The 57,671-nt window shown below is 36.0% G+C and carries 56 protein-coding genes (2 of these 56 cut by a window edge); 28 read left to right on the plus strand and 28 right to left on the minus strand.

What is annotated here, in order from left to right; genetic code table 11:
• Positions 1-368: the start of a gliding motility lipoprotein GldB gene (gene gldB / locus ACFSRZ_RS04175; RefSeq protein ID WP_449301476.1), read on the minus strand. 592 nt of this gene lie to the left of the window's left edge; 368 of the gene's 960 nt are visible here — the first part of the coding sequence; the start codon lies at positions 366-368; the stop codon falls past the left edge of the window.
• Positions 369-424: 56 nt separating this feature from the next.
• On the opposite strand from gldB, the gene nadE reads away from it, so the two are divergent.
• Complete coding sequence (gene nadE, locus ACFSRZ_RS04180; protein WP_379665261.1) at positions 425-1,213, plus strand: NAD(+) synthase; 789 nt, start codon at positions 425-427, stop codon at positions 1,211-1,213.
• Between the two features lie 3 nt (positions 1,214-1,216).
• Here the strand turns inward: nadE and dnaG are convergent, their stop codons facing one another.
• From dnaG to ACFSRZ_RS04220, 8 genes are all read right to left on the minus strand, one after another.
• The gene (gene dnaG, locus ACFSRZ_RS04185) at positions 1,217-3,190 is read right to left on the minus strand and encodes a DNA primase (protein WP_379665262.1); all 1,974 of its coding nucleotides are present in this window, start codon (positions 3,188-3,190) and stop codon (positions 1,217-1,219) included.
• A 3-nt stretch (positions 3,191-3,193) separates the two neighbouring features.
• Positions 3,194-4,432 (minus strand): ATP-dependent Clp protease ATP-binding subunit ClpX, encoded by a 1,239-nt coding sequence (clpX, locus tag ACFSRZ_RS04190; RefSeq protein ID WP_379665263.1) that lies wholly within the window; start codon positions 4,430-4,432, stop codon positions 3,194-3,196.
• Between the two features lie 19 nt (positions 4,433-4,451).
• Positions 4,452-5,111, minus strand: a complete 660-nt coding sequence (locus tag ACFSRZ_RS04195) for a ClpP family protease (RefSeq protein ID WP_379665264.1) — start codon at positions 5,109-5,111, stop codon at positions 4,452-4,454.
• A 124-nt stretch (positions 5,112-5,235) separates the two neighbouring features.
• On the minus strand, positions 5,236-6,558 hold the full coding sequence (tig, locus tag ACFSRZ_RS04200) for a trigger factor (protein WP_379665265.1): 1,323 nt from the start codon (positions 6,556-6,558) through the stop codon (positions 5,236-5,238).
• 79 nt (positions 6,559-6,637) lie between these two features.
• Entirely contained in the window at positions 6,638-6,994 is a 357-nt protein-coding gene (locus ACFSRZ_RS04205) for a phage holin family protein (RefSeq protein WP_379665266.1), read from the minus strand.
• Between the two features lie 40 nt (positions 6,995-7,034).
• Positions 7,035-8,843, minus strand: coding sequence for a GNAT family N-acyltransferase (locus ACFSRZ_RS04210; RefSeq protein ID WP_379665267.1), 1,809 nt, complete (start codon positions 8,841-8,843; stop codon positions 7,035-7,037).
• 56 nt (positions 8,844-8,899) lie between these two features.
• The gene (locus ACFSRZ_RS04215) at positions 8,900-10,150 is read right to left on the minus strand and encodes an aspartate kinase (RefSeq protein WP_379665268.1); all 1,251 of its coding nucleotides are present in this window, start codon (positions 10,148-10,150) and stop codon (positions 8,900-8,902) included.
• Positions 10,147-10,641 (minus strand): GNAT family N-acetyltransferase, encoded by a 495-nt coding sequence (locus ACFSRZ_RS04220; protein ID WP_379665269.1) that lies wholly within the window; start codon positions 10,639-10,641, stop codon positions 10,147-10,149. Before ACFSRZ_RS04220 ends, ACFSRZ_RS04215 begins: the two co-directional genes overlap by 4 nt.
• A 119-nt stretch (positions 10,642-10,760) precedes the next feature.
• Here ACFSRZ_RS04220 and fbp point away from each other — a divergent pair, with 119 nt between their 5' ends.
• Positions 10,761-11,765, plus strand: a complete 1,005-nt coding sequence (gene fbp, locus ACFSRZ_RS04225; protein WP_379665270.1) for a class 1 fructose-bisphosphatase — start codon at positions 10,761-10,763, stop codon at positions 11,763-11,765.
• A 426-nt stretch (positions 11,766-12,191) separates the two neighbouring features.
• Entirely contained in the window at positions 12,192-12,800 is a 609-nt protein-coding gene (locus tag ACFSRZ_RS04230) for a superoxide dismutase (RefSeq protein WP_379665271.1), read from the plus strand.
• 66 nt (positions 12,801-12,866) lie between these two features.
• Here the strand turns inward: ACFSRZ_RS04230 and ACFSRZ_RS04235 are convergent, their stop codons facing one another.
• Both ACFSRZ_RS04235 and ACFSRZ_RS04240 read right to left on the minus strand, forming a co-directional pair.
• On the minus strand, positions 12,867-14,765 hold the full coding sequence (locus tag ACFSRZ_RS04235; protein ID WP_379665272.1) for an amidophosphoribosyltransferase: 1,899 nt from the start codon (positions 14,763-14,765) through the stop codon (positions 12,867-12,869).
• A 61-nt stretch (positions 14,766-14,826) separates the two neighbouring features.
• On the minus strand, positions 14,827-15,753 hold the full coding sequence (locus ACFSRZ_RS04240; protein WP_379665273.1) for a PfkB family carbohydrate kinase: 927 nt from the start codon (positions 15,751-15,753) through the stop codon (positions 14,827-14,829).
• Between the two features lie 75 nt (positions 15,754-15,828).
• Between ACFSRZ_RS04240 and ACFSRZ_RS04245 the strand changes: the two genes are divergently transcribed.
• The 6 genes from ACFSRZ_RS04245 to ACFSRZ_RS04270 all read left to right on the plus strand — a co-directional run bounded on the left by ACFSRZ_RS04245 (position 15,829) and on the right by ACFSRZ_RS04270 (position 20,284).
• On the plus strand, positions 15,829-16,248 hold the full coding sequence (locus ACFSRZ_RS04245; protein ID WP_379665274.1) for a SufE family protein: 420 nt from the start codon (positions 15,829-15,831) through the stop codon (positions 16,246-16,248).
• Positions 16,249-16,286: 38 nt separating this feature from the next.
• On the plus strand, positions 16,287-16,607 hold the full coding sequence (locus ACFSRZ_RS04250; RefSeq protein WP_379665275.1) for an iron-sulfur cluster assembly protein: 321 nt from the start codon (positions 16,287-16,289) through the stop codon (positions 16,605-16,607).
• An 11-nt stretch (positions 16,608-16,618) separates the two neighbouring features.
• Entirely contained in the window at positions 16,619-17,128 is a 510-nt protein-coding gene (locus tag ACFSRZ_RS04255; RefSeq protein ID WP_379665276.1) for a DUF2480 family protein, read from the plus strand.
• 71 nt (positions 17,129-17,199) lie between these two features.
• On the plus strand, positions 17,200-18,171 hold the full coding sequence (locus tag ACFSRZ_RS04260) for a DUF3078 domain-containing protein (protein WP_379665277.1): 972 nt from the start codon (positions 17,200-17,202) through the stop codon (positions 18,169-18,171).
• 35 nt (positions 18,172-18,206) lie between these two features.
• Complete coding sequence (locus ACFSRZ_RS04265; protein WP_379665278.1) at positions 18,207-19,046, plus strand: DUF3078 domain-containing protein; 840 nt, start codon at positions 18,207-18,209, stop codon at positions 19,044-19,046.
• A gap of 143 nt (positions 19,047-19,189) precedes the next feature.
• Entirely contained in the window at positions 19,190-20,284 is a 1,095-nt protein-coding gene (locus ACFSRZ_RS04270) for a CNNM domain-containing protein (protein WP_379665279.1), read from the plus strand.
• Here ACFSRZ_RS04270 and hflX read toward each other — a convergent pair.
• The 4 genes from hflX to ACFSRZ_RS04290 all read right to left on the minus strand — a co-directional run bounded on the left by hflX (position 20,281) and on the right by ACFSRZ_RS04290 (position 22,963).
• Positions 20,281-21,486, minus strand: a complete 1,206-nt coding sequence (gene hflX / locus ACFSRZ_RS04275; RefSeq protein ID WP_379665280.1) for a GTPase HflX — start codon at positions 21,484-21,486, stop codon at positions 20,281-20,283. The two genes, ACFSRZ_RS04270 and hflX, sit on opposite strands and share 4 nt — an antisense overlap.
• A 98-nt stretch (positions 21,487-21,584) precedes the next feature.
• Positions 21,585-21,914, minus strand: a complete 330-nt coding sequence (locus tag ACFSRZ_RS04280; RefSeq protein ID WP_379665281.1) for a hypothetical protein — start codon at positions 21,912-21,914, stop codon at positions 21,585-21,587.
• A gap of 321 nt (positions 21,915-22,235) precedes the next feature.
• Positions 22,236-22,595, minus strand: a complete 360-nt coding sequence (locus ACFSRZ_RS04285; protein WP_379665282.1) for a hypothetical protein — start codon at positions 22,593-22,595, stop codon at positions 22,236-22,238.
• Between the two features lie 134 nt (positions 22,596-22,729).
• Positions 22,730-22,963 (minus strand): hypothetical protein, encoded by a 234-nt coding sequence (locus ACFSRZ_RS04290; RefSeq protein WP_379665283.1) that lies wholly within the window; start codon positions 22,961-22,963, stop codon positions 22,730-22,732.
• Positions 22,964-23,195: 232 nt separating this feature from the next.
• Here ACFSRZ_RS04290 and ACFSRZ_RS04295 point away from each other — a divergent pair, with 232 nt between their 5' ends.
• From ACFSRZ_RS04295 to ACFSRZ_RS04305, 3 genes are all read left to right on the plus strand, one after another.
• Positions 23,196-23,870 carry an NAD-dependent epimerase/dehydratase family protein gene (locus ACFSRZ_RS04295; RefSeq protein WP_379665284.1) on the plus strand — a complete coding sequence of 225 codons (675 nt, stop codon included), beginning with the start codon at positions 23,196-23,198 and terminating at the stop codon, positions 23,868-23,870.
• A gap of 87 nt (positions 23,871-23,957) precedes the next feature.
• On the plus strand, positions 23,958-24,740 hold the full coding sequence (locus ACFSRZ_RS04300) for an SDR family NAD(P)-dependent oxidoreductase (protein ID WP_379665285.1): 783 nt from the start codon (positions 23,958-23,960) through the stop codon (positions 24,738-24,740).
• 39 nt (positions 24,741-24,779) lie between these two features.
• Positions 24,780-25,685, plus strand: coding sequence for a helix-turn-helix domain-containing protein (locus ACFSRZ_RS04305; protein ID WP_379665286.1), 906 nt, complete (start codon positions 24,780-24,782; stop codon positions 25,683-25,685).
• On the opposite strand, the gene ACFSRZ_RS04310 is transcribed toward ACFSRZ_RS04305, so the two are convergent.
• From ACFSRZ_RS04310 to aspS, 5 genes are all read right to left on the minus strand, one after another.
• Positions 25,686-27,467: a chloride channel protein gene (locus ACFSRZ_RS04310; protein ID WP_379665287.1), complete on the minus strand. Its 1,782-nt coding sequence runs from the start codon at positions 27,465-27,467 to the stop codon at positions 25,686-25,688.
• Positions 27,468-27,616: 149 nt separating this feature from the next.
• Complete coding sequence (locus ACFSRZ_RS04315) at positions 27,617-28,327, minus strand: DUF6503 family protein (protein WP_379665288.1); 711 nt, start codon at positions 28,325-28,327, stop codon at positions 27,617-27,619.
• A 112-nt stretch (positions 28,328-28,439) separates the two neighbouring features.
• The gene (locus tag ACFSRZ_RS04320; RefSeq protein ID WP_379665289.1) at positions 28,440-29,066 is read right to left on the minus strand and encodes a hypothetical protein; all 627 of its coding nucleotides are present in this window, start codon (positions 29,064-29,066) and stop codon (positions 28,440-28,442) included.
• A gap of 21 nt (positions 29,067-29,087) precedes the next feature.
• Positions 29,088-29,600 carry a GTP cyclohydrolase gene (locus tag ACFSRZ_RS04325; RefSeq protein ID WP_379665290.1) on the minus strand — a complete coding sequence of 171 codons (513 nt, stop codon included), beginning with the start codon at positions 29,598-29,600 and terminating at the stop codon, positions 29,088-29,090.
• A gap of 156 nt (positions 29,601-29,756) precedes the next feature.
• Complete coding sequence (gene aspS, locus ACFSRZ_RS04330) at positions 29,757-31,511, minus strand: aspartate--tRNA ligase (RefSeq protein ID WP_379665291.1); 1,755 nt, start codon at positions 31,509-31,511, stop codon at positions 29,757-29,759.
• A 331-nt stretch (positions 31,512-31,842) separates the two neighbouring features.
• Between aspS and ACFSRZ_RS04335 the strand changes: the two genes are divergently transcribed.
• From ACFSRZ_RS04335 to ACFSRZ_RS04390, 12 genes are all read left to right on the plus strand, one after another.
• Entirely contained in the window at positions 31,843-32,076 is a 234-nt protein-coding gene (locus ACFSRZ_RS04335; RefSeq protein WP_379665292.1) for a thioredoxin family protein, read from the plus strand.
• A 43-nt stretch (positions 32,077-32,119) separates the two neighbouring features.
• Positions 32,120-32,836, plus strand: coding sequence for a hypothetical protein (locus ACFSRZ_RS04340; protein ID WP_379665293.1), 717 nt, complete (start codon positions 32,120-32,122; stop codon positions 32,834-32,836).
• Positions 32,833-33,096 carry a DUF2024 family protein gene (locus ACFSRZ_RS04345; protein WP_379665294.1) on the plus strand — a complete coding sequence of 88 codons (264 nt, stop codon included), beginning with the start codon at positions 32,833-32,835 and terminating at the stop codon, positions 33,094-33,096. Before ACFSRZ_RS04340 ends, ACFSRZ_RS04345 begins: the two co-directional genes overlap by 4 nt.
• 56 nt (positions 33,097-33,152) lie before the next feature.
• Positions 33,153-33,758, plus strand: a complete 606-nt coding sequence (locus ACFSRZ_RS04350) for a MarR family winged helix-turn-helix transcriptional regulator (protein ID WP_379665295.1) — start codon at positions 33,153-33,155, stop codon at positions 33,756-33,758.
• Between the two features lie 95 nt (positions 33,759-33,853).
• On the plus strand, positions 33,854-34,216 hold the full coding sequence (locus tag ACFSRZ_RS04355) for a cupin domain-containing protein (RefSeq protein ID WP_379665296.1): 363 nt from the start codon (positions 33,854-33,856) through the stop codon (positions 34,214-34,216).
• A gap of 119 nt (positions 34,217-34,335) precedes the next feature.
• A complete protein-coding gene (locus ACFSRZ_RS04360) occupies positions 34,336-34,704 on the plus strand; it encodes a four helix bundle protein (RefSeq protein ID WP_379665297.1) in 369 nt (122 codons plus the stop codon).
• Between the two features lie 121 nt (positions 34,705-34,825).
• On the plus strand, positions 34,826-35,497 hold the full coding sequence (gene rsmI, locus ACFSRZ_RS04365; protein ID WP_379665298.1) for a 16S rRNA (cytidine(1402)-2'-O)-methyltransferase: 672 nt from the start codon (positions 34,826-34,828) through the stop codon (positions 35,495-35,497).
• A 46-nt stretch (positions 35,498-35,543) separates the two neighbouring features.
• A complete protein-coding gene (locus ACFSRZ_RS04370; RefSeq protein ID WP_379665299.1) occupies positions 35,544-35,990 on the plus strand; it encodes a YybH family protein in 447 nt (148 codons plus the stop codon).
• Positions 35,991-36,053: 63 nt separating this feature from the next.
• Positions 36,054-36,920: a YihY/virulence factor BrkB family protein gene (locus ACFSRZ_RS04375; RefSeq protein WP_379665300.1), complete on the plus strand. Its 867-nt coding sequence runs from the start codon at positions 36,054-36,056 to the stop codon at positions 36,918-36,920.
• A gap of 57 nt (positions 36,921-36,977) precedes the next feature.
• Positions 36,978-37,880, plus strand: coding sequence for a hypothetical protein (locus ACFSRZ_RS04380; RefSeq protein ID WP_379665301.1), 903 nt, complete (start codon positions 36,978-36,980; stop codon positions 37,878-37,880).
• A 120-nt stretch (positions 37,881-38,000) separates the two neighbouring features.
• Positions 38,001-38,570: a uracil-DNA glycosylase family protein gene (locus ACFSRZ_RS04385; protein WP_379665302.1), complete on the plus strand. Its 570-nt coding sequence runs from the start codon at positions 38,001-38,003 to the stop codon at positions 38,568-38,570.
• A gap of 82 nt (positions 38,571-38,652) precedes the next feature.
• The gene (locus ACFSRZ_RS04390; RefSeq protein ID WP_379665303.1) at positions 38,653-40,374 is read left to right on the plus strand and encodes a M28 family peptidase; all 1,722 of its coding nucleotides are present in this window, start codon (positions 38,653-38,655) and stop codon (positions 40,372-40,374) included.
• A gap of 93 nt (positions 40,375-40,467) precedes the next feature.
• Here ACFSRZ_RS04390 and ACFSRZ_RS04395 read toward each other — a convergent pair whose 3' ends face one another.
• Positions 40,468-42,015 carry a M20/M25/M40 family metallo-hydrolase gene (locus tag ACFSRZ_RS04395; RefSeq protein ID WP_379665304.1) on the minus strand — a complete coding sequence of 516 codons (1,548 nt, stop codon included), beginning with the start codon at positions 42,013-42,015 and terminating at the stop codon, positions 40,468-40,470.
• Positions 42,016-42,040: 25 nt separating this feature from the next.
• The gene (locus ACFSRZ_RS04400; RefSeq protein ID WP_379665305.1) at positions 42,041-42,631 is read right to left on the minus strand and encodes a carboxymuconolactone decarboxylase family protein; all 591 of its coding nucleotides are present in this window, start codon (positions 42,629-42,631) and stop codon (positions 42,041-42,043) included.
• An 84-nt stretch (positions 42,632-42,715) separates the two neighbouring features.
• Here ACFSRZ_RS04400 and ACFSRZ_RS04405 point away from each other — a divergent pair, with 84 nt between their 5' ends.
• On the plus strand, positions 42,716-43,138 hold the full coding sequence (locus tag ACFSRZ_RS04405; RefSeq protein WP_379665306.1) for an OsmC family protein: 423 nt from the start codon (positions 42,716-42,718) through the stop codon (positions 43,136-43,138).
• An 8-nt stretch (positions 43,139-43,146) separates the two neighbouring features.
• Positions 43,147-44,841: a single-stranded-DNA-specific exonuclease RecJ gene (recJ, locus tag ACFSRZ_RS04410; RefSeq protein WP_379665307.1), complete on the plus strand. Its 1,695-nt coding sequence runs from the start codon at positions 43,147-43,149 to the stop codon at positions 44,839-44,841.
• Positions 44,842-44,870: 29 nt separating this feature from the next.
• Here recJ and ACFSRZ_RS04415 read toward each other — a convergent pair whose 3' ends face one another.
• Positions 44,871-45,923: an endonuclease/exonuclease/phosphatase family protein gene (locus ACFSRZ_RS04415; RefSeq protein ID WP_449301477.1), complete on the minus strand. Its 1,053-nt coding sequence runs from the start codon at positions 45,921-45,923 to the stop codon at positions 44,871-44,873.
• Positions 45,924-46,070: 147 nt separating this feature from the next.
• On the opposite strand from ACFSRZ_RS04415, the gene ACFSRZ_RS04420 reads away from it, so the two are divergent.
• On the plus strand, positions 46,071-48,956 hold the full coding sequence (locus ACFSRZ_RS04420) for a carboxypeptidase-like regulatory domain-containing protein (protein WP_379665309.1): 2,886 nt from the start codon (positions 46,071-46,073) through the stop codon (positions 48,954-48,956).
• Positions 48,957-48,977: 21 nt separating this feature from the next.
• Positions 48,978-50,411, plus strand: coding sequence for a DUF5689 domain-containing protein (locus ACFSRZ_RS04425; protein ID WP_379665310.1), 1,434 nt, complete (start codon positions 48,978-48,980; stop codon positions 50,409-50,411).
• Between the two features lie 245 nt (positions 50,412-50,656).
• Here the strand turns inward: ACFSRZ_RS04425 and ACFSRZ_RS04430 are convergent, their stop codons facing one another.
• The 5 genes from ACFSRZ_RS04430 to ACFSRZ_RS04450 form a co-directional block, all read right to left on the minus strand.
• A complete protein-coding gene (locus ACFSRZ_RS04430) occupies positions 50,657-50,950 on the minus strand; it encodes a F0F1 ATP synthase subunit epsilon (RefSeq protein ID WP_379665311.1) in 294 nt (97 codons plus the stop codon).
• Between the two features lie 18 nt (positions 50,951-50,968).
• Entirely contained in the window at positions 50,969-52,480 is a 1,512-nt protein-coding gene (atpD, locus tag ACFSRZ_RS04435; RefSeq protein WP_379665312.1) for a F0F1 ATP synthase subunit beta, read from the minus strand.
• 178 nt (positions 52,481-52,658) lie between these two features.
• The gene (locus ACFSRZ_RS04440) at positions 52,659-54,032 is read right to left on the minus strand and encodes an OmpA family protein (RefSeq protein WP_379665313.1); all 1,374 of its coding nucleotides are present in this window, start codon (positions 54,030-54,032) and stop codon (positions 52,659-52,661) included.
• A 113-nt stretch (positions 54,033-54,145) separates the two neighbouring features.
• Positions 54,146-55,339 carry a glycine C-acetyltransferase gene (gene kbl, locus ACFSRZ_RS04445; protein ID WP_379665314.1) on the minus strand — a complete coding sequence of 398 codons (1,194 nt, stop codon included), beginning with the start codon at positions 55,337-55,339 and terminating at the stop codon, positions 54,146-54,148.
• 47 nt (positions 55,340-55,386) lie between these two features.
• Positions 55,387-57,671, minus strand: the 3' portion of a protein-coding gene (locus ACFSRZ_RS04450) for a UvrD-helicase domain-containing protein (protein ID WP_379665315.1). Its footprint extends 841 nt past the window's final position; 2,285 of the gene's 3,126 nt are visible here — the last part of the coding sequence; the start codon falls outside the window, past its right edge; it ends in the stop codon at positions 55,387-55,389.

Genomic DNA, 57,671 nt, shown 5'->3' on the forward strand with positions numbered 1-57,671 from the left:
ACAGTAATTACATCGGGTGCCTCAAATTTTGGGTGGTAATATTTAATATGTTTAAACAAGTTTGTTAGGTCATTTTCTACCTGAGAAAAATCCTTATATCGTTTTTCAGTTTCTCCAAAAAGTTCTTTTTCGTCTTTATCGTTCACTTTTGCCAACCAAATACTATCAGGTGTGTTTGCAGGGAACATCAATGAGTATTTTTCCTTTAAACCCTGTAAGTTTGTTCCTTTGTAACCATAAAAAAGTTGTTCAAATCGATCGATGGAATACTGAACTTGAATCCCAGAGGTATCGATATCTTTTTTGGTTTCTTTTTGACAAGAAATCAAAAAAATGAGCATTAAAAAAAATCGAGAAAAATGTCGCATACGCTTCGTATCTTAGCTTGAAATTCAAAACGTCAAAAATACTAAAATAGTTTCCTATGCAGGTAGAAAAGGTAACAGATCATATTGTTAATTGGTTAAAAGAGTATGCTCAAAAAGCCGGAGTGAAAGGTTTTGTTATTGGAGTTTCCGGCGGAATTGATTCTGCTGTTACTTCTACTTTATGTGCTAAAACAGGGCTTCCAACTCTTTGTCTTGAAATGCCTATACATCAGGCTGAAAGTCAAGTTAGCAGAGCTTTGAATCATATCCAATGGCTTCAGGATAATTTTGAGAATACGAGTATGAACCGAGTAGATCTTACACCTGTTTTTGACAGTTTTGTAGCTTCTCTTCCGTCTGTAGACAATGAAGAAGACCGTTTTTTAACACTTGCCAATGCTAGAGCGCGTTTGCGTATGACTACACTTTATTACTTTGCCGGATTGGATGGTTTATTGGTTGCCGGAACCGGAAATAAAGTAGAAGATTTTGGAGTTGGTTTCTATACAAAATACGGTGATGGTGGTGTAGACCTTAGCCCTATTGCCGATTTGATGAAGTCTGAAGTTTATGAGATCGCTCGTTATTTAGGAGTCAATCAAGATATTCAAAAAGCAGCTCCAACAGATGGTTTGTGGGGCGATGATAGAACTGATGAAGATCAATTAGGTGCTAGTTATGATGAATTAGAATGGGCAATGAATATGCAAGAACAAGGCAAAGTAAGTAGTGATTTTTCGGGAAGAGAAAAGGTTGTCTTCGATAAGTATATCCAACTAAACAGAGCCAATCAACATAAAATGGTTCCTATACCTGTTTGTGAAATTCCTGTAGGTTTAAAGTAAGGTTTAAACAACCCTATTTAGTTTATCGTAAAGTCTTCTCTTTAACCCTGTATAGTTCTTTACCATTTCAAGGTCGTTAGAAGTGATCTGTAAGGGATTATCTTGGCTCATAAGGTCGTTGATCTTCTTACCAATTAAAACACGTCTGAGGTTTAAAATAGCGTCTGTAACTAACTTGGAAAGCACCTCTTCAGATTCGGTAACAAAAATGTTCTTTCGCTCCCAATCACTCAAGGCATAACGTTCGTCATCCATTAAAATAGAGGTAACCATTGAAGCAATTTCACTGTCTTGATGATTGATAAACGCATCCATATCTATCTTATCTATTTGATTCAATTGATGGATCATTTCATAGTAGATCTTTTGAAAGATTGTATTACTGAATTCGATCTCATCATCCTGTAGATTCAAATACAACTCTTTGGATACCTGATTGGAATAATTTTCTGTTTCCAGATGTATATTTCCTTCTTCGTCTTCAACTTCTATATAATCAACAAAATCTGCCTCTTTATTTCCAAACAACAGAAGAATACGGATGATCTCTCTTTCTAAAATATACAATGAGTCTATCTCTTCAACTTGCGCTTCTCTAGCTTTTACAACTTCAAAAGATTGTTGTTCTTTCTTCTGTGCTTTGGCAAATTCTTTTGTGTTCTTAGAGATTAGTTGTGCCAGTTCACTAAACAAAACCCTTTCAGAAATGTCCATAATTCTAGAACATTCCTGCACATATACTTCTCGTTGGATACTGTCCGGTATTTTGGAAATACTGGTTACAATATCACGGATCAACCCAGCTTTTTTTACAGGATCGTTTTTAGCATCCTGCATTAACAAGGATACTTTAAAGTTGATGAAATCTTGTGCTGAGTTTTCTAAGTAGTCTCTGAGTTCTGCATCAGAATGCTTTTTTGCAAAGCTATCAGGATCTTCGCCTTCTGGAAACGCTACAACTTTCACATTCATTCCTTGCTCAAGGATCAGATCTATTCCTCTAATAGAGGCTCTTACTCCTGCTGCATCTCCATCAAATAAAACCGTAATGTTCTTTGTCAAACGATTTACCAATCTGATCTGATCAGGTGTTAATGCAGTTCCTGAGGAAGCTACTACGTTTTCTATCCCGGATTGATGGAATGAGATTACATCTGTATATCCTTCTACCAAAAAGCAATTGTCTTGTTTTGCAATTTCCTTTTTAGCATGGTAGATTCCATATAAGATCTTACTCTTATGGTAGATATCACTCTCTGGAGAGTTCACATATTTTGCTGTCTTTTTATCACTGGACAGAGTTCGTCCTCCAAAACCAAGAATACGCCCGGACATACTGTGTATTGGGAACATGACACGTCCTTTAAAACGATCGAATTGCTTTCCTCCTCTACCGTCCTGTCCTTCTCTTACAATGGTAAGACCTGTCTTATCCAGATATTTTAGATCATATCCTTTTGCCAGTGCTTCTTTGGTAAATGCATCCCATTCGTCTAAGCAGTACCCTAAATCAAATTTCTTTATGGTATCTTCTCTAAAACCACGCTCTTTAAAATAGCTAAGTCCTATGGCTTTTCCTTGTTCATTTTCCAGTAAGATCTCGTGAAAATAGTCTTTGGCAAATTTGGAAACTAAGAACATACTTTCACGTTCGTTCATTTGTTCTTTTTGTTCATCGGTCTGAACAGTTTCCTCAATTTCAATATTGTACTTTTTAGCCAAATATCGAATGGCTTCCGGATAGGAATAATGCTCGTGTTCCATTAAAAATGAAACAGCATTTCCTCCTTTTCCGGTACTAAAGTCTTTCCAAATTTGTTTTACGGGAGATACCATAAAAGAAGGTGTTTTCTCGTCTGTGAATGGGCTTAGGCCTTTGAAGTTACTTCCAGCTTTTTTTAGCTGTACAAACTCTCCGATCACCTCTTCTACCCGAGCAATCTCAAAAACACGATCTATGGTACTTCTGCTAATCATAAATTATGATGCAGCACGTAGTTTTTTAAGGGTTGTTTTGGTTAATTTTCCTTCTGCGTATTCTTTGGTTACCACAAATTCTTTTTCATCAGAACTTGGTAGCTCAAACATCGCATCTGTAAGAATTGCCTCACATAATGAGCGTAATCCTCTTGCTCCTAACTTATACTCTACTGCTTTGTCTACAATATACTGTAATGCTCCATCATTAATAACAAATTCTACATCGTCCATAGAGAACAGTTTTGCATATTGTTTAATGATCGAGTTTTTAGGTTCTGTTAAGATAGCTCTTAACGTTTCAGCATCTAAAGGATTCATATAACTCAATACCGGCAGACGTCCAATAATCTCCGGGATCAAACCAAAAGATTTAAGATCTGATGGGATGATATATTGAAGTAGATTGTCTTCGTCTATTTTATCTTCCGACAGGGAGGCTCCATAACCCACCGCCTGCATATTCAATCTCTTACTGATAATTCTATCGATTCCAGAGAAAGCTCCTCCGGCAACAAATAAAATATCTTTGGTGTTTACTTCAATAAACTTTTGTTCTGGGTGCTTTCTTCCCCCTTTTGGTGCCACATTTACTATGGCTCCTTCCAACAACTTTAACAAAGCTTGTTGAACTCCTTCTCCGGAAACATCTCTTGTAATAGACGGGTTGTCTCCTTTACGTGCAATCTTATCGATCTCATCAATAAAAACAATCCCTCTTTCTGCTTTGGCTACATCATAATCTGCAGCTTGGAGCAATCTACTTAAGATACTTTCTACATCTTCTCCAACATAACCTGCCTGTGTAAGTACAGTTGCATCAACAATAGAAAAAGGAACATTCAACATTTTTGCAATGGATCTGGCAATTAATGTTTTTCCTGTTCCGGTTTCTCCTACCAAAACAATGTTACTCTTCTCGATCTCTACTTCATTTTCATCGTTCATTGGCTGCAACAATCTTTTGTAATGATTGTATACTGCAACAGACATCGCTTTTTTGGTTTCTTCTTGTCCGATCACATATTGATCTAAAAAGGTCTTTATTTCTAAAGGCTTTTTTAAGATCAGTTCCTTGGAAAGATTTCCGGATTTGGCTTCGGCAATCTCTTCTTCAACAATTCCGTGAGCTTGTTCTATACATTTATCACAGATATGGGCATCCATCCCTGCAATTAATAAATCTGTTTCAGATTTTTTTCGCCCACAAAAGGAACATTCTAAATTTTCTTCTTTTGCCATATTGGTTTATTGAAAGCTTTTATTTTCTCTCTAGTACTTCATCGATCATTCCGTATGCTTTTGCTTCTTCGGCACGCATCCAGTAATCTCTATCAGAATCTTTTAATACTTGTTCGAAAGTTTGCCCTGAATGTTTTGCGATGATCTCATATAATTCATCTCTTACTTTCAAGGTTTCTTTTACTGCAATTTCCATATCAGCCACCTGACCTTGAGTTCCACTCATCGGTTGGTGAATCATAATTCTTGAGTGTGGTAATGCAGATCTTTTTCCTTTTTCTCCTGCACACATCAATACTGCAGCCATAGAAGCTCCAATTCCTGTACAGATAGTAGCAACATCCGGTTTGATAAACTGCATTGTATCGTAAATTCCTAATCCTGCATATACACTTCCTCCTGGCGAGTTGATGTAGATAGAAATGTCTTTATTAGAATCTACACTTTCTAAAAATAACAATTGTGCTTGTATGATGTTAGCAACCTGATCATTTACACCCGTTCCTAAAAAGATAATACGATCCATCATTAATCTTGAGAAAACATCCATCGCTACTGCGTTTAGCTGTCTTTCTTCAATAATGTTTGGAGTCATGTTTGTAATTAACTGGTGGTAGTATGTACTGCTGATCCCACGATCTTTGATTGCAAATTTTTCGAATTCTTTTCCGTAATCCATTTGGGTTTTTCTTTTTAAAGATTATCTGTAAAGATACTAACTATTGATGAATAATTTCGTTACAAAAAAGTGCTAAAAAAACTCCTCTGGGTTGAGAGGAGTTTTTTTGAAAGCTATTTATTGCTTATTTGTAAACTTCTTTGATGAAATTCTCGTAAGTAACATCTTTTGCTTTAAAGCTCATGTTTTCTTTATAGAATTCCAATAGTTTTTGACTGATCAATTGATCTTGTAGTCTTTTCGCTTCTTCTTGGTTTGACAAGATTCTTCCAGCGATATCTTCTAACTCAGCATCTTCTGGGTTCATGTTTCCAAACTGCGCCATTTGAGCTCTGATGAATCCTTTAGCGTAGTCTTTTAACTCTTGATAGTCTAATTTGATATCGTTATCCTTCATGATCTTCTCTTGGATCAATTGGTAACGCAATCCTTTTTCTGACTTGTTGTATTCTTCTACAGCTTCTTCTTCAGTTAATTGCTTTTCTCCTGCAGTAGCTAACCATTTTTGTAAGAATTCTGCCGGTAAATCAAACTCAGTGTTCTCTATTAAGTGCTCAGTTACGGCATTCAATAATTGTTGATCTGCTTGTTGTTGGAATTGCTTCTCTGCATCAGCTTTGATCTTATCTCTTAATTCTGTTACAGTTTTTACGCTTCCGTCTGCAAACAACTTGTCAAATAATTCTTGATCTAGATCAGCCAATTCGATCTCTGTAGTTTCCTCGATCGTAAATGTTACTTTTACATCTAATCCGTGAACATCATCATGAGATACTCCTAATGCTCCCATTAATTTATGATCGTCTGAGAATAATCCTTTGGTTTTTAACTCAAGAACATCTCCGATTTTTTTCCCTACGAATTTTTTAAGATTTACTTTTCCTTTGATATCAGCAACATTGATCGTAGATTTCTTTTCGATCTCCTTCTCTTCATTTACAAAAGTTCCAGTAACGTTAGTTTTCTCTCCGATTACTTCTACAGCAGACATTTTTCCGTATCGAGATTGAATATTCTCAACTTCTTTATCGATAAGGTCTTCATCTACGGTAATATTGTATTGAGTAACTTTCTTCTTAGATTTTAAGTTTACATCAAATTCAGGAGCTAATCCTAATTCGAACTCAAAAGATAAAGTTTCTGCATCCCAAGAAAAATCATCGCTTACTTTAGGTAATGGATTTCCTAAAATGTCTAATTTTTCTTCTACTAAAAACTTATTTAAAGATTCTTGTAAAAGCTTGTTTACCTCGTCAATCATTACAGATTTCCCATATTGCTTTTTTACCATCCCCATAGGTACGTGACCTTTTCTAAAACCAGGAATGTTTGCTTTTCTACGGTAATCGTTTAAGATTTCTTCTACTTTTGATTGATAATCTTCTGCTACGATATCAACTTTTACAACTGCATTTAATGCATCAACACTTTCTTTAGTAATATTCATCTGACTCTAAAATTCTTAAAAAATTGGCTGCAAAATTACAGCTTTTTCTGAATTCATACAAAGTTTAAACACTTCTATTTCAGTCATTTTCTTTTTCGTCTTCAAAGAAAGAGAAGAGATAGGATCGGAATAAGGAAAGTAGAATACTAAATATCAATGCAGATAAGAACCCGGAAACGTGAAATCCATCTACTAATTTCCCTGCCATAAGAATGATTATTGCATTGATTACAAACAGAAACAAACCCAGTGTTACTAAGGTAGCAGGCAGGGTGAAAAAGATGAGTAAAGGTCTGACAAACATATTGAGTAAAGAGATTACTACTGCCACAACAACTGCGGTTAGATAGTTGTTCTCTATATCTATTCCAGGCACAAAGCTAGCCAGCACAATGACAGCTAGTGCAGTCAGTAATATTTTGAAAAAATTCTTCATAGCCCCAAGATTTAAGAATTATCAATTGTTGCTTTTCTTCTTATTTCTGGCTCAATTCACTAGCATTCTTTTCTAGTTCGGCCTGAAATTCTTCCATTACAGGTTTTACTGTACTCTCTGGTAAATCTACGATTTTAATGTACATCAAACCATCTACAGCGTTGTTAAACTTCGGATCTACATTAAATGCTACCAAGCGGGCGTTCTGTTTTACATATTTTTTGATGAGAACAGGAATTCTTAGTGCTCCTGGTTCTATCTCATCTATTACCTTATCAAATTTTTGCATATCTGCTTTGGCTGCATCAAATACAAAATCTTTGTCGGCGTCTTTTAGTTTGACTTTAAATTCTTTTTTAGGCTGAATGTATTGAGCTACATAAGGATCGTAATAGTGCGATTTCATGAACTCGATCATCAATGATTTCGAAAATTCTGAAAATTGATTACTAATACTCACACCTCCCATTAAGTATTTGTGTTCTGGATAACGTAAGGTAACATGTACAATTCCTTTCCACAACAAAAATAATGGCATTGGTTTTTGCTGGTATTCCTTGATAATGAAAGCACGTCCCATTTCTATGGTTTGCTCCATCATTCCGTAGAGTTCCGGCTCAAATTTAAATAGCGATTGTATATAAAAACCTTCTATTCCATATCGCTTGTAGATATCTTTTCCAAGCCCCATTCTGTATGCTCCAGCCAAGCAATTTGCAGAGTCATCCCACAAGAACATATGGTAATAATACTTATCAAATTTATCTAGATCGATCGATTTATTAGTTCCTTCTCCTACATCTCTGAAAGTAATCTCTCTTAACCTTCCAATTTCATGCAAAAGATTAGGGATTTCTTTTGCCGAAGCAAAGAAAACCTCATAATTCTTACTCTGCAATAATCTTTTATTATTCTCTCTCAAATACTGCACCTCTTTGATGAACGAGTTCACATTTTTCTGAGAGCTGATCTTTTTGGGAGGTGAACTGATTTTTAAGTTTTGAGTAGAAAGTATTTTTGATGGTGTTTTCTCATAAGGATTCGCCAACATATACGTTTTCTTTCTGATGTACTCATAAAAAGCGTTGATGTCTTGGTATTCTTGTTGGTCTTTAACTGAAATAGGTTTTCCTATCCTTACTTTGATCACCCTGTCTTTTTGTGATAAGAGCTCTGAAGGTAATTTTGCGGTTCTCAACGTATCACTAATCTTAGACAACATGTAAAAGAACCTGCTGTTCTTCGCGTGGAAATAGATAGGGATAACAGGTACTTCTGCTTTCTTAATGAGCTTCACTGCTCCTTCTTCCCACGGCCTGTCTACCATTAATTTTCCATCTCTATAGGTAGAAACTTCTCCTGCGGGGAAAATACCTAAAGGGTTTCCTTCTCTCAAATGCATTAATGCACTCTTGATTCCGGCCACACTTGATTTTGCGTCTTTGTGGTTTTCAAATGGATTAACCGGCATCACATAGGGTTTCATTGGCTCTATACGATGCAATAAGAAGTTTGCAATGATCTTAAAATCCGGTCTTTTTTCTATCAATAATTTTAACAGAAGAATTCCATCGATCCCTCCTAGTGGGTGATTTGAAATTGTAATGAACGGACCTTCCTTAGGAATTCTTTTTAAATCTTCTTCTGGAATTTCAAATTCTATCTGAAATTCTTCCATCAAAGAGTTTAAAAATTCAAGGTCTTTCTTGTTCTTATTTCGATTGTAGATCTTGTTAATTGCAGAAATCCTAAGCAGTTGCATGAGCACCCAGCCAATAAAAGTCCCTAAAAAACCAAATTTATCGGCTCCAATGACCTTAGCAATTTCCTTAGATGTGACTAGCCCCATACGTTATACCTTCGCGTAATTACAAACATAGTTAAAAAAACAACATTGTTAGCCTACTATTTGTTAACAACAACCTGAGCGGTTTCTTTATTGATCTGGGTCAATAATGGCTGCCCTGTTTTGTTAATTCTTTCTAAAGCTTCTTCAGTAAAATGTCGTACAGTATACAAGTCTACACCTTTCACAACATCTACCTTATAAGAAGACTTCAATTCCTCATAAAATGTTTCAAATTGATTGAATTTATTATCAACACACACAGAAAAACTAATCGCAGAGTTTTGTATGAGGTTTACTTTCAGCAAGTACTGATGTAATAATTTAAAGATATGGCTGATGTTATCTTCTACCATAAAAGAAAAATCCAGTGCAGAGATGGAAACTAAAATTTGATCTTTTTTTACAATAAAGCATGGTAACAGAGGTTGAATAGCTACTCCTCTCGTTACTTTGGTTCCTGAAAGTTTCAGGTCTTTAAATGATCTTACATATAAAGGAATGTCTTTGCTTTGTAGAGGCTGAATGGTTTTTGGATGAATTACGGAGGCTCCGTAAAAAGCCATTTCTATTGTTTCTTCATAAGAGATCTGTTCTAACAATTGGGTATCTTTAAAAACTCTGGGATCTGCATTCAATACTCCTTGTACATCTTTCCAAATGGTTACTGCATTTGCATCCAAGCAATAGGCAAAAATCCCTGCGGTATAATCTGACCCTTCTCTTCCTAATGTTGTTGTATTTCCTTTTGTGTCTCCTCCTAAAAATCCTTGAACAATATTTAGCTTTTGCTGATCTATATTTTGCAGGATGGTCTCTTGTGTTTTTTGCCAATCAACTTTTGCATCTCGATAACTACTATCTGTAATGATCAATTGTCGAACATCATTCCAAACATTCTCAACACCTTCTTTTGCAAAATAATTGCTTACGATGGTTGTAGAAGCAAGCTCTCCAAAACATACGATTTGATCGTATAAATAATCATAGTCTTTAGAAGTATTCTGAGCTAAAAAACCGCTTAATTTTCCAAACAGAATATCTATTTTTTCTTGAACCTCACTTGCTTCTCCAAAAAGATCTTTTATAATCTCTGTATGAAAATTGGCAACGAAGTCCTGTGCTGCTTTCAACCCTTCTCTTTCATAACAGTAAGCATGTACAATTTTTTCAAAGGCATTGGTCATTTTTCCCATGGCCGATATGACCAGCAAACAATTTTCTGTGCCCTCTTGTTGCAGGATGCTTGTTACATTCTTAACACTTTCTGCATCTTTTATAGATGCTCCTCCAAATTTATAGATCCTCACGTTCTCTTTCTTTTTAATTTATTGGTAAACTCCTTCAAGTTTTCTTCCGTCATGTGTACCACTTGCCAACCTTCTAAAATATGAGCTCCTGTGCTTTCGTAAAAATCGATGGCATTCTGATTCCAATCCAACACTTCCCATGCCACTCTCTTGTAATCATTTTCATCTGCATACTTCATTAGTGCTGTATAGAGAGCTTTTCCAACTCCGTATTTTCGTTTAGATTCGGTAACGATTAAATCTTCTAAGTGAATGGCTCTTCCTTTCCAAGTAGAGAAGCGTTCATAAAATAACGCCATTCCGATAATAGAATTGTTTTCTTCGGCAACAAAAATTTTGAACATTGGATGCTCGGAAAATCCATTTTTTTCAAGATCTTTGACAGAGATTTTTACAGCATCAGGTTCTTTTTCAAAAACAGCCAATTCTGTAATTAATTCATGGACAGCTTTCATGTCTTCTCTAGTGGCAAAACGAATGGTAAAACTCATGGTATTGAAATAAAAACCAAATATAATTCAACCAATCGAAACGCAGAGAAATAAGTTTACGAAAACGTTGTAGTTGTCAAAAAAAATAGCATATTTGTACTCCAAAATTGTATTCTTGTATGGCGAGTAAAAACCAAACTCTAGGTGAATTTATAATCGAAAATCAATCTTCGTTTAAGTACACATCTGGAGAATTATCAAGGTTAATCAACTCTATCCGTTTAGCAGCCAAAGTAGTAAACCACGAAGTAAACAAAGCCGGACTGGTTGATATTATTGGTGCTGCGGGAGACACAAACATACAGGGAGAAGATCAGCAAAAGTTGGACGTTTATGCCAACGATAAATTTATACAAACCTTAATCAACCGTAATATAGTTTGCGGAATTGCTAGTGAAGAAGAAGACGATTTCATTGCCATCAATAGTCAAGATGAAAATAACCAAAATAAATACGTTGTTTTAATTGATCCGTTAGACGGTTCGTCTAATATTGATGTTAATGTTTCTGTGGGGACTATTTTTTCAATATACAGGCGTGTTACTCCGGTAGGTACGCCTGTTCAATTGGAAGATTTTCTACAAAAAGGAAGTCAACAAGTTGCCGCAGGTTATGTGATTTATGGGACATCTACCATGTTGGTATATACAACCGGACATGGTGTAAATGGGTTTACCTTAAATCCGGCTATTGGAAGTTACTATCTATCTCATCCCAACATGCAATTTCCTGAAGACGGAAAGATCTATTCCGTAAACGAAGGGAATTACATTCATTTTCCACAAGGAGTAAAAGATTATATCAAATACTGTCAGGAAGAAGAAGGTGATAGACCTTATACTAGTAGATATATTGGTTCTTTGGTTTCTGATTTCCATAGAAACATGATCAAAGGAGGTATTTATATGTACCCAAAAAGCTCTAAAAACTCCAACGGAAAACTTCGTTTGCTATACGAATGTAATCCTATGGCTTTCTTAGCAGAGCAGGCTAACGGAAAAGCCAGCGACGGTTTTCAGAGAATCTTAGATATTGAGCCAACCGAACTTCATCAGCGAGTGCCTTTCTTCTGTGGCAGTAAGAATATGGTAGAAAAGGCTGAAGAATTTATGCGTAAAGCTTAATCCCCTTTCTTTATTCTATTGCCTATATTTGATCAAAAAAATGGGTGATCTAATCGAATTTTTTGCCGATTTATTTATTGCTTTGAATGACAATCCAAATAAAAAAAGTAGAATTGGATGTCTGTTTATTCTATTAATAATTATTCTTGTTTGTATTGTAACCTATTTCATCATTCAAATTTTCGAAGGCTAGCTTTCTGCTAAAATCGAAGATTTGAAATCCAGCAATTTCATTGTAACTTGGGTTTAACAAACTCTAAAAAAGAGAACCGCCTTTCGACGGTTTTTTTATTTGATTGTATTATTCAATAATTTACATCTATAGTGAAATAAATTATCAAAAAGTTAAGCACTTGTACGCCCTGCTTTTTATAGCTAAATTTGTGTGATTTAAAAAAAGAAAAATTAACTACTAAATAGAATATTATGGCTTTTGAATTACCAGAATTAGGCTATGCGTATGATGCGTTAGAGCCGCATATAGATGCAAGAACTATGGAGATCCACCATAGCAAACATCACAATGGATATACAACAAAATTAAACGCTGCTATCGAAGGAACTGAACTTGAAGGAAAATATATCGATGAGATCATCACAGGTATGGATATGAGCAATGCGGCTGTTCGTAACAATGGTGGAGGTTTTTACAACCACTCATTATTTTGGGAAGTAATGAACCCTAATGACAGAGGTGAATTATCTGGAGAATTAAAAGATGCTATTGATGCTGCTTTTGGTTCTTTTGACGGATTCAAAGACGCTTTCTCTAAAGCTGCTGCTACTCAATTTGGTTCAGGATGGGCTTGGTTATGTGTTAACCAAGGAGGATCTGTAGAAGTATGTGCTACTCCAAATCAAGACAATCCATTAATGCCTGGTGTTGGATGTGGAGGAACTCCTATTTTAGGAATTGATGTTTGGGAACATGCATACTACTTAAACTATCAAAACAGACGTCCTGATTATATTGAAGCTTTCTTTAACGTAATCAACTGGAACGAAGTTACAAGACGTTACAACGTAGGGAAGTAATTTCTCATACTTTATAAAACAAAAAAGCACCCAAATGGGTGCTTTTTTTATTTTGTGCAAAAGCTCTTAATAAGCTCTCTTATTATTTCCTTCGTAAAAATTGATAAAGGCATTGTTTACCACTCTATGTCCTCCATCAGTAGGGTAATCTCCTGTAAAATACCAATCTCCTAAGTTATCAGGACAAGCTCTGTGCAATCCTTCTACGTTTTGATAGATTACTTCTACATCAGCTTTAATTCCATCTGTCTTTAGCATTTCTGCAATCTTAGCTGAGATTTGCTCATCAGTAAATGGCGCATAAATCTCTTTAACAAAGTTCACAACATTCGCGTCTGCTAAGTTCACCTGATTTTTACATTTCTGATATACCTCATCAACGATGTGATATTGATCGGTATCTTTTAATAATTCCAACGCTGCTTTGAAAGCAATGAAATCTCCGATTCTTGCCATATCAATTCCGTAACAATCAGGATAACGAATTTGAGGTGCAGAAGAAACAATCACTATTTTCTTAGGTTGCAAACGATCTAAAATCTTAATGATACTTTTCTTTAAGGTAGTTCCTCTTACAATACTATCATCAATTACAACTAGATTGTCGGTCGATTTTACAACTCCATATGTCACATCATATACGTGAGCTACTAAATCATCTCTACTGTTATCATCGGCAATAAAGGTTCTTAATTTTGCATCTTTGATCGCTATCTTTTCAAATCGTGGTCTTTCTGCTAAAATCTCTTTTACTTCTGCTGCTGAGATTTCTCTTTGACCGGATAAGATCTTTTGAGTCTTTTGTTGATTCAACACATCTTCTGCAGCTTCAGTCATTCCATAAAAGGATGTTTCAGCTGTATTTGGTATAAATGAAAAAACTGTGTTAGAAATATCGTGGTTTATCGATTCTAAAACCTGAGGAAACACATATTTCCCTAGATTCTTTCTTTCTTCATAAATAGAAGCATCACTACCTCTGGAGAAATAAATACGCTCAAAAGAACATGATTTTTTCTCTCGTTGTTCTAAGATCTGATCAACACTTGTCTTACCATTTTTCTTAATGATCAAAGCATGACCTCTATCCAACTCCTTAATCTCTTCCAATTTTACATTGAAAACAGTTTGAATTGCCGGACGCTCAGAAGCTACCACTACAACTTCATCATCTTCATAATAATAGGTAGGCCTGATTCCACTTGGATCTCTAAATACAAAAGCATCACCGTGACCTATCAAACCGGCCATAGCATATCCACCATCCCAGTTTTTAGAAGAACGTTGTAAGATTCTCTGAACATCTAGATTCTCTTCTATATAAGGAGATGCCTCTATTTTAGACATTCCTTTTTCTTTAGCTTCCTGGTATAAATCGGCAACCTCTTGCTCTAAGAAGTGTCCGATCTTTTCCATAATGGTAACCGTATCTGTAAACTCCTTTGGGTGTTGTCCTAATTCTATCAACTCATCCAACAATTCCATTGCGTTGGTCATGTTAAAGTTTCCTGCAACAATAAGGTTTTGGTGTCTCCAATTGCTCTGACGCAAAAACGGGTGCACGCTTTCCATACTGTTTTTTCCGAATGTTCCATAACGAACGTGTCCTAAGAATAGGTTTCCGATGTAAGGCATATTCTTTTCTTGCCATTCTACATCGTCTAACTTATCCGGGTTTTTATCAAAAACACCATTCAATCGATCATTGATCTTTTGAAACACTTTTTGAATAGGCTGCGATTTGTTGGAACGCACTCTACTAATATATCGTTGTCCCGGCTCTGCATTAAATTTAATGCTGGCCAATCCGGCTCCGTCCTGACCACGATTGTGTTGTTTCTCCATCAACAAATACATCTTGTTCAGTCCGTAAAAGGCTGTCCCGTACTTGTCTTTGTAATACTGTAAAGGTTTTTTTAATCGAACTAAAGCAATTCCACATTCATGTTTAATAGCGTCGCTCATAGAAGATAATTATAGGTTTGTTTGTAATAAAAAATCCGCGCAGTGACGCGCGGATTTTGGTTTATGATAGTTTGATATCAAATTGTGTTAATTCTTTAAACGCTTCCAATCGTTGCTGAACTTCTCCAAGCCCCAGACTCTCCATTCGTTGTGTTCCAAATTTCTCAACACAGAAAGAAGCTAAATTGGATCCGTAGATAATGGCACTCTTTAAGTTTTCGAAAGAAACATCTTCTGTTTTTGCCAAATATCCTGCAAATCCTCCTGCAAATGTATCTCCGGCTCCTGTAGGATCAAACACCTCTGCTAATGGCAATGCAGGTGCAAAGAACATTTTCCCTTCATTGAATAACAAAGCTCCGTGTTCTCCTTTTTTAATTACTACATATTTCGGTCCCATTTCATGGATCTTCTTAGCAGCATTTACCAAAGAATATTCTCCACTTAACTGACGAGCTTCTTCGTCATTAATTGTGATAACGTCTATTCTTTTTAATACTGTATGTAAATCTTCTAATGCAGAATCCATCCAGAAGTTCATCGTATCTAAAATAGCCAACTTTGGCTTTTCATTCATTTGATCTAGCACTGATATTTGTGTCATAGGATGTAAATTTCCTAACATTACAATGCTTGCATTCTTATATTCTTCCGGAACAACCGGTGTAAAATCTGCCAATACGTTTAATTCTGTCACCAAAGTATCACGAGAATTCATATCGTTGTGGTAACGACCACTCCAAAAGAAGGTTTTTCCGTCTTCTACGATTTCTACTCCATCGGTATTAATCCCTTTGGCATTCATCATCTCTAAATACTCTTTAGGAAAATCTCCTCCTACAACAGAAACAATTCCTGTATCAACTCCAAATTGAGAAGCTGCCAATCCTACAAAAGTTCCTGATCCTCCTAAAATTTTATCTGTCTTGCCAAATGGAGTTTCAATGGCATCAAAAGCTACAGTCCCTACTGCTAATAGTTTACTCATTTCTTGTTTTTTTACCGTAATTTTGCAATCTGTTTTGCAACGATATTTTAGAAAGAGCAAAAATAAGTTTTAAAAATGACAATTAAAGAAATACAGGAAGAAATTATTGAGGAGTTTGCCTTCTTCGAAGACTGGATGGAGCGTTATGAGCATTTGATCGAATTGGGAAGATCTCTTCCTATCATCGACGAGCAATACAAAGTAGAAGAGAACATCATTAAAGGTTGTCAGTCTAAAGTTTGGCTACATTCTGAGTTGGCAGGTGATAAAATACAATACACAGCTGATAGCGATGCCATACTTACCAAAGGTTTGGTTGCTCTTTTGCTAAGAGTATTTACAGATCAAACTCCACAGGATATTTTAGCTGCAGACACTCATTTTATTGACGAGATAGGATTAAAAGAGCATCTTTCTCCTACTCGTGCCAACGGCTTGGTGTCTATGCTTAAGCAGATCAAATTATATGCTATTGCACAACAGGCTAATTCCTGAAATTCATCGTATCTTTGCAATCTAATTATTAGGAAATCATGACTGAAGAAGAAGTACAAGAAATAGGAGATAAAATTGTACGTGTGTTAAAAACAATTTTCGATCCGGAAATTCCGGTTGATATCTACGAATTAGGGTTGATCTATGACGTTTTTGTAAATGATGAAAATGATGCTAAGATCCTAATGACCTTGACATCACCTAACTGTCCGGTTGCCGAGACTTTACCTGTAGAAGTAGAAGAAAAGGTAAAAACGTTAAAAGAGATCAACAATGCAGAAGTTGAGATTACTTTTGATCCTACTTGGACTCAAGATATGATGAGTGAAGAGGCTAAATTAGAACTCGGAATGCTTTAAGCATAAAAATTATGGCTGATGAGATCGTAAATAGAGTTGCAAAAAGTCCTTTGATCAATATAGATCTGGAAGATTTCTATCCGGAAGGGAAAAGAATACTCTTCGATATCAAAGACTGGCTTTTTGAAGGAATCATTTTAAAAGAAAAAGATTTTAGAGATCATGTGAAAAACCACGATTGGTCTCAATATCAAGATTCCTATATTGCGCTTACCTGTTCTGAAGATGCCATTATTCCTTCTTGGGCTTATTTATTACTTTCTACAGAATTAGCTCCGTACGCTACCAAAGTTGTTGTTGGTAATCTTGAGCTATTAGAAACTTCTATTTATCAAGAAGTCATTCAAAATCTAGACATTTCCGAGTACACCGGCAAGCCTATTATTATTAAAGGTTGTGCCAACAAACCTATTCCTCCTTCCGCTTTTTCATTTTTAATAGAACGCATTCAACCCGTAGCAAAAAACATCATGTACGGAGAAGCTTGTTCAACCGTTCCGTTGTATAAGGCAAAAAAATAATTTTGTTTTTTAACATTTGGTATTATTTTTGTGATCACCCTGCCAACTATAACAACAACTAACACCTAAAAATGATCTCTACTAAGAGAGCCTTTATTTTGATTTTTGTTTTTGTGTCAACTCTTGGAGTTGCTCAAACAACAAACGACTCTATTCGTAAGGCGGATTCCATTACCAAAGCTATTTTGACCAAAAAGGTCGACTCTATTAATAAGGTTTTAAAAGCCATTAAAGAGAGAGAAGACAAAGAAAAAAAGAAAAACGAAGTTCCTAAAAAATGGACAGTTAATGGTCGTATGACTTTTTTATTCAATCAATCTTCCTTTACCAATTGGTCTGCCGGGGGAAACAACACTGTTTCAGGAGCTTTAGGATTGAATTACGATTTCAACTACGTAAAAGGAAAATGGAAATGGGATAACAAGATCATTTCCTCCTACGGATCAAGTCATGTTAGTGGTCAGGGGTACAGAAAAACAGATGATCGTTTTGAATACAACTCGGTTTTGGGTTACAAAGCAGGAGGTCATTGGTATTTTTCTTTCTTCAACAACTTTATTTCTCAATTTTCCAAAGGTTTCGATTATTCGAAAGATCCAAAATTGTTAGTGTCAAACGCTTTGTCTCCGGCTTATTTGAGTTTTGCGCCGGGAATCTTATGGCGTAAATCTCAAGATTTGAGAATCAACATCGCTCCGGGAACCGCTCGTTTTACTTTTGTTAGTGATCGTTTTGCAGGTCAGTATGGAACGGATCCGGGAAAGACATCAAACTTCAGTATGGGTTTCAACCTTTCTGGGTATTTAAAGTTTAAATTGATGAAAGATCTTACCATGGAAAACATCATTGCTTTGTATGCTGATTATTTGGACAATCCTCAAAATGTAGATGTCAATTACCAAATGAACTTGTATGTGAGTCTCAACAAATATTTGTCTATGAACCTTACACTACATACAATTTCTGACACAAATGCTTCAACAAGAGTTCAGTTTAGAGAGCTTTTCGGTGTAGGTGTTAATTATACCTTCCACAAAATTTAAAGTAGTACTTTTGTGCCCATATTATGGGTACATATATGAAAAGAATTATTGTATTATGCTTTGTATTGGCAGGGGTGTCAATCAATGCGCAGGAAAAAGAAGTAGATTCTACTTCAAATTGGACAAAAAAGGGGGCTTTTACATTATTATTTAATCAATCATCATTTTCTAACTGGATCGCAGGAGGAGAGAATTCTGTTTCTGGAACTGTGAGCATCAACTACGATTTTAACTACAAAAAAGGAGATTGGAGCTGGGATAATAAGATCATCACTAAGTATGGTATTAGCAATATTAGCGGAACCGGAACAAGAAAGACAGATGATCAGTTTGAGTTCAACTCTTTGTTAGGAAAAAAAGCAAGTAACAATTGGTCGTATTCACTTTTGTTAAACATTCGTAGTCAGTTTACCACAGGGTATGACTATTCTACCACTCCTAGAACTGAGACTTCAAGCTTTTTTGCTCCGGGTTATGTAACTATAGGTCCTGGAATGGTATATAAAAAATCAGACAACTTTAACATTCATCTTTCTCCGGCTACAACAAAAGCTACATTTGTAAGCGATCAATTTGCAGGTCAGTACGGAACTGATCCGGGGAAAACTTCTCGTTACGAATTAGGTTTCTATGGTGCTTTATATTACAAAGCTACTTTGATGGAGAATGTAACTGTAGAAAACATCTTAAATGCTTATTCTAATTATTTAGAAGATGCTCAAAATATTGATGTAAACTATCAATTGAATTTTGTGATGCAGATCAACAAATACTTATCTACCAACTTGAACTTTCACATGATTGTTGATGATAATGCTTCGAGCAGAGTTCAGTTTAAAGAAGTATTTGGATTGGGTGTGAACTATATTTTCTAGCAGTTAAAATTTATAAAAACTTTCTGGTGTCATTTCGAGCGACTGTGAAAAATCTATTAAAAAAAGTAGAGATTTCTCATTTCATTCGAAATGACATTTTTATTTTGCTTTTTTAAATATCTTTATCCAACCAAATTATAACAATGGGACTCTTACTTTTTTACGCAATCATTTCGATCTTCTTTTCTTTTTTATGTTCTATTCTAGAAGCTGTATTGCTAAGTGTAACTCCAACATTTATCAATGTAAAAGTTACAGAAGGTAAATCGTATGCAAAAACACTAGAGAAGATCAAAAATGATGTTGATAAGCCTTTGATCGCTATTCTTACACTAAATACCATTGCTCATACGGTAGGTGCCATTTTAGTAGGTGTACAGGCAGAACAACTGCCTTATAAGTTTGAGATCCTGGGAGTAAATGTAGTGGGTATTGTTTCGGCAATTATGACCATTCTAATTTTGGTTGTTTCAGAGATCATTCCTAAAACCATAGGTGCTACTCATTGGAAAAAGCTGGCAGGGTTTACCACTCGAACGCTTTCTGCACTAATTTTCTTCTTTAAATGGACCGGTATTCTTTGGGTATTGCAATTGTTTACTCGTCTTTTTGGTAAAGGAGGACATGGTTCTGTTCTTAGCAGAGAAGATTTTACCGCCATGACCGATATTGCTGAACAGGAAGGCGTTTTCCAAGAATCGGAAAGTAAGGTGATCAAAAATCTATTGAGCTTCAAGGAGGTTCAGGTTAAGGATATTATGACTCCAAGAACTGTATTAAAAACTGCTGATGAAACTCAAACCATACAAGAGTTCTTTGATGAGCACCCAATGCTACGTTTCTCACGAATTCCTATCTATGGTGAAAATCCTGATAATATTACCGGTTACTTCTTAAAGGATCAGTTATTGGAGGCAATTATCAATGGAAAAGGTGATCAATCTTTAAGTGAGATCAAACGTCCAATTCTGGTTACCAATAGAAGTTTACCTATTCCTAATTTATTTGAGCAATTGATCGATCAACGTGAGCATATTGCTTTGGTTGTAGACGAATACGGTTCTGTAAGCGGATTGGTCACACAAGAAGACATGATAGAAACCTTACTAGGTTTAGAGATCATGGATGAAAGCGATAATATTGAAGATCTTCAATTACTTGCCAGAAAAAGCTGGGAACGCCGTGCTAAGCGACTAGGAATTATTGATGATTTTAAAGAAGATTTCAATAAAGATTAACCTTCGTATTCGTAGTACAAAAAGTCGTTATAAGGAAAACGCTGAATGTGAATCTTCTTCACTTCATCGTACACTTTATCTTTAAATGCTTCTAGGTTGTCTTTGTTCAACGCAGAAATAAAGATCGATTCTTTCTCAAGATCATTCATCCAGGTACGCTTCCAGTCTTCTAATGTGTAATGCGCTTTGGTTTTTTCTGTAACCAAATCGTCTTCATCAATGGTTTCATGTGTATAAGCATCGATCTTATTAAAGACCATTACTGTAGGCTTATCTGCACTATCAATTTCCTGTAAGATATTATTTACAGAAGCGATATGATCCTCGAAGTTTGGATGTGAAATATCTACTACATGTAATAACAAATCTGCTTCTCGAACCTCATCCAACGTAGATTTAAAGGATTCTACCAGTTGTGTAGGTAGTTTTCTAATGAATCCTACGGTATCAGTCATCAAAAACGGAATATTCTTGATCACTACTTTTCTAACAGTTGTGTCAAGTGTAGCAAACAATTTGTTTTCTGCAAACACATCACTCTTACTCACTACATTCATCAAAGTAGACTTTCCCACATTGGTATATCCTACCAAAGCCACACGAACCATTTTTCCGCGGTTCTTACGTTGTACAGCCATTTGCTTGTCAATGGTTACCAACTTCTTCTTTAACAAAGAAATCTTATCACGAATGATACGTCTATCTGTTTCAATCTCTGTTTCCCCGGGACCACGCATTCCAATTCCCCCTTTTTGTTTATCAAGGTGAGTCCAAAGACGTGTTAAACGAGGTAATAAATATTGGTGTTGCGCTAATTCTACTTGAGTTTTTGCTGAACTGGTTTGCGCTCTTTGTGCAAAAATATCTAGGATCAGATTGGTTCTGTCAAGAATCTTACAATCGAGAATTTTTTCTATGTTCCTCAACTGTGCAGGAGACAATTCATCATCAAAAATAGCGGTTCCAATATTGTGCGTATCAATATAAGCCTTCACATCTTCCAGCTTTCCTGTTCCTAAAAAAGTTTTGGGATGAGGCTTGTCTAATTTTTGCACAAAACGTTTTACAGCCACTCCTCCGGCTGTTAAAGTTAAAAACTCCAACTCGTCTAAATACTCTTCAGATTGAGTTTCATCTTGATGCTGAGTAATGACCCCGATCAAAACTGCTTTTTCCGATATCGCTTCCTTCTGTTCTATCATAGGCGGCAAAGGTAGTAAGAAATCTAAATGTAACGCATAAAAAAAGCCCCAACTACGTTGAGGCTCAACACAAACTCGACTAATTACACTCTAAAGAGTTAAGCTTTTACAATTTTTAATGGAACGATGTACATTCTCATACGTTTTGCAACTTTCTTACTAACCGTTTTATAGTTTAACGCACTTTTGATGTAAGCATCAACATTTTTATTCTCAGACTCAACAGACAAAACAATAATCTCTCCTTTTCTATTGATCATAAATTTTACCTCTGCTTGTACAGTTTCTTTACTTTCGTAGTTTCCTAACAATTGTACAATTTGAGTTCTTAGGGCTCTTTCTTCTTTTCTTTTGTCATCTTCATTGTTGGCAAAAGTAGTTGTCACGCTCATTGCGAACACAAAAATTAATACAGCTAATTTTTTCATTTTTTTGTTTCTTAGGGTTTTTGTTTTATTTGTTTTTTTAAACCACTGTAAAAGTAGATTACAACCTAAGATTTATAAAAAAAAGCAGTTTAGGAAAAGATTGTTTTTGAGTAATTTAAACAAGAAAACTGCAATACTTTACAACAACTTTACATTGAAAATTCAGCAGCATTTTCAAGGAAACAATACACATTTTTCAATGTGAAACTCCCTCCTTTACGCAGTCATAATTCTTTTTGCAATTATTAACAAAAACCTATCAAAAAGACGTGTTACTAAATTGTAATTCCTTCTTCTTTTGTTTCTTTTTTGAAGAGAACATTATGATTTCTTGTAGGCCTTATCTTTTAAAATTCTGATAGGGATCACATAAAGTTTCATTACCTCTTTTGCCCGGATTTTTACTTTTTGATAATTCAGTTTGCCTTTTACATACCTGTCTATAGCATCATCTTTTGTATTGACAGTAAGTACAACGATCTCACTTTTTTTATTGACCAAAAATGTTATTCTAGTCTTTTCTTTTACCGGAGCTCCGTCATAACCTTCTAAAAGTTTTACCACTTGGTCTCTTAATGTTTTTGGGGTTGTTATGGGATTCTCTTCTTTACCAATTTCATTGGCAAAACTATTTGACATTCCTAACAGGAATACAAACGTAAGTACAGCAATTTTTTTCATTTCAATTTATTTTTAGCCCGCTAAGGTAGTCTAGGTATTGAAAGGAAAAAGTCGAAAGAAAATCTTTGTAACAGGGCGTCTCTAAATCGAAATAACCATTACCCTTTTGAGAAGAAATGAAAAGTTAGAAATAGTTATTCTTCTTTTTTCTTTTTGGGAAAGAAAAGATCGTCTTTGATCACGTATTTTTTGTATTTACCATCTCGGTATCTCCAGTAGATAAAAATAGGCATTAGAATGAATGCTAAATACAGAACTCCTAATCCCATTACTACTTTTCCTTTGGGGTGCTCTGTATATTCTAAATAACCACCTACAGACATCCAGATCACAAAAATAACGAAGAGTATTTTTAACAATGATTTCATAAGCACAAAGCTACAAAAAGTTCTACCTTTAATATTAAAATTTATTCAGGCGAGATCAAGGCCTCTAATTCATGATACTTACTACAATCACCTTCAAGGAAAATTGGTGGTTTATTAACTTCCTAACAAAATGAAAACACGCTGTAAAATGTATACGTGATTCAGTAATTGGTATACTTTTCAACTCTCAAACCAACATACTTTTGTAATATAAATTTTAAGATCATATATCATGAAAAGAGTCATCGTAACCGGCTCAACAGGAATGGTTGGAAAGGGTGTTTTATTAGAGTGTCTGGAGAGTCCCTATATTGCTCAAATTTTGGTTGTTAACAGATCCTCTGTAAACATAAAACACCCTAAACTAAAAGAAGTCTTACTCAATGATTTTATGCAAATTGATACGGTTTTTGAAGAGTTAAAAGGTTATGATGCCTGTTTTCATTGCATGGGTGTTTCGGCTATGGGAATGAGTGAAGTTCAATACACTCATGTTACCTACGACATGACAAAGAAATTAGTTGATATTTTGTTTGATTTGAATCCGGAATTTACGTTCAATTACGTTTCCGGAACAGGAACTGATAGCACTGAAAAAGGCAGGACTATGTGGGCTCGAGTAAAAGGAAAAACTGAAAATATGATTTTTACCAAAGGCTTTTTGGATGCTTATGCTTTTAGACCCGGTGCTATTGTTCCTGAAAAAGGTATCAAATCAAGAACTAGTTGGTATCAGTTCTTCTATATTATTTTACGTCCTTTCTTTCCACTGATGAAACGATCGAAGAATATTACAACTACCACTAACATAGGTATAGCCATGATTCGAAGTATCCTAGAACCTATAGAGCTAAAGATCTTATTCAATAAGGATATCAATGCATTAGCTACCAAAGAAGGCATGTAAAATATATACATGATTCAGTAAAATGTATACATCCAGCCTCTCTCTTACAAATACCTTTGTATCAACAAATTAAAAAACAATTTTACCATGAAAAATACAGCATTAATTACCGGAGCAAGCAGCGGACTTGGGTCTGAATTTGCTAGAATCCATGCAGCTAATGGTGGTGATGTGATCATCGTTGCCAGAAGAGCCAATAAATTGAACAATCTGAAAAAAGAACTGGAAAACAAATACAAGGTAAAGGCCAAAGTAATTGCTAAAGATCTGACCTTACCTAACGCTCCTCAGGAAATCTATGATGAGATTCGTCAAGAAGGCATCAGTATTCAATACCTGATCAACAATGCAGGGTTTGGAGGGCATGGAAAGTTTCATGAAAGAGCGTGGGAGCAAGATCTTTCTATGATCAACTTAAATGTAGTTGCATTGACTGCTTTGACACGTTTGTTCTTACCTGATTTTGTAGCAAGAAATGGTGGGAAGATCTTGAATGTTTCTTCTACCGCCAGCTTTATGCCGGGTCCTTTGCAGGCTGTATATTTTGCTACCAAAGCTTATGTAACTTTCTTTAGCAATGCTATTGCAGAAGAATTATACGATACTCGTATTACAGTAACCAATTTAATGCCGGGAGCTACAGAAACAGAGTTTGCTCAGACTTCAGGAATGGACAAAACAGGTTTATTTGAAAATACAGTAAGTGCCTATTCTGTTGCCAAAGATGGGTACGAAGGAATGCTGAAAGGGAAATTAGATGTTGTTTCCGGTTTGACATTTTCACAATCTTTGATGATGAAAGCAATTCCGTTTACTCCTAAAAAGACTTTGCTAAAGCAAATCCGTAAAATGCAAGAGATCGAAAACTAAGAATTCTGTAACTTACCCTTTAAAATTTGAAATTGTATCATGAGTGATATCATACATATAACATCCGTTATCCAATGTCATCAAGCCATGGGATTACAACCTCCCAAACATCCTTTGATCTCTTTGATCAACCTAAAGGATCTACGTAGTGTTGAATATGGAGGTGAGCGATTTACTTCCGACCTCTATATGATCTCATTAAAAGACGGTGCCAGCGGTTCTATGGGATATGGTCGTGTTTCTTATGATTTTTCAGATGGACTAATGGTTTTTACCAAACCCAACCAAGTATTATATAATGAAACAAAAGAGATCGAACCCGATGCAAAGGGTTGGGTCTTGTTGTTTCATCCGGATTTGATTCGTAAATCAGAATTAGGCAGAAATATCGATCAGTACTCCTACTTTTCCTATGAAGTACATGAGGCTTTGCATTTATCAGATGATGAAAAACACACATTAACTGATATTGTACGTAAGATCGAGCAGGAATATCAGCAGAATATAGACAAGCATAGTCAGAAATTGATCATCTCTAATATTGAGTTGTTGTTGGACTATTGCAACCGTTATTACGATCGACAGTTCTATGTGAGAACCAATCACAATCAAGACCTTGTAAGCAAGTTTGAATCTTTATTGAAAGACTATTTTAGTTCTGAAAAGCCAAATGAATTGGGAATTCCTTCGGTAAAGTACTGTGGAGAGCAATTGAGTATGTCTCCAAACTACCTTAGCGATCTCTTAAAAAAGGAAACAGGAAAAAATGCCAAGGATCATATTTACTATCATATTACCAACAGAGCTAAAAACAAATTATTAGGCACTACCCTTTCTATTAGTGAAATTGCTTATGACCTGGGGTTTGAGTATCCTCAACATTTCAGTAAGTTATTTAAGAAGAAAACCGGAATGAGTCCGGCGCAGTATAGAAATATGAATTGATCAGGTATTTGTTACCTCAATTAGCTTGTTTCTGTAGGCTGTTAGCAGTTTTGATTTGGAGATAAAACCAACGTACTTTTTGTCTTTGATTACGGGTAAATTCCAGGCTCCTGTTCCTTTAAACTTCTGCATGATGGTTTCCATAGAATCTTCGTAGAAAATGATTCCCGGTGATGATTTCATAAATAAAGAAACTGTTGTATTATCATACATACTCTGATCGAACATGATAGACCGTACATCGTCCAACAATACAATTCCTAAAAACTGATCTTCATCATCTAAAACAGGAAATAAATTTCGACTGGATTTAGAAACTCCTTTTTTTAGCATTTCTCCCAAGGTCATTTCTGGATGCAATACCACAAAATTGGTTTCCAATACTTTTTCAATCTTTAGCATCATCAAAGCATTCTTGTCCTTGTCTTTGGTAATCAACTCACCTCTCTTTGCCAATTCAGCCGTATAAATAGAGTTGGGCACAAAGTATTTGGTAAATCCGTAAGAAATGGTGGCAACCAACATCAAAGGAACAAACAAATCATAGCCTCCGGTAATTTCTGCAATCAGAAAAATTGCGGTTAGTGGTGCGTGAAGCACTCCAGCCATCAATCCTGTCATTCCAATAAGTGTAAAATTGGATTCGGAAACATTGAATCCAAATTGATTGATGATCTTGGCAAATACATTTCCTAAAGCACTCCCCATAAAAAGTGTAGGAATAAAGACTCCTCCTACTCCGCCTGCAGCAAATGTAGTAGCCATGGCTATGGCTTTAAAAACGACAATGATCATTAACATTCCAATAACCGTCCATACTTTGGTCATATCAATATCATATTGCAGACCACTTAAGGCTTCTACTGTATTTCCATTCAGTAAATTGTTGATCACATCATACCCTTCACCATATAAAGGAGGGATAAAGTACAGCATGAGTCCAATAGCCAAAGCTGCAATTCCTATTTTCCAGTAGGCATTGGAAAATCGATTAAAAAATCGGGTAATAAAAAAATACATTTTAGAAAAGTAGACCGAAGCTATTCCGGTTCCTACTGCCAGTAATACATAAAAAGCGATGTCTTTTACACGCCATGCTTCTTGCAATTCAAAGCCAAACAGCACATCGGTTCCTCTAAAGAAATAAGAGGTAATAACAGCGGCAACTGAAGCCAATAATAATGGAACCAAAGAAGCAAATACCAAATCTAAACTGAAGATTTCAATTGCAAAAACAATAGCTGCTACGGGTGCTTTGAACATGGATGACATGGCTCCGGCTGTTGCACATCCAATGAGCAACATTCGGGTTTTGGTATTCATATGAAACAACTGCGCTACATTAGATCCTAAAGCTGCTCCTGTGCTTACTGCCGGCCCTTGCAATCCTGCCGATCCTCCAAACCCTACAGTTATTGGTGCGGTAATCATGGAGGCAAACATTTTGTATCGCTCTATAATTCCGCTTCGTTTAGAAATAGAATACAAAGTAGTTGAGATTCCGTGTCCGATCTCTTTCTTGATAAAGTTCTTTTTGATCAGATAGACCAACCAAACTCCTATGATCGGGAAAATAAAGTAGAGTGAGTAGTGATAGTTTTTGATGATTCCATCTTCTAGAATGGATTGAATGAACAATGTCAAATATTTCAAGATCACCGTTCCCAATCCCGCAAGAAACCCCACCAAAATACTTAAGACCAATACAAACTGACGTTCAGAGATATGCTTGTATCTCCAAATGAGTATTCGCGTAAATATATTTCGCTTTTTGGTTGGCATTGTTTCTTTATTGGTCATCGCGATCACACTACAGTGCGAGAAGCGATCTTAATTATAAGGTTCCTTCACTTTGTTCGGAATGACATTTTACTCTTTTCTCCTTCTCCTTACTCCTTACTCCTTACTCCTTACTTCTTACTTCTTACTTCTTACTTCTTACTCTTTAAAATATCTGTTCCTAAATATTTATCATCTTTGTTATAGTACCAAGCTCTGGTTTTCGGCATTTTAATTCCGTTGATGGTTTCCATTCCGGAAAGTAAAATGTATTCACCTGTATTTTGCTCACCATTTTTTAAGAATTGGTAAATTTCCATCGCGTAGGTTTTCGGGTTGAAATAAAAGAACCAAACGTCTTTTCCAACTCCTTCTTTATAAGTAGCTCTTAAAACCAAATAAGGTTTTCCTTTGAATTTGATCTTATTGATCTTAGCATCGATCTGTGTTCCGGGATCTTTTAACTTCATCGGTAATCCGTATAGGTAAGAATAATAGTTCTTATACAGATTAGCACGATCACAGCTTAATCCATTGGCTTTTTTCTCTTCTTCTGTAGGAGTTTTTCCATTGAATAAAATGGTGCATTTCTCTTTATCTACTGTATATTCTGTGGTTTTTCCTGCTCTTGTAGCTTTTACATAAAAATATTGGTTAGGAAGATCTATCTTGATCTCAGAATCTCTGTTAGGACTGTTCGGTGTCTCCATAGTTACCAACAAAGTACCTTTAAAGCTTTCCCATTTTCCTTGTGGGTCATGATATTGAATGGCTTTTTCTAACAATTGTGGGCCGGTAAGATCTTGCGCATGCAAAGAGATCGTAGCTAAAGCCACGAATAAAAGTGTAGTTAATTTTTTCATCTGGAGATTTTCATTTTTGCTATTAGTCAGATGGAATTCGCCTTCTTTTCTTTATTCATTAAAAAGAAATCATTGCTAAGGCTTATTTCATAGCTTAAAAGTAGTAAAAATCTCAGAGGCTTTCTTTGATTTCGTTCATTAGCTCGTTATACTGATAATTTGTGTTTGGTTTGATAACTTTTACGATTCTTTCAGGAGCAATATTTTTAAATAGAAGTAATTGGTAATCTTCAAAAGTAAATTCCATAAAATCCGAGTTATCAATAAAATCTTTTATTGCCTTCTTTTTACTTTTCTGAATATACTTTTTCCCTAGGCTTAACCTTTCTTCATAAGACTCCAGAGTCAAACCTTCTTCAGTACTATCGCCTATTCTACAAATAATGGTTTCTTTATAATTCTTCTTTAGCTGCTTTATACTTGGAAAAACACTCTTGGGATTTGAATTAAGAATTTCTTTGAGTGTATACCTTCGTTTGGAAATGATCTTATAGTCATCATCATACTCTTTGTGTGTATCTATGACCCAATGATCATGAACCAATGGAAAATCAGACTCGTTTAGTTCGAAAACAAAGCCTAAGTATTCTTGATCGTTCAAAAGAAAATCTAACCACCATCTGTTTAGATTCTTAAAAGGCGTAGCCAGTGTCGCTGAGATCCAAGTATCTTGAATTTGGATTCCTTTTTCTAGGATAGCGCTTTTATTTTTTGTTGGAGACCAGTGAATTGCCTTCATTCCCTAAAAGTAGCAAAAATCTTACAAGCTGGTAGGTTGAGTTCCTACAACTTCAATTCCGTGTTGGGTAAGTGTATCTACTTTTTTAGGGTTGTCAGTTAACATTTTGATAGATTTCACCTTCAATTCTTTCAAAATTTCTGCTGCTACTGTAAAGTCTCTAGCATCTCTTTGAAAACCTGCTTTTTCATATGCTTCGGGTTGTGGTACACCTTGTCTTTTAAACTCAGCACTCTTCATCAAGGCAAAATGTCCATTTCCTTTTCCTTCTTGATTCAACCAGATCACAATTCCCTTCCCTGCTTGTTCAATCAGTTTTTGCGAGTTTTCCATTTGCTCTCTACAATCACATTCTATACTGTTAAAATAGTGTCCGTAAATACACAAAGAATGAACTCTACATAAGATCTCTTCACCTTCTGTAACATCTCCCATCACAATGGCGTGACTCTCTCTTTGCCCATCATGATAGAGGTATTCTTTAAAGGTTCCAAACTTGGTTTTTATTTGACTTTCAGCTAATTGTACAATCATATCTTTTTCATTAAAAAATCCCGCTGTCGCGGGATTTGGTTTTATCTGTAATTCCGAACGAAGTGAAGCCTGTCTGCCGCAGACAGGGAATCCTTTAAACAGATTACTTAGTCACTTGTTTTCGACAAGCTCAAACTGACATTCCTCGTAATGACCTTATTCTGTAATATCTAATTTAATACTCAACTCTTTCAGTTGTTCGTTATCTACCGGTGCCGGTGCATCGATCATGACATCACGTCCTGAATTGTTCTTCGGGAAAGCGATAAAGTCACGGATCGTTTCCTGACCTCCTAAGATGGCTACCAATCTATCGAATCCAAAAGCAATTCCTCCATGAGGTGGTGCTCCGTATTCAAAAGCATCCATTAAGAATCCAAACTGTGCTTTAGCTTCTTCCGGAGTAAATCCAAGGTAATCAAACATCATTGCTTGAATTTGTTTATCGTGAATTCTAATTGACCCTCCACCAATCTCATTTCCATTCAACACTAAGTCATAAGCATTCGCTTTTACCTTACCTGGCTCTGTTTCTAATAATGAAATCTGCTCTGGTTTTGGCGATGTAAATGGATGGTGCATTGCATGGTAACGCTCAGTTTCTTCATCCCACTCTAACAATGGGAAGTCTACTACCCATAATGGAGCAAACTCATCCGGCTTACGTAGGCCTAAACGCTCTGCCATTTCCATACGTAAGGCACTCATTTGTGCACGTGTTTTATCTGTTGGCCCTGACAGTACACAGATTAAATCTCCGGCTTTTGCTCCGGTAACTTCTGCCCATTTTGCCAAATCTTCTTGATCGTAGAACTTGTCTACAGAAGACTTAAAGCTTCCATCTTCGTTGCATTTTACATAGACCATTCCTAAAGCTCCTACTTGCGGACGCTTTACCCAATCTATCAATTTATCGATCTCTTTTCTGGTATACGATGCAGCTCCCGGAACGGCAATTCCTACAACTAGTTCTGCACTGTTGAATACTTTGAAGTCTTTGTGTTGCGCAACTTCGTTCAACTCACCAAACTCCATTCCAAAACGAATGTCCGGTTTGTCGTTTCCGTATAAACGCATTGCATCATCATACTGCATTCTTGGAAACTTATCTACCTCAACACCTTTGATCTCTTTTAACAAGTGACGCGTTAATCCTTCAAACGTGTTTAAAATATCTTCTTGCTCTACAAAGGTCATTTCGCAGTCGATCTGAGTAAACTCAGGCTGACGGTCGGCACGTAGATCTTCATCTCTAAAACATTTTACAATCTGGAAATATTTATCCATTCCTCCTACCATTAATAACTGCTTGAAGGTTTGTGGCGATTGTGGCAATGCGTAAAATTGTCCTTCATTCATACGTGAAGGCACTACAAAATCTCTTGCTCCTTCCGGAGTAGACTTGATCAAATAAGGAGTTTCCACTTCAGCAAACCCTTCATCAGATAAGTATTTACGAACTTCCATCCCTACTTTGTGGCGGAATAATAAGCTTTCTTTTACCGGATTACGACGAATGTCTAAGTAACGATACTTCATACGAAGATCTTCTCCTCCATCAGTTTCATCTTCGATAGTAAACGGCGGAAGTTTTGCTTCATTTAAAACGGTTAATTCAGATACCAATACTTCTACATCACCTGTTGGGATGTTTGGGTTTTTAGATTGACGTTCGATCACAGTTCCTTTCACTTGAATCACAAATTCACGTCCTAAACCTTTGGCTTTTTCCATTAGGTCGGCAGCTGTTCTCTCTTCATCAAAGATCAATTGCGTAATTCCATAACGATCACGTAAGTCTACCCAGATCATAAATCCTTTGTCCCGTGATTTCTGTACCCAACCTGCTAAGGTTACTTCTGTATTGATGTGCGACGCTCGTAACTCGCCACAAGAATGCGTTCTATACATTATTTGTATGCTTTTTAGTAAGCTTAAAATTTATCCTTTCGTAATTTTTGTCTCCTCGAGCGGAGTCGAGAGATTCTAATCAAGTTGCCTCTTTAAAAATAGTTCTCGACTCCGCTCGAACTGACATCGAATTCTCTGCCAGATAATCCTAACCATTAATCGGGTGCAAATTTAATCAAATCCGAAGAATAATAGGTATTTGAAGCCTTTAATTCCCATCTAATTTTTCCTTTGTAAGCAGCTACTAAAATGGGAAATTTTGAAAAAATATTTTTTTAGTTAGGATTCCTTACTATATTTGCATCGAAATTTTAATTTAAAATCAAAACACATGAAAAAATCAATTTTTTATCACGCAGGTTGCCCTGTATGTATTAGCGCAGAGCACGACATCATCAATTTGATCGGAGAAGACAATGTAGAGATCGTTCATTTGGGTGAAGACAGAGATCAGTTAGATACTGCTGAAAGTGCAGGAGTACAATCGGTTCCCGCCTTGTTAACTCCTAATGGTAACGTGTTACACATTAATTTTGGAGCATCCATGGCTGATGTTCGTGGTTAATTTTTTTTAATCTAAATAGTTAGGAATCCTAATTTTATTTATTATGAAATCAATACAATTTTTATTAGTACTAAGTTTCTTTACACTTTCTATAAGCGCTCAAAGGAACTATGACGGCAATGATTTTCGTATAACAAATGCGGAAGTTATATATCAAAAAGATCTTGATATTATGGTATGGTCTATTTCTGTAAAAGGTAAAGCAGGGAATACAGTTCCTGTTAAAAACGGAGCACTGGACGGTGCTCCAGTGTTGGGATATGTTTTTCCAACAACTCTAAAATCTACCGATGTTGGATTTGGTAAAACAGAAGGAATCGTGGCTTTGGCACTTACTTCTCATCCTGATTTTGACGATACTCCTTTGTGGGATGAAAACAATGATAAGAACTATGCCAATGATGGTGTTGTGTGGCATCCGCATTGGGTTGTTTTGACAGAAGACAAACGAGTAAAGGGTGGATTGTCTGTCAAACAATTTAAAAAAGCAGATAAAACTGTAGTGCTACCTCCTACCAATCCGGGTATGCCTATGTATATGGATTCTCCGGGATATCCGGTTTTGACCCAAAAGAATACAATCAAAGTGATTGTTCCCGGGTATCGTATCAATCATCAAACGGATTTTAGATATGATGGAGTTACAGCTTTTATGAAAGTGAATACTTCTAATGAGAACCTTCCATTGTTAGGTGTATATGAAGTATATGCTGTATCTAGTGGAAATCTTAGTTTACCTTATAAAGTGAAGAAACAATGAAAATTTCTGTTTGGGACACTTATGTAAAACGAACTGATGGCAAAACTATGCATTTTGACATCCTTGTTCCCAGCACCATCAAAAATGAGCATGCAGTTTACAATTATGGTCAGGAGTATTTAAAGAAAAAACCTTTTGAAACGGATTCTTTAACTTCTAAAGAGTGTCGATTCTGCCATATAGAAGAGGCACCTGAGGATATTGAGAGAAAGATCCTTGAGCAGGGCTATTATATTCTAGAAATGGAAAATTGTTTCTAATTTAATTAGGATTGCTAACTTTGTCCGTCAGCTATAGTTGACGGACACTTTTATCTATGAATGATCCTATTTTTCATCAAGACGACCAAAATACTGAGCTTAGCAGCAAGATTGTTGTAGGTTTACAGCGAATTTCTGAAGCGTTCAAAGTATTATTATGGGAAAAAGCAAAAGAGTTTGGTTTGAGTCCTATTCAGATTCAGATTCTCATTTTTGTTTCTTACCACAAGCAAGAGTTTTGTAATGTGAGTTATTTGGCAAAGGAATTTAACATTACCAAACCTACGGTAAGTGATGCTGTGAAGGTTCTTGAAAAAAAAGGGATGATCCAAAAGGATTATTCTTCTCCGGATAGTCGTAGTTATTCTATCTTTTTATCGGAAAAAGGAAAAAACATCGTTAGCAAGACAGAAACTTTTGTTAACCCAATTAAAAAACAGTTGGACTCTATTGGGCAAAGTAAACTTGAAAATATATTTACAATATTGAGTTCTTTGATCTATCAATTAAATCGCCAAGGTATCTTGTCGGTACAACGTACTTGCTATGCTTGTAAATTTTACGAGAAACATCAAACCCAAGATTACTGCAATTTACTTCAGAAAGAGCTTCTTGGTCAAGACATCCGTTTGGATTGTCCTGAATTTGAAAGTGCTTCTTAGTGTTGATTTTTACAAATTGACCAATCTTGTTTAAGATTCTCTTTATCACTAAATGACACCAAAACATCAGAGGAAACTTTTGTAAATTTGATGCTATGAACAATGTAATTAATATTCAAGAAAAATTTGATCTTTTCTCAGATCAATGGTCACCAAAAAGAATCGGGCAGTTAAACGGGCAACAAATTTTATTGGCTAAAATTCAAGGTGAATTTGTATTTCATAAACACGACAATGAAGATGAAATGTTTATGGTGATGAAAGGTCAGTTAGTTTTGGAATTACGCGACAGAACTGTAACTGTTAATCCGGGAGAGTTTTTTGTAGTTCCTAAAGGTGTTGAACACAAACCTATTGCCAAAGAGGAAACTCATTTGTTATTGTTTGAACCTTTAAGCACCAAACACACAGGTGATGTTATGGCTGATATTACCGTTGAAACTTACGAAGAAATTTAACAGTCTTCAATTAACAGTGATTCGATAATCAATGATCAATATATCTGTAGATGTATTGGTATTTCTTGTTTTAGATTGAGTAATAAACCTCTTTTTGTAGATTGCAGAAAAGTTGCATTATGAAATTAAAAAACAATCCTTTACAGAATAAGTCGTATGACTTTGCCCTAACTATTATTAAGTTAAGTAAGAGTTTGATGAAAGAAAAGAAAGAGTTTATTTTATCAAAACAATTATTGAGAAGTGGTACTTCTATAGGCGCTAATATTGTTGAAGCAAACGGCGCGATATCTACTGCTGATTTTTCAGCGAAAATGTCTATTTCATATAAAGAAAGTCTTGAAACTAAATATTGGTTATCATTATTAAAAGACAGTGGTTACCTACTAGAAAAAGAATTTTCATCCCTCTATGAAAAGGCAGATGAAATTTCTAAAATTTTATTTTCTATACTCAAAACAACAAGAATCAATAAAAATAAAAAGTAGCCATTCATTATTGGGTGAACTACTCATTAGATAATTGTTAGTTATAAATTATCATCGTACATTGCCCTCTGTATTTATATCAATTTGATAAGTGCATAATTGAACACTGATAATTGTTAACATGAGTAAACTCTACCTGGTACCCACACCCATTGGAAATTTAGAAGACATGACCTTTAGAGCTATTAAAGTTTTAAAGGAAGTTGACACCATTTTAGCGGAAGACACTCGTACCAGTGGAAAACTCTTAAAACATTTTGAGATCAACACTCCCATGATGTCACATCATATGCACAACGAGCATAAAACTGTTGATGCTTTGGTGCAACGATTGCAATCGGGCGAAACTTTTGCACTGATCTCTGATGCCGGTACTCCTGCAATTTCTGATCCGGGGTTTTTACTCACACGAGCCTGTGTTCAAAACAATATTGAAGTTGAATGTTTACCGGGTGCTACGGCTTTTGTTCCGGCATTGGTAAATTCTGGTTTTCCTAATGATAAATTTGTGTTTGAAGGTTTTTTACCTGTAAAGAAAGGTAGACAAACTCGTTTGAAGATCTTAGCTGAAGAAACGCGCACCATGATCTTTTATGAGAGTCCGCATAAACTTTTAAAAACACTTGCTCACTTTGTTGAGTATTTTGGTGATGATCGTGGAGTTTCTGTTTCTCGTGAGTTATCCAAGATGTTTGAAGAGACAAAACGCGGAACAGCCCAAGAGGTTTTAGACTACTACACACAGAAACCTGCCAAAGGTGAAATAGTAATTGTGGTAGAAGGGAAAAAATAAACTATTATTTACTACCTTCAACATTCTAAACATCAATCTCTTACTCATGAAAAAGACAATTACCCTACTAACTATTTGTCTGTTATTTGTATTTGGTTGCAACTCGGCTCCGAGTTCTGAAGAAATTGAACAATGGAAAGCTGAAATTGCTGCAACTGAAAAAGCTTTTAGCGATCTAGCTCAAAAAGATGGTTTGGCCAAAGCCTTTGAAACTTATGCAGCTCCGGATGGAGTTATCAGTCGAAGACGAAAGATCATCCAAGGAAAATCTGCAATTGGGCAATGGTATAAAGACAACCCAAGACCGGATCGTACCTTAACTTGGAAACCTGATTTTGTAGATGTAAGTCTTTCCGGAGATCTAGGGTATACTTATGGTACAGCGATTTTTACCACCATAGATTCTACAGGTACCAAAACCGTTCGCGAAGCCAAATTTCATACTGTATGGAAACGTCAAGATGATGGTAGTTGGAGATTTGTATGGGACTAAAAAGATCTGTTCTTTTGCAAGCCTTATTATGAAAAAGCGACTTTATTACTATTAGATTTTACCATGTTTCGATTTTTAGGTACTGTTTTTAATCATTTTTTTAGCAACAATACTTTTCAAAAAGGAGCCTCTTTGGCTTACTATGCTGTGTTTTCTTTGTTGCCCATGATCATCATTTTGGTTTCACTTTTGGGTATTGTGTTTGGTAAACAAGCAGTATCGGGAGAGATCTATACTCAATTAAAAGATACTTTAGGATCAGATGCAGCTTTGCAGATTCAGGATATCATTAAAAATCAACATATACATCATAACAATGTGTTAACCACTACTATTGGTTTTGTTACTTTGATCTTTAGTGCTTCCGGAATGTTCTCTCAAATTCACAATTCGTTTAATAGTATGTGGAATATCAAGGCGAAACCCAAAAACAGTGTGATTCGTTATTTAAAGAAGCATTTGTTTTCTTTTTTCTTGTTGATCTCTTTATTCTTGATCATTTTGGTTAGCGCAACACTAAACAGTTTTTTGATCAAATATGAAGCCGGTTTGCATCCAGATTACCAATTCTTAGCGTTCTATGAACATCTGGTTTCGTTTTTAGTAATTTCTCTGGTGTTCTTTATCATGTTTCGTTTTATGAGCGATGCCAAAATCTATTGGAAAGCTGCTTTATGGGGCGGACTTGTAACAGGGCTACTTTTTACGTTTGGTAAAATCTTAATTGGATTCTATGTTGGAAAGAGTCATTTGAGTTCAACCTTTGGCTCTGCTAGTGTTTTAGCCGTAATTATGCTGTGGGTGTATTATACTTCTCAGATCATTTTTCTAGGAACTTCATTTATCAAAATTCTTAGTGAAAAACTGGGACATCCTATTCAGCCCAAAACAGATGCTGTATTGATTGAGAATCGAGAGGTTTCAAAATAATTTTATCAACTATTCTTTTTTGGTTACTTTCGATTGCTAAAAATCGCTAACTATTCTATGAGATCAATCAATAGTATTTTAAATCTTTTAGTAAAGAAAAAACCTTTACTATACCTTGTGTTTGTTTTTGCTATATCATCATGTGAAGATGTTTCTTCTAAACCGATTCCCGGACTTGCAACTAAAGAAGGAGGGCTAATCTGTAAGGATATTTATTTATCCAACGATGATGGAAAAATCAACACCAATAGTTTTATTTATGGTGATCAGATCGCTATTAATTTCAACAATATCAAAGGTTTTAAAAAAGAGAATGGGAATACTTTTCCCGGACTACGTCTTTTGATACTTGATAAGAAAAAAGATACGATTATGTTTAATCCTGATTTGTATTCTGACAATACAAATGGTTTTGACCTTTCTCCTTTGTTGCTTTTTAGTAAGGTAATGGTAGCCAACCCTATTCACTCAGACAATAGTTACAAGGCTTATGTTCATGTATGGGACAAAAAAGGGAAAGGAACTCTAGACACATCTTTAGAGTTTAAGGTGATTCCTGATCCTAAAATTGCAACTCAAACAAATGGAGTTTCTTTTGATGAAATTTATTTGTACTCACAAAAGAAAGGTTCTAGCATTATTAATAATCTAGTTCCTACAAATGAAGATATTTATCTTGTAATTCAAGGCCTACAAGGATTTGTAAAAGAAAATGGGAAATCTTCTGTTGGAGTTCGTATTGAAGTTACAGATGCTGATGGCAATATTATTCTTAAAGAGGAGGATCTTACAAAAGACGCTCCTTTAGATGCCTCCGAGTTAGAAGAAATTATAGCTCCTAGTTTCATCATTACCAAAGGTAAAGTACAAAACCCTATAGTGTTTTCAGTTCGAATTTGGGACAAGAAGAGTGACCATGAGATCAAAGCCAATGTTAAATTGAATGTAGAGAATAATTAGTAGTAATAAGTCTTTTATCTTTAAGGTTCTCAATGTCATTTCGACCAAAGGGAGAAATCTCATTGTTTTATAAATTTCTCTCCTTTGCTATACAGGGCTTGAAATGACAAAAAACAACTCATGCAACAACTTCTAACCAACATTAAAAACTGTACGATCTGCGAACCTCACTTGGCATTAGGTGCCAATCCTGTAGTTCGTGCCAGCAAACATTCACGTGCCGTAATCATCGGCCAAGCTCCCGGAACCAAAGTACACGCATCCGGTATTCCTTGGGACGATGCCAGTGGGCGACAGTTACGCAAATGGATGAATGTTACTGATGAGCAGTTTTACAACGAAGATATTTTTGCCATCATTCCTATGGGGTTTTGCTATCCCGGTAAAGGTTCTAGTGGCGATCTTCCTCCCAGAAAAGAATGTGCTCCGCAATGGCACAAACCGCTATTTGATCTGATGCCAAATATAGAGTTGATTATTCTAATCGGAATGTATGCTCAAAGTTATTATTTGGGAGATAAAGCCAAACGCACACTTACTGAAACAGTAGACAACTACCCTGAGTATTTACCTGAATATTTTGTCTTGCCTCATCCTTCACCTCGCAATCGGTTTTGGTTGACTAAAAACCCTTGGTTTGAAAAAAATGTAGTTCCTGAGTTACAAAAACGCGTAAAAGGATTATTGTAGTCTCTTTACTCTTTTCTACCTTCTTCCTACTCTTTTCTTTTTATCGAGAAAATCGTACTATTACAGTCTAAAACAAAGACTCATGCTCAAAAAAATGCTAGTCGTTGCAATTGCAACTACCCTATTGTCTTCGTGTAGCGGAGAAACATCTTTAAAACCTTCAGAATATTCTACCGAAGTCAATCAACGCTTTACCGGAAATCTTGCTTATGAAACCACAGATTTTGTGGAAGACTATTGGCGTATTGTTGGGAATACCGGATTCAATAAAAGTATCGACCTCATCGCAGAGCATTTGAAAAAAGCCGGATATGTATTGGAAGAAAATGCCACAGAGAATGATCTTTTAACGTATCGAATAGAAAAGCGACCGTTAAAAAGACCTACTTGGGAACCTGTTGATGCTAAAGTACTTCTGAACAACAAAAAAGAGCCTTTGTTAGAGTTTGCAACCAACAGAAATATGATCGCTATAAACTCTTATAGCACACCTACAAAGGGAGTGACTGCGGAAGTAGTTTATGTTAAAGATCTGAAAAAGCTAAAAGAGATGAAGCTAAAAGGAAAGATCGTCTTTGTAGAGAGAAGTCCGTATAGCGTTTTTAAAACTGCCATTCAAGAAGGTGGTGCCGTGGGAATTTTTTCATATAGCAACCCAAAATACTTACAACCTGAAAAGAACACAACTTCCATTCAGTTTCGTGGAATCCCGTTAGATACTGTAAAAAAACCTTGGACCATTGCATTGTCTTATGCTGCCAAAGAGCGCTTAAAAAAAGCCTTTGAAAAAGGAAAAGTAATGGCTACTGTGAATGTAGAAACTAAAATTTACCCTTCTGAAGAACTGACAATTGTTGCCGATGTAAAAGGATCCGAACTTCCAAAAGAGCGTTTGGTGTTTAGTGCTCACGTACAAGAACCGGGTGCTAATGACAATGCTTCCGGTGTAGGTGTTGCTTTGGAAATGGCTACCATTACGGCTCAGTTAATCCAAGAGAAAAAATTAAACCTCAAACGTAGCCTCACTTTTTTATGGGGTGATGAAATTGTTTCTACCAACAGATATGTAAAAGAAGATAGCATTCGTGCAAAAGATATCAAATGGGGAATCAGTTTAGATATGGTTGGTGAAGACACAAAAAAAACAGGTGGTGTTTTCTTGATTGAAAAAATGCCAGACCCAAGTGCTATTTGGACTCGTGGAAACGATAAACACACTGAATGGGGAGGCAGAAAAATGAAGCTGAAAGAAATGAAGCCTCACTATTTAAATGATTTTCTTATCGGCAAATTTGAAGCACAAGGAAAACTTGCCAACTGGAAAGTGAGTACCAATCCTTTTGAAGGAGGTAGTGATCACGTTCCTTTCTTACGATCTGATATTCCGAGTGTGTTGTTTTGGCATTTTACAGATCAGTTTTACCACACAGATAATGATCGTATCGATAAGGTTTCTAAAAGTACTTTAAAGAATGTTGGAACTGCTGCTCTTGTTTCGGCTTATACTCTAGTAAATTCTGATCAGGGAACTGCATATAACATCATTAAGCAAATCGAATCAGCAGCTGTTAACCGTCTGGAAGAAGAATTAAAGCAAGGTAAAATAGCTCTGCAAAAAGGAGATTCATTAAAAACTCAACTGGCTATTGTAGATGCTTGGGAAGACTGGTACAAAAAAGCTGTTGCCACTACTTTTGACATGGTACAAGATTCTACTAGTATCAAATCTGCGGTTACAGAAAGTCAAGATCGCATTAGCAGTAAAGCAGTTCACATTTCGAAAGAATTACAGGATAAAGAGTAATCCAGTAATTTATATGAATAAAAAACCTCGCAAAAGCGAGGTTTTTTTGGCACTAAACAAAGCTGAAGTGCCTTTATCATCTTATAATGCATATTAGTTCATTCCGCCCACTCTTCTTGGTGAACGTGGCTTTGGCCACTCGCGTTGCTTTCCTGTTCTTGAGTTTACAGGTAATACAATACGTTCTCTAGAAGTCGTTTTCGGATCTTCACTTGCCATGTAGGTTAAAATAGCTGTTAAGATCACATTGTTTCTTACATCATCAAACACAATCTTGTCGTAGGTATCTCGGTTTGTGTGCCAAGTATAATTCCAGTAAGCCCAACTTAAAGAACTCAAACTAAATGCCGGTGCGCCTGCAGCTACAAAAGAAGCATAATCAGATCCTCCGCCTCCCGGTGATCCCGGAAATGTAGTTTCAATATGCTTTGTAATATCTCTAGGTACTGCTGCTAACCATCTTCCTAAATAGTCATAAGCGTGCAAGAATCCTTGCCCAGATAAACGTACCACTCTTCCGGTTCCGTTATCTTGATTGAACAAAGCTTGTACTCCTTTTACAATCTCTGGATGATCTTCTACAAAAGCTCTAGATCCATTTAATCCTTGCTCTTCACTTCCCCAAAGTCCAACAATAATTGTACGTTTTGGGTTTGGGTAATACTTCTTTAAAATTCGGGCAGCTTCCATCATTATCATACTACCGGTTCCATTATCTGTAGCCCCGGTTGCTCCATCCCAAGAATCAAAATGCGCAGATAAGATCACATACTCATCCGGTTTTTCTGTTCCTTTGATCTCAGCAATTGTATTGAATGTAGGTACCTTTCCTAATTCTTTGGATTTGGCTACTACTTTGATCTGAGGTTTGTCTCCGTATTCTACCAAACGATATAAAAGTCCGTAGTCTTCTAATTCTAAATCTACAGTCGGAATCTTTTTGGTACGTGCACTAAAGATCTTGTTCACTCCAAAACCACGAGACCACCTTGACTGAACAATTCCCACAGCTCCGGCATCTTCCAATGCTTTTATAATACTCCTTCCGTTGTATCCTGTGTTTGTCATATTCTCTCGCCAAGCTCTGGTTTGAGCTGCACGTTCTTTTTTCATTTTTTCAAATGATTCTTCCGTGGCAAACTCTTCCCAGTTGTAGTCAGGTCTTCCTGTGGGTTGATTCATAGACACCATCACAAATTTTCCTTTAACAGAAGGCAACCATTTTTCAAATTCTGCCTTATTGCTTACCGTGGGTAACACCACTAATTCTGCAGTGACTCCTTTGTCTGAAGTACTTGGATTCCATGCCAGTTGAGTTCCGCGTAGCGATTGAATACGAGGGTATACCATATCTATATGTGTGATACCACGTTCCCATCCGCGCCATTCTCCCCACTTCTCATTTTTCGCCGAAATTCCCCAAGATTTAAATTTCTTTACAGCCCAATCATGAGCATTTTTCATTTGAGGAGTCCCAACCAAACGTGGGCCGATAACATCCAACATTTCATGTCCTAGTCTTTCTAGCTGCGAATTGTCATTCGCCTCTTTGATCATATTTTCTATGACCTGATTTTTTGTTTGGGCTGTGAGTGTTAAACCCGACAAAACAAACAAAAAGAGTATGTAGATTTTTTTCATGGTGAAAAGATTGATTATTTGCTAGCTATATGTGCTTCCCTTTTTCCCAACCGTGCTTTCCAAGGTATTGCTCTCCAGATTCTACAGCTCCGTCTTCAATAGAAGTTCCCATAGAGTCGTTCCATCGGTTCAAGTATCCAAACAAAGAGATGACTCCTAACATTTCTACGATCTCTCCTTCATTCCAATGCTCGTATAAGCGCTTTTTGATTTCTTCATCAACTTGATTAGGAACCAAACTCGCCGCTAATGAAAAGTCCAATGCTGCTCTTTCTGCTTCAGAAAACGCCGGATGTGTTCTGTATTCCCAAATATTGTCTAATTGCTCTTGCTCTGCTCCATAACGTTCTGCTGCTCTGATAGCATGTGCTTGGCAATAACGACAACCGGTTGAATTACTGGAAACCCATGCAATCATTCTCTTTAAAGCAGAAGTTACTCTTCCTTCATTTGCCATTACTGCTTTGTTTAAATTGATAAACGCTTTTGAAATGGCAGGCCTACGTTGCATGGTTAAAACTGAGTTAGGGCAAAATCCAAGAGTCTCATTAAAAAACTCTGCTAACTCTTTGGTTTCTAAATCGTGGTCAGGTAATAAGGGTGTTACTAATGGCATAATTATATTTATAATAAGTTTTACGTTAATTTTGTGGTTAGCTAAGATACATTTTATCGACAACACTATTTTAAAAAAATACTTATGGCAACAAATACAGTAACTACCGTTTGGAAAGAAAATATGCATTTTGAATCTGATAACCCTAGTGGAATTACATTTTCCATTGACGCTCCTCAGGATGGAAGCGATGGTGTTGGGCTTCGCCCTAAAGCTATGATGCTATCTTCTTTGGCAGGTTGTTCCGGTTTGGATGTAGTTTCTTTGCTTAAAAAAATGCGAGCTGAAGTGGATGATTTTAAAATGATCGTTCATGGTGAATTGACCGATGAGCATCCTAAATATTATCACAAAGTAGTTGTAGAATATCATTTTTATGGATCTGACCTAAAAGAAGACAAGATCAATAAAGCTGTAGATCTATCTATTGAAAAGTATTGTGGTGTGATGGAAATGTTCCGTCGATTTGCAGATGTAACAACAGAAGTGTATCTTCATGAGCAATAAGAATTGCTATGCGTTGGACCTTAACATCAGATCCAAATCCTGAGATTGTAGATCTACTTTCAAAAGAACTTTCTATAGACAAAGTACTGTCGAAACTTCTGGTACAAAGAGGTATTCACTCTTTTGAAGAAGCCAAAAAATTCTTCAGGCCTTCTTTAGAAGAACTTCACGATCCTTTTTTGATGAAGGACATGGATTTAGCTGTAGACCGAATTATGAAGGCTATTGCGAATGACGAACAGATCTTGATCTATGGTGATTATGATGTGGATGGTACAACCTCTGTTTCTTTGCTTTACTCGTACCTGAAAAACTTTACTTCCAAGATCGCCACATATATTCCGGATCGTTATGAAGAAGGGTATGGTGTTTCCTATCAAGGAATTGATTTTGCTAAAGACAACGATTTTTCATTGATCGTTGCCTTGGATTGTGGGATCAAGGCTATTGATAAAGTTGCCTATGCTAAAGAACAAGGCATCGATTTTATTATTTGCGATCATCACAAACCCGGAAATGAGATTCCAAAAGCTGTTGCCGTTCTTAATCCTAAGCGAGAAGATTGCAATTACCCTTATGACGAATTATGTGGATGTGGTGTTGGGTTTAAATTAGTTCAAGCCCTCGCTTCAAAAAACGAGCAAACTCTTCTTGATTTGATTCCTTATTTGGATTTAGTAGCAACTGCTATTGCAGCAGACATTGTTCCTATCACCGGAGAGAATAGAATTTTAGCATATCATGGTTTACAGGTTATTAACGATAATCCTAGAAACGGAATTAAAGCTATTATTCATCAACTGAATAAAAAAGAGCTCACCATAACAGATGTAGTTTTTATTATTGCTCCTCGCATCAATGCTGCGGGACGTATCAAACATGGAAATGCAGCTGTTGAATTATTGACTGAGCCTGATTTTGATGCGGCTGTTGAATTTGCTGAAGCTATCAATGAATACAACACAAACCGAAAAGAGTTGGATGCCCAGATTACCAAAGAAGCGCTTCAACAAATTATAGATCTTAATGAAGAAGAACGAAAAACAACAGTAGTTTATAATGAAAGTTGGCACAAGGGAGTAATCGGTATTGTAGCATCTCGCCTTACGGAAACTTACTACAGACCTACATTGGTTTTTACCAAAAGTGGCGATAAACTTGCTGCTTCGGCACGTTCGGTAAAAGGGTTTGATGTGTATGATGCGCTTCAACAATGTTCTGAGTTCATTGAGCAATTTGGAGGTCATAAATATGCTGCAGGATTGACTTTGCTTCCTGAAAATTATGAGAGTTTTAAACAACGTTTTGAAGAAGTTGTTTCTAAATCTATTGATCCGGAATTGTTGATTCCGGAGATTCGAATTGATGCCGAATTAGATCTAACAGACATCACGCCTAAATTCTTTCGAATTTTACAACAGATGGCTCCGTTTGGTCCACAGAATATGAAGCCCATCTTTAAAACTTCATCAGTCAGAGATAATGGCTATGGCAGATGTGTTGGCTCCGACATGAGTCATTTAAAACTGAATATCATTTATGGTGCAGATAGAAAAACCTACAACGCTATAGGCTTCGGAATGGGGAAAAAACTCAGTTTGGTTGAAAACGATTTTGATATTGCTTACGCATTGGATAAGAACGAATGGAACGGGGTTACTTCTATTCAACTATTACTTAAAGACATAAAAAAAGCCCTCTAAATTAGAGAGCTTTATATCGTTTAACTTTTTTATTGTTCTTTTATCAAGTAGAGATATACCGGGTAGTGATCACTATACCCTCCGGTATAAGTTCCGAAAGAAAAACTTCTAAAAGGATACCCTTTATATCTTCCTTTACTATTTGTTAAGAATCCTTTGTTAAAGATGGCAGATTTGAACATCTTATAACTAGAGAAATCTTTTTTCCCTTTGTCTAACAAAGGTGATGTAAATAAGATTTGATCGAACAAGTTGATATTATCTCTATACCCTAATGTGTTGTATCCTTTTTTAAACATACTCTCATATGGGTTGTAAATATCTCCTTGTTGTACTTCTTTCTTCTTTCCTTTGGCCTGTAGCACCTTTTTTAAACTAGTATTGATAGGGTCATCGTTAAAATCTCCCATGATCAAGATCTTAGGATTATCTTCCTTCTCCTTTAACATCTCTACAATCTTCTTGTTTTGGTAGGCTGCCTTTTCTCTTAAGGGTCTACTCCTAGCTTCTCCTCCACTTCTAGATGGCCAGTGATTTACAATAACATGAATTAGTTCATCATCTAAATATCCTGAAACTAACAATTGGTCTCTCGTATACACCTTTCTTCCTTTATCATTATAAATATTCGGGTTAAAAGATTCGTGATGTACAGGCTTGAAATAACGTTGCTGATATAATAATGCAACATCAATTCCCCTTTTGTCTGGAGATTCATAATGAATAATCCCGTAACGCTTAGATTTTAATTTCTTCGAGTTTACGAGGTCTTCCAGTACTTTCCTGTTTTCAACTTCAGAAACTCCAATAATAGCAGGACTGGTATTTGTTTTGTCTTTACCTATTTGCGAGATTACAGTAGCCAATTTATCAATCTTATCCCAGTAAACTCTAGATCTATCTCCCTTCATTTCCATGATAGGGCTGGCTTCATCGTTCTTTGTCACGTCGTTAATCGTGTCAAATAAGTTCTCTAAATTATAGAACGCAACAGTTCTAATCTTGTATTTTTTTCCTTTTTTCCCTTGAGCGTTAGCGAAGGAAACTGCACATAAAAGCAGGCACAATGCGACTCTTTTCATCATTTCATTTCAAATTGGACCACAAACATAAAAAACAATTGAATAGTATACATTGAAATATTGCAACTTTAACGTTGATTTGTATTAATTTTTGGTAATTTTGCTCAGTTTTACTTACATTAAATACTTAAATCAATTACACATTCAATGAAAAAAATCATCGCAACTTTATGGCTCTCTTTGTGCCTATGTTTTAGCGTTTTTGCTCAAAACAGTATCAAAGGGGTTGTTGTGGATAGTGACAACGAAAACCCTATGGTGGGAGTCACTGTCAACATTAAGAATACGACAACGAGTATTCTTACCAACGAAAAAGGAGCTTTCATCATTGAGAATCTATCTAACGGTAGTTATATCGTTGAGATAGTATTCAAAGGGTATGAAACTCAAAATTTTCCAGTTGAATTATCAGGAAAACCTGTAGACTTAGGAACGATCTATTTGTATAAAGATCTTACTGAGGAGCAAGACATCAGTATTGTAAACATTACTGATGATGAATTGAACTCTGATGATGGGTTTACAGATAATATCGCTGGACTTTTACAATCATCTCGTGATGTTTTCTTAAGCGCTGCAGCATTTGACTTTAGTGCTACCTTCTTTAGACCTCGTGGACTTGACAATGCTAACGGGAAGGTTTTGATCAACGGATTGGAGATGAACAAATTATTAAACGGAAGACCTCAATGGGCTAATTGGGGAGGATTAAATGATCTTCAGAGAAACCAAGCCTTCACAAGAGGAGTAAGTCCTAACGAGAATACTTTTGGAGACATTGCCGGAGTTAATCATATTACTATGAGAGCTTCTGCTTACGGAGAAGGAGCAAGAGTTTCTTTTGCTTCTGCTAACAGAAGTTACCAAGGTAGAGTTATGGCTAGTTATAGCTCTGGACCTAGAGATAATGGATGGTCTTATGCTATTTTAGCTTCTAGAAGATTTGGAGATCAAGGATACATTGATGCTACTTTGTATGATTCGAACTCTTTCTTTGCTGCTGTTGAAAAGCAATTAGGTGAAGATCACAGCTTGAACTTCAACTTTATTTATGCTCAAAACAGAAGAGGACGTTCTACTGCTCTTACTAATGAGATTCACAGCTTAAAAGGAAGACAATACAATCCTTTCTGGGGAGAGATTAACGGAGAACAAAAAAATGCTAGAGAGCGTAGAATTGTTGAACCTATCTTTATGTTAAATCACTATTGGGATATTTCAGAGAAAACTACTTTGAATACCAATATTGCTTACCAAACAGGATTTACAGGAAACACCAGAATTGATAATGGTGGTACAAGAAGAGTAACTTTTAATGGTCAAGACATCTATTTAGGAGGTGCTAGAAACCCTTCTCCAGATTATTACCAAAACTTACCAAGTTACCACTTGCGTTTTGATGACCTTACCTCTTTTAACTACCAACAAGCATACATAGCACAGCAAGAGTTTGTAAATAACGGACAACTGAATTGGGAAGATCTGTTTGGAGCAAACCAAAGACAAGCTGCTTTAGGATACAATGCAATCTACGTTATACAAGAAGATCGTGTAGATGATGATCAATTATCTTTTAATTCGATCTTATTCTCAGAATTGACCGACAATATTAAATTAAATGCTTCTGTAGGATACAGAAAATTAAATAGTGAAACATACGCACGTATCAAAGACCTTTTAGATGGTACCGGATACTTAGATGTAGATTTCTTTGCTGAAGAGGTACAAACATCTCAAAATGGTCAAATCTTAGATAACGTTGCTCAAAGTGATGTGAGAAATCCTAATAGAATTGTAGGATCAGGTGAGCGTTATAAGTACAACTATGAAATGGAAGCATCTGTTTTAGAATCTTTCGCTCAAGCTCAATTTAATTATTCTAAAGTTGATTTTTACTTAGGAGCTAGTGCAAGCCAAACTAATTATCAAAGAAATGGTTTGTATGAAAACGGATACTTCCAAGGAAATCTTTCTTATGGAGAAAGTGAAAAACTTTCTTTTAGCAACTTTGGTGTAAAAGGAGGATTGACTTATAAAATAACAGGACAACACTTATTAGACTTTAACACTGCGTATTTAACTAAGGCTCCAACGATCAGAAACTCGTTTGAGAACGCAAGACAAAATAACATTACAGTAAGAGGTTTAGAAAGTGAAAAGATCCATACAATTGATGCTAGTTATATCTTAAGAACTCCAATAGTTAGAGCGAGACTTACTGGATATCATACAACATTTACTGACGGAACAGACATTAACTTCTTCTTTACTGAAAGTGGTTCTACTTTCACACAAGAGGTTGTTACCAATATTGAAAGAAGAAACTTTGGTGGTGAATTAGGAATTGAAGCTCAAGTTACTCCTACAATTAAGTTAAAAGGAGTTGCTTCTATGGGGCAGTTTACATACAATAACAATCCTAATGTTTATTACGCAAGTGATGACTTTCAACCAAACATGGCACAGAACGGAGAAAGACGTAGAACTTTTGGTGATGGTACTACTAAGCTAAAAGATTTACATGTAGCCGGAGGTCCTGAGAGAGCATTCCAAATTGGTTTTGAATACCGCGATCCGGATTACTGGTGGTTTGGAGCAACTGCTAACCACTTCTCTAGAGCTTTCGTAGATCCTAGTGCTTTAAAAAGATCTGGAGCTTTTGCTGTTGATTTCGATTTAGTTCCTGATGCATTATTAACTCAGGGAGGAAACATCAGCGGATATACATTTAATGATTTTGACGAAACTGTTGCTAGAGGACTTTTACAACAAGAACAGTTTGACAGTTATATGTTAGTAAATCTAACAGGAGGTAAATCTTGGAAAGTTGGTGATTACTTCATCGGATTCTTTGCTACAATCAACAACGTATTTAACCAAGAATACAGAACAGGTGGATTTGAGCAATCTAGAAGAATTGGATACAGAGATCAAATCGCTGAACAAAACCAAGAAGGAGGACCATTATTCGGAAACAGATATTTCTTTGGAAATGGAACAACCTACTTCGTAAACGTATACTTAAGATTTTAAAAAAATATCAATAAAAAAAAGATGAGAACATTTAAAAAATTTCAATTATTCATTCTTTTCATTGGATTGACTACGTTCAATGCCTGTGTAGAAAAAGATGATTTTAACACGCCTATTTCGACGGATGTAGCATTTACTCCTGGGGCGAATGATATCGTGATGGATATCAATGCTGTGATTGGAGAATTTACACAACAAGGAGGTATTTTTACTTTCGAGCCTTTACCAAATGGTAATAGCAGATATATGACTGGTTATGTAATTTCTAGTGATGAAGGAGGAAACTTCTTTGAAGAGATTGTATTACAAAATGCACCTTCGAATCCTACTGCAGGAATTGTTGTACAAATTGATGTAAATCCTTTGTATACATTATATGAGTTTGGTAGAAAAGTATATATCAAATTAGATGGATTAACAGTAGCTGAAGATAACGGAGTACTTCAAATTGGAGTTAGAAGTGGAAATGAGATCGATAAGATTCCTGCTCCATTAAGAAACGAGCACATTATTAGAGATAGTGAAGTAGCTACTATCACTCCATTAGAATTGAGTGTTTCTGATTTCTCAAATGACAAAGAGAACTTATTTATCCGTTTAACAGATGTACAATTTAACAGAGATGAAGTTTTAGGTACTAGACCATTAACATTTGCTGGAGAGCCAACTGATCAGTTTGATGGAGAGAGAACATTAGAAACTTGTCCTGGAAATACTGCTATCGTTTTAAGTACAAGTACTTTCTCTGACTTTAAATCGCTTCCATTACCAGCTAACAGAGGTAGTATCGACGGTATTTTAACAAGAGACTTCTTTGATAGCTTCTATACCTTAGTAATTAACTCTCCTGAAGATATCAACTTTACAAATGACGAGAGATGTGATCCTACTATTTTAAATTGTGGTATTGCTACAACTGAAGGAAGTAATGTTTTATTTGATGATGATTTTGAAACTCAAGTTCCTTTCCAATTGGTAAGTGGTAACGGATGGACTAACTATATCCAAGAAGGTACTGAAGGATTTGAGGCATATACTGCTGGTGGTACAAATGCTTCTTTAGGTGTTTCTGTAAGAGTTGGAGCTTTTGGTTCTGGAGACGCTAGTACAATCTCTTGGTTGATTACTCCTGCTATAGATTTAGATGCAAACCCTGGAGCTACTTTATCATTCCAATCATCTAACAGTTTCTCTGATAGTAGTGAATTAGAATTATTATTCTCTAACGACTGGGATGGAAACCCTGCTAATATTGCAACTGCTACTTGGGGATTAGTTCCTGCAGCGTACATTGTTCAGGATTCTGATTTCTTCGGAACTTGGTTTGATTCTGGAATTGTAGACCTTTCTTGTGGATCTGGAACAGTACACTTTGCTTTCAGATATACCGGAAACGATGCTGACAACAACTTCAACGGTACTTACGAAATTGACAACATCAAAATACGTAACTAAGAAGAACGTATGTTATTCATAACAAAACCCAGCCATTTGGCTGGGTTTTTTATTTACACACTACGCTCTGCTATTTAAAGTCATTTTAACCCACTTAAATTGATCAAATCAAAATGAATCTAGAGTGGTTCTCTTCACATAAAAAAAGCTCTACAACTCCTTATATTTGCTTCTTACTTCAATACAGAACAAAAAGAAAGCCCTAACCAAATTGGTTAGGGCTTTTTTCTTTATTGAGAATTACTTTAGTCTACTAAAATAATTGCTTTGTTATCTTTAAATTCAATCGTTCCGGATTGGATAGCGATTGTTAAGATCTTATCGTCATCAGCATGCTTTACAAGCTTTCCATGCAAATCATCAAGCTCTAAATGTTCTTGAGTGTGTACATGAATCTTAACAGTTCCTTCTTTTAAAGTAGAAACTATAGGTGCGTGATTATTTAACATCTGAAATTCTCCATTAGTTCCAGGAACTGCAATAGAATCTACTTCTGATGAAAATAAGATAGCTTCGGGTGATACAACTTCTAAATGCATAAAATAATCTTTTTAAGATTAAGCTTCAGCTAACATTTTCTCCCCTGCTTCAATAGCATCTTCGATTTTTCCTTTCAAGTTGAAAGCAGCTTCAGGTAAGTGATCTAATTCACCATCCATGATCATATTGAATCCTTTGATAGTGTCTTTGATATCTACTAATACTCCTGGGATTCCAGTAAACTGCTCTGCTACGTGGAAAGGTTGAGATAAGAAACGCTGAACACGTCTTGCTCTAGATACAGCTAATTTATCTTCTTCAGATAATTCTTCCATACCTAAGATTGCAATAATATCTTGTAATTCTTTATAACGTTGTAATAACTCTTTTACTCTTTGTGCACAGTTGTAGTGATCGTCTCCTAAGATTTCTGGAGTTAAGATTCTTGAAGTAGAATCTAATGGATCTACCGCAGGATAGATTCCAAGCTCAGCAATCTTACGCGACAATACTGTAGTAGCATCTAAGTGAGCAAAGGTTGTTGCAGGTGCAGGGTCAGTTAAGTCATCCGCAGGTACATATACCGCCTGTACAGATGTAATAGATCCTTTCTTAGTAGAAGTAATACGCTCTTGCATTGCTCCCATCTCAGTTGCCAATGTTGGTTGGTAACCTACCGCAGAAGGCATACGTCCAAGAAGTGCAGATACCTCAGATCCTGCTTGTGTAAAACGGAAGATGTTGTCTACGAAGAAAAGAACGTCTTTTCCTTGAGCATCTCCAGCTCCATCACGGAAGTACTCAGCGATAGTTAAACCAGACAAAGCAACTCTAGCACGTGCTCCTGGTGGCTCATTCATCTGTCCGAATACGAAAGTAGCTTTAGAATCTTTCATTCCATCTTTGTCTACTTTAGAAAGATCCCATCCTCCATCTTCCATAGAGTGCATGAAGTCTTCTCCGTATTTGATAATTCCAGATTCTAACATCTCTCTTAAAAGGTCATTTCCTTCACGAGTTCTTTCTCCTACTCCAGCAAATACTGAAAGTCCACCGTGACCTTTTGCAATGTTGTTAATCAATTCCTGAATCAATACTGTTTTTCCTACTCCAGCTCCTCCAAATAATCCAATCTTACCTCCTTTTGCATAAGGCTCGATTAAGTCGATTACTTTAATTCCTGTGAAAAGAACTTCAGTAGAAGTAGATAATTCTTCGAATTTAGGTGCCGCTCTGTGAATTGGTAATCCATTATCACCTTCTTTAGGTAAATCACCAAGACCATCAATTGCATCACCAGTTACGTTGAATAATCTTCCGTAGATATCTCCTCCAATTGGCATTTGAATTGGATTTCCAGTAGCAATTACTTCTTGACCTCTCTGTAATCCATCAGTTGCATCCATAGAGATCGTACGAACTGTATCTTCTCCAACATGTTGTTGAACCTCTAAAACAAGAGTAGAACCGTCAGGTCTCTTAATTTCTAACGAATCGTAAATCTTTGGAAGCTCTGTTGCCTCAGTGTTAAATTCCACGTCAATTACTGGACCGATAATCTGAGAAACTTTTCCTGTTATTGTAGACATTATTTTAACTTTAAAATTGAAATGTTATGTGAGGAAATAAATCCCTCTTATTTTGGCTGCAAAGGTAATTTATTTCCCTGAAAATGAAAAGCTTTTTGAATTATATTATTCAGAAAAAAAGAGACAAAAAAAAAGCCTCATCAAATGATGAGGCTTCTTGTATATTTTGAAGTAAAAATTACTCGTTAGTAACTTTAATTTCTACTCTTCTGTTGTTAGCTCTACCAGCTCTAGTATCGTTAGTATCGATTGGGTTCTTAGATCCAAATCCTTTAGAATCTAATCTAGAAGCATCGATTCCATTCTTTACTAAGTAATCTTTAACAGCTGCTGCTCTTTTAGCAGATAACTTATCGTTGATTTTATCGCTACCTGTGCTATCAGTGTGTCCTTCTACTACGAAAGTAGCTTTAGGAAATTCTTTCATGATAGTTACGATTCCGTCTAACTTTTCAGAAACTCCTTTTTTGAAAGTAGCTCTTCCTGAGTTAAATAAGATAGTCTTAGCGAATTCACCGATTTTCTTCTCAGCTACTTCAGAAATTACTGGCTCTGGACATCCGTTGTTAGAAGCAGGTCCAGCTTCGTTCTTACAGTTGTCATCTTTGTCTAATACTCCGTCTCCGTCAGTATCTGGCCATGGGCATCCTCCGTTAGCTGCAGGTCCTGCAACAGTAGCACACTTGTCATCTTTATCAACAACACCGTCTCCGTCAGTATCAGGACATCCGTTGTTTGCTTTAGTTCCTTTGTCGTTTGGACACATATCATCTTTGTCAGCGATACCGTCTCCATCAGAATCAGGACATCCGTTTAATGCAGCTAAACCAGCAACATTAGGACAAGCATCGTCTCCATCTTTGATACCGTCTCCGTCAGAATCAGGACATCCGTTAAATTCTTTTAACCCGGCAACGTCTGGACAAGCATCATCCTTGTCGTATACTCCGTCACCGTCAGTGTCCTTTCCCCCGAAACGGAAAACTACACCTAAAGATTGTTGGAAATGATCTGGCACTTTATCAGCGAACTCTTTCTTAACAGTTGCTTGATAGTTAATACCAATATTTTCATCTAACCAGAAGTTGAATCCATAACCAATATTAAGAGTTCCCTCTCTTTGGTCTTCAGCTTGAAAATCAAGGTATGTGTAACCTCCTCCTAATAATACATAAGGATCAAACCAAGATGTGTCTCCAACTAAGTTGTTCAAGTCATACTTTACATTTACATCAAATGCATAATATCTTGCGTTATTAGTATCATTTTGTTCTTTGAAGTTTTGAATCTCGTTCAAAGACATAGCTCCTTGTAAAGTGAAACCTTTGTCTAAGTATTTTTCTGCTGTAATTCTAGAGATGCTGCTTAAGAAGTTCCAATCTGAGCTTCCTAAGAAATCTTTAGCGATATTTTCTAAACCTTTGTCTCCTCTAAAATCAACAACATTAACACCTAAACTGAACGCCCAAGGGTTATTGGAATCTTGAGCATTTGCACTGCTAACTGCTACTAACGTAAATAAAGCTATCACAGCTAATTTTAATTGTTTCATTATAATAAATTTAAATTAAAAGTTCTTTATATACTGGCAAAAGTAACTTGTTCATTACTAATTACAAAGACAAATCTACAAAATCTTCCAAGAAAAGCAAGTTTTTCACTGGTTTATATAACTTTGAGTTCCTTACCAATTTTGGTAAATGCAGCTATTGCTTTGTCCAAATGTTCCTTGTTATGAGCAGCAGATAATTGTACTCGTATTCTTGCTTTTTCTCTAGGAACTACCGGAAAGAAGAAACCTATTACATAAATACCTTCTTCTAAAAGCTTGTTTGCCATTACCTGCGAAAGCTTGGCATCATACAGCATTACTGGCACTATAGCCGCATCTGCCCCTACTAAATCAAAACCGGCTTTTTCCATTTCTGTTCTGAAATAATTGGTATTCCATTCCAGTTTATCTCGTAGGCTTGTATCGTTAGAAAGCAAATCGAAAACTTTAAGAGAAGCCCCAACAATAGCAGGCGCTAACGAGTTAGAGAACAAATATGGTCTGGATCTTTGTCTAAGAATATCTATAATTTCTTTTCTCCCTGTGGTATATCCTCCCATAGCACCTCCTAATGCTTTCCCAAGAGTTCCTGTAACAATATCTACTCTTCCTAAGACATTCTTTAGTTCTAATGTTCCTCTTCCTGTTGCTCCAATAAACCCGGCAGCATGGCATTCATCTACCATAACCAAAGCATCGTATTTTTCTGCTAAGTCGCAAATCTCATCAAGCTTTGCCACAATTCCGTCCATAGAAAAGACACCGTCGGTTACAATGATCTTAAAACGGTGGTTTTGTTTTGACGCTTCAATCAACTGCTCCTCTAAAGCCTGCATATCATTGTTCTCATAACGATATCTAGCTGCTTTACACAAACGAACACCGTCAATAATAGATGCATGGTTTAAGCTATCAGAAATAATTGCGTCATCTTTTGTAAGCAAAGGCTCAAAAACTCCTCCGTTTGCATCAAAAGCAGCTGCATACAAAATAGTATCTTCAGTATGGTAAAACTCTGCAATCTTAGCCTCCAGTTCTTTATGAATATCTTGAGTTCCGCAAATAAATCGTACAGAAGACATTCCAAAACCATGTGTATCTAAGGTATCTTTTGCCGCCTGAATAACTTCCGGGTTGTTTGACAATCCTAAATAGTTATTTGCACAAAAGTTAATTACTTCTTCTCCTGTTGAAATTTTAATAACTGCATCTTGTGAAGATGTAATAATGCGTTCTGATTTGTACAATCCGGCATCTTTTATTTCTTGAATCTCCTTTTGTAAGTGATCTTTTATTGCTCCGTACATAACTCTACTGATATTATTTTGATTTGTTTTGAGGTTGTAAAAATACTTTAAAATTCTTCTATACTAATAGATTCATTAATGTAAATAAGAATCTTTTTTTCTGTACTATATCCCAACCATTGCAACACGGTGGAATATCCATTTAATTGCCTGTGATGCTCTTCTTGTTGACTTCCGGTTTTGTAGTCGATAATAACTACTTTGTCTTTATCTGTAAAGACCAAACGATCAGGTATAACTAATTGACCATTTTGCCCCATTATTTCACGCTCATTAAGCACTTGAACTTCTTTAGAAAAATATGTTTCCAGTTTGCTATCTGTTACAATAGCATTGATGAGGCTCTTAACTTCGGATACTTCTTTTGCATCCAAGCTACCTTCTTCTAAATAACGTTCTACAACTCTTTCTACATCTTCTTTTGTTAAGATATGAGACATCATTTCGTGAATCAAGTCACCAAAATCAATAGCTTCTCCTCTTTTTGTCCCCCAAAACTTCGAAGAACTTGCCAGTAAATCTATTTGATGATCTTTCCATGATGTGCTTATGAAGGTTTGATGTTTTCTAGCTTGGGAAATCGGCTTTTTTTGTTTGCTTTGCTTTTCTCTACTACCAAAAGAATACTCTTGCTGATCATCATTCCAAAGTTCTTCGGATTGTAAAAAGGAAATAAAAACTCCCGAAAAATAGTTTGTGTTCACAATACCTTTGCTGGAAATCTTCTTTTCTGTAACAACATACAATTGTTCCGCAGCTCTTGTTAAGGCTACGTATAAAAGATTAAAATTATCCAACTCCAACTCTTGTCTTCTCTGCTTATAAAGAGTCATTCCTTCATTACTTACATATTGAATGTCTTTGGTAAGATTCACCATCAACTCAGGAAAATCAGTATCATTTGTTTTTAACCAAGCTTTTGGCTTTAGCTCTCCATAAATATGTACATCGCAAGGGAAAATAACTACCGGGAACTCCAATCCTTTAGATTTATGAATTGTCATAATCTTTACAGCATCGGGATTTTCAGAACTTACCACACTTAACTTGTCCTTTTTTAGATTCCAAAAATCTAAGAACTCTTGCACACCGGCTTCTTTCTTTTGCTGTAGTAAGACTTCATCTAAAAAGAACTGTACATATACATCTGGAGTAGTTTGAAGGTGAAAAGATCTGATGATCTGTTCTATTTTCTCATAAATTGGCAATTGTTGAAAATCTACAATATCAAAATGACAACCTTGTTCTCGTAAAGCTTCAAAAAAACTTTGAATGTCACTCTCTATATGTGTTTCAAAGAAAGCATGTTTATCTTCTGTAACATGCAAATGCTCGTATAAAAAATCTAAAAGGCTCAATAGAGATTCTTTGTCATTAGGATACAAGGTGTATCGTAAGAAATCGATCAAGAAATTCACTTTCTTACTATTGGTAAGCAATAATGTTTCTGAAGAAACAATTTCAATTCCGTTTTCAGAGAGGTAATTGGCCACAGCCACTCCTTCACTCTTCTTTCTTGTTAGAATACATACATCACCTAAAGAAAAACCCGAGTCGAGAGATCGAATGATTTCCAGTACTCTCTTAGGATATTTGAGTTGATCTTCTTGCTTACTCTCAGCTTTCTCTATAAAGGATACTGAAACATATCCTCCTTTATTCTCATTTTCTTTTTGATAAGATTTGTCTAAGAACAGTTCTTTGTATGAAAGGTTCCCAATAAACTGTGAGGCGTATTTGAAAAAGGAATTATTAAAGCTTATAACTTCACTATAACTTCGATAATTTACTTCCAGTTCTCGTACACTTTTAGGAATCAAAAAAGGATTATCTGAACCTTCATTATCTGATCCCAAACCAATGAACTGCTCTGCTTTACCTCCTCTCCAACGATAGATTGCTTGCTTTCCGTCACCTACCAATAATAAACTTGTGTTTTCTTGAGATAGGGAGTTGTCTATTAAAGGAATTAGATTTTTCCACTGCAAGACAGATGTATCCTGCATTTCATCAATAAAGTAATGGGTAAACCTCTGACCTATTCGCTCATATATATAAGGAGCAGGTTGATCTTGAATGTGATCTGAAATGAGTTGATTGAATTCTGCATTCAATCGCAAATTGTTTTCTTCTTTGATCTCATTCAGTTCTTGATTGATATGATTTAACACTGCCAACGGAATGATGCTTCGTAACACCAATCTGCTTGTGATCAAACTTCTATATAAATATTCTGATTCTTCGTACAAACGAAGGAGTTCAGGTAAAATCCCTTCAATAGCTGTTTTTACATCATCCGGCTTGGATTTTGCATAAAACATACCTTCTTCTA

The sequence above is a fragment of the Pseudotenacibaculum haliotis genome (genome assembly GCF_042684245.1).
GTDB classification, from domain to species: domain Bacteria; phylum Bacteroidota; class Bacteroidia; order Flavobacteriales; family Flavobacteriaceae; genus Polaribacter; species Polaribacter haliotis_A.

What these genes read in the sequence shown, in the direction of transcription:
- nadE (WP_379665261.1), top strand. Translation starts at nt 425, where the DNA reads ATGCAGGTAGAAAAGGTAACAGATCATATTGTTAATTGGTTAAAAGAG.
- dnaG (WP_379665262.1), bottom strand. Translation starts at nt 3,190, where the DNA reads ATGATTAGCAGAAGTACCATAGATCGTGTTTTTGAGATTGCTCGGGTA.
- clpX (WP_379665263.1), bottom strand. Translation starts at nt 4,432, where the DNA reads ATGGCAAAAGAAGAAAATTTAGAATGTTCCTTTTGTGGGCGAAAAAAA.
- ACFSRZ_RS04195 (WP_379665264.1), bottom strand. Translation starts at nt 5,111, where the DNA reads ATGGATTACGGAAAAGAATTCGAAAAATTTGCAATCAAAGATCGTGGG.
- tig (WP_379665265.1), bottom strand. Translation starts at nt 6,558, where the DNA reads ATGAATATTACTAAAGAAAGTGTTGATGCATTAAATGCAGTTGTAAAA.
- ACFSRZ_RS04205 (WP_379665266.1), bottom strand. Translation starts at nt 6,994, where the DNA reads ATGAAGAATTTTTTCAAAATATTACTGACTGCACTAGCTGTCATTGTG.
- ACFSRZ_RS04210 (WP_379665267.1), bottom strand. Translation starts at nt 8,843, where the DNA reads ATGGGGCTAGTCACATCTAAGGAAATTGCTAAGGTCATTGGAGCCGAT.
- ACFSRZ_RS04220 (WP_379665269.1), bottom strand. Translation starts at nt 10,641, where the DNA reads ATGAGTTTTACCATTCGTTTTGCCACTAGAGAAGACATGAAAGCTGTC.
- fbp (WP_379665270.1), top strand. Translation starts at nt 10,761, where the DNA reads ATGGCGAGTAAAAACCAAACTCTAGGTGAATTTATAATCGAAAATCAA.
- ACFSRZ_RS04230 (WP_379665271.1), top strand. Translation starts at nt 12,192, where the DNA reads ATGGCTTTTGAATTACCAGAATTAGGCTATGCGTATGATGCGTTAGAG.
- ACFSRZ_RS04235 (WP_379665272.1), bottom strand. Translation starts at nt 14,765, where the DNA reads ATGAGCGACGCTATTAAACATGAATGTGGAATTGCTTTAGTTCGATTA.
- ACFSRZ_RS04240 (WP_379665273.1), bottom strand. Translation starts at nt 15,753, where the DNA reads ATGAGTAAACTATTAGCAGTAGGGACTGTAGCTTTTGATGCCATTGAA.
- ACFSRZ_RS04245 (WP_379665274.1), top strand. Translation starts at nt 15,829, where the DNA reads ATGACAATTAAAGAAATACAGGAAGAAATTATTGAGGAGTTTGCCTTC.
- ACFSRZ_RS04250 (WP_379665275.1), top strand. Translation starts at nt 16,287, where the DNA reads ATGACTGAAGAAGAAGTACAAGAAATAGGAGATAAAATTGTACGTGTG.
- ACFSRZ_RS04255 (WP_379665276.1), top strand. Translation starts at nt 16,619, where the DNA reads ATGGCTGATGAGATCGTAAATAGAGTTGCAAAAAGTCCTTTGATCAAT.
- ACFSRZ_RS04260 (WP_379665277.1), top strand. Translation starts at nt 17,200, where the DNA reads ATGATCTCTACTAAGAGAGCCTTTATTTTGATTTTTGTTTTTGTGTCA.
- ACFSRZ_RS04265 (WP_379665278.1), top strand. Translation starts at nt 18,207, where the DNA reads ATGAAAAGAATTATTGTATTATGCTTTGTATTGGCAGGGGTGTCAATC.
- ACFSRZ_RS04270 (WP_379665279.1), top strand. Translation starts at nt 19,190, where the DNA reads ATGGGACTCTTACTTTTTTACGCAATCATTTCGATCTTCTTTTCTTTT.
- hflX (WP_379665280.1), bottom strand. Translation starts at nt 21,486, where the DNA reads ATGATAGAACAGAAGGAAGCGATATCGGAAAAAGCAGTTTTGATCGGG.
- ACFSRZ_RS04280 (WP_379665281.1), bottom strand. Translation starts at nt 21,914, where the DNA reads ATGAAAAAATTAGCTGTATTAATTTTTGTGTTCGCAATGAGCGTGACA.
- ACFSRZ_RS04285 (WP_379665282.1), bottom strand. Translation starts at nt 22,595, where the DNA reads ATGAAAAAAATTGCTGTACTTACGTTTGTATTCCTGTTAGGAATGTCA.
- ACFSRZ_RS04290 (WP_379665283.1), bottom strand. Translation starts at nt 22,963, where the DNA reads ATGAAATCATTGTTAAAAATACTCTTCGTTATTTTTGTGATCTGGATG.
- ACFSRZ_RS04295 (WP_379665284.1), top strand. Translation starts at nt 23,196, where the DNA reads ATGAAAAGAGTCATCGTAACCGGCTCAACAGGAATGGTTGGAAAGGGT.
- ACFSRZ_RS04300 (WP_379665285.1), top strand. Translation starts at nt 23,958, where the DNA reads ATGAAAAATACAGCATTAATTACCGGAGCAAGCAGCGGACTTGGGTCT.
- ACFSRZ_RS04305 (WP_379665286.1), top strand. Translation starts at nt 24,780, where the DNA reads ATGAGTGATATCATACATATAACATCCGTTATCCAATGTCATCAAGCC.
- ACFSRZ_RS04310 (WP_379665287.1), bottom strand. Translation starts at nt 27,467, where the DNA reads ATGCCAACCAAAAAGCGAAATATATTTACGCGAATACTCATTTGGAGA.
- ACFSRZ_RS04315 (WP_379665288.1), bottom strand. Translation starts at nt 28,327, where the DNA reads ATGAAAAAATTAACTACACTTTTATTCGTGGCTTTAGCTACGATCTCT.
- ACFSRZ_RS04320 (WP_379665289.1), bottom strand. Translation starts at nt 29,066, where the DNA reads ATGAAGGCAATTCACTGGTCTCCAACAAAAAATAAAAGCGCTATCCTA.
- ACFSRZ_RS04325 (WP_379665290.1), bottom strand. Translation starts at nt 29,600, where the DNA reads ATGATTGTACAATTAGCTGAAAGTCAAATAAAAACCAAGTTTGGAACC.
- aspS (WP_379665291.1), bottom strand. Translation starts at nt 31,511, where the DNA reads ATGTATAGAACGCATTCTTGTGGCGAGTTACGAGCGTCGCACATCAAT.
- ACFSRZ_RS04335 (WP_379665292.1), top strand. Translation starts at nt 31,843, where the DNA reads ATGAAAAAATCAATTTTTTATCACGCAGGTTGCCCTGTATGTATTAGC.
- ACFSRZ_RS04340 (WP_379665293.1), top strand. Translation starts at nt 32,120, where the DNA reads ATGAAATCAATACAATTTTTATTAGTACTAAGTTTCTTTACACTTTCT.
- ACFSRZ_RS04345 (WP_379665294.1), top strand. Translation starts at nt 32,833, where the DNA reads ATGAAAATTTCTGTTTGGGACACTTATGTAAAACGAACTGATGGCAAA.
- ACFSRZ_RS04350 (WP_379665295.1), top strand. Translation starts at nt 33,153, where the DNA reads ATGAATGATCCTATTTTTCATCAAGACGACCAAAATACTGAGCTTAGC.
- ACFSRZ_RS04355 (WP_379665296.1), top strand. Translation starts at nt 33,854, where the DNA reads ATGAACAATGTAATTAATATTCAAGAAAAATTTGATCTTTTCTCAGAT.
- ACFSRZ_RS04360 (WP_379665297.1), top strand. Translation starts at nt 34,336, where the DNA reads ATGAAATTAAAAAACAATCCTTTACAGAATAAGTCGTATGACTTTGCC.
- rsmI (WP_379665298.1), top strand. Translation starts at nt 34,826, where the DNA reads ATGAGTAAACTCTACCTGGTACCCACACCCATTGGAAATTTAGAAGAC.
- ACFSRZ_RS04370 (WP_379665299.1), top strand. Translation starts at nt 35,544, where the DNA reads ATGAAAAAGACAATTACCCTACTAACTATTTGTCTGTTATTTGTATTT.
- ACFSRZ_RS04375 (WP_379665300.1), top strand. Translation starts at nt 36,054, where the DNA reads ATGTTTCGATTTTTAGGTACTGTTTTTAATCATTTTTTTAGCAACAAT.
- ACFSRZ_RS04380 (WP_379665301.1), top strand. Translation starts at nt 36,978, where the DNA reads ATGAGATCAATCAATAGTATTTTAAATCTTTTAGTAAAGAAAAAACCT.
- ACFSRZ_RS04385 (WP_379665302.1), top strand. Translation starts at nt 38,001, where the DNA reads ATGCAACAACTTCTAACCAACATTAAAAACTGTACGATCTGCGAACCT.
- ACFSRZ_RS04390 (WP_379665303.1), top strand. Translation starts at nt 38,653, where the DNA reads ATGCTCAAAAAAATGCTAGTCGTTGCAATTGCAACTACCCTATTGTCT.
- ACFSRZ_RS04395 (WP_379665304.1), bottom strand. Translation starts at nt 42,015, where the DNA reads ATGAAAAAAATCTACATACTCTTTTTGTTTGTTTTGTCGGGTTTAACA.
- ACFSRZ_RS04400 (WP_379665305.1), bottom strand. Translation starts at nt 42,631, where the DNA reads ATGCCATTAGTAACACCCTTATTACCTGACCACGATTTAGAAACCAAA.
- ACFSRZ_RS04405 (WP_379665306.1), top strand. Translation starts at nt 42,716, where the DNA reads ATGGCAACAAATACAGTAACTACCGTTTGGAAAGAAAATATGCATTTT.
- recJ (WP_379665307.1), top strand. Translation starts at nt 43,147, where the DNA reads ATGCGTTGGACCTTAACATCAGATCCAAATCCTGAGATTGTAGATCTA.
- ACFSRZ_RS04415 (WP_449301477.1), bottom strand. Translation starts at nt 45,923, where the DNA reads ATGAAAAGAGTCGCATTGTGCCTGCTTTTATGTGCAGTTTCCTTCGCT.
- ACFSRZ_RS04420 (WP_379665309.1), top strand. Translation starts at nt 46,071, where the DNA reads ATGAAAAAAATCATCGCAACTTTATGGCTCTCTTTGTGCCTATGTTTT.
- ACFSRZ_RS04425 (WP_379665310.1), top strand. Translation starts at nt 48,978, where the DNA reads ATGAGAACATTTAAAAAATTTCAATTATTCATTCTTTTCATTGGATTG.
- ACFSRZ_RS04430 (WP_379665311.1), bottom strand. Translation starts at nt 50,950, where the DNA reads ATGCATTTAGAAGTTGTATCACCCGAAGCTATCTTATTTTCATCAGAA.
- atpD (WP_379665312.1), bottom strand. Translation starts at nt 52,480, where the DNA reads ATGTCTACAATAACAGGAAAAGTTTCTCAGATTATCGGTCCAGTAATT.
- ACFSRZ_RS04440 (WP_379665313.1), bottom strand. Translation starts at nt 54,032, where the DNA reads ATGAAACAATTAAAATTAGCTGTGATAGCTTTATTTACGTTAGTAGCA.
- kbl (WP_379665314.1), bottom strand. Translation starts at nt 55,339, where the DNA reads ATGTACGGAGCAATAAAAGATCACTTACAAAAGGAGATTCAAGAAATA.